Source organism: Thermodesulforhabdaceae bacterium (genome assembly GCA_037482015.1).
Classification (GTDB): Bacteria; Desulfobacterota; Syntrophobacteria; order Syntrophobacterales; family Thermodesulforhabdaceae; genus JAOACS01.
The window spans coordinates 1-57671 of sequence record JBBFKT010000002.1 but is presented as its reverse complement, the minus strand read 5'-3'; the positions used below and the strand labels follow the sequence as shown (position 1 = coordinate 57671).

General features: G+C 43.4%; 55 protein-coding genes (1 of these 55 running past the window's edge). 21 read left to right on the top strand and 34 right to left on the bottom strand.

What is annotated here, in order from left to right:
* The 4 genes in view from hemA to WHS38_04560 are tightly spaced (at most 29 nt apart) and all read right to left on the bottom strand, a layout consistent with a single transcriptional unit that may run on beyond the window.
* A protein-coding gene (gene hemA / locus WHS38_04575; GenBank protein MEJ5300246.1) for a glutamyl-tRNA reductase crosses the window boundary here: on the bottom strand, window positions 1–92 show its 5' portion. The gene continues 1276 nt to the left of window position 1, outside the view; 92 of the gene's 1368 nt are visible here — the first part of the coding sequence; its start codon is at window positions 90–92; its stop codon lies off the left edge, out of view.
* A 19-nt stretch (window positions 93–111) separates the two neighbouring features.
* Window positions 112–942, bottom strand: a complete 831-nt coding sequence (gene ccsA, locus WHS38_04570) for a cytochrome c biogenesis protein CcsA (GenBank protein ID MEJ5300245.1) — start codon at window positions 940–942, stop codon at window positions 112–114.
* Window positions 936–1616, bottom strand: coding sequence for a bifunctional precorrin-2 dehydrogenase/sirohydrochlorin ferrochelatase (locus tag WHS38_04565; GenBank protein MEJ5300244.1), 681 nt, complete (start codon window positions 1614–1616; stop codon window positions 936–938). The genes ccsA and WHS38_04565 overlap by 7 nt, the downstream gene beginning before the upstream one ends.
* 29 nt (window positions 1617–1645) lie before the next feature.
* Entirely contained in the window at window positions 1646–2671 is a 1026-nt protein-coding gene (locus WHS38_04560) for a polyprenyl synthetase family protein (GenBank protein ID MEJ5300243.1), read from the bottom strand.
* A gap of 409 nt (window positions 2672–3080) precedes the next feature.
* Between WHS38_04560 and WHS38_04555 the strand changes: the two genes are divergently transcribed.
* Window positions 3081–3698, top strand: a complete 618-nt coding sequence (locus WHS38_04555; GenBank protein MEJ5300242.1) for a putative metalloprotease CJM1_0395 family protein — start codon at window positions 3081–3083, stop codon at window positions 3696–3698.
* Here WHS38_04555 and WHS38_04550 read toward each other — a convergent pair.
* Genes WHS38_04550 through WHS38_04535 form a run of 4 tightly spaced genes read right to left on the bottom strand, consistent with a single transcriptional unit; the run spans window position 3688 to window position 8488 of the window.
* Window positions 3688–4674, bottom strand: coding sequence for a P1 family peptidase (locus tag WHS38_04550; GenBank protein ID MEJ5300241.1), 987 nt, complete (start codon window positions 4672–4674; stop codon window positions 3688–3690). The two genes, WHS38_04555 and WHS38_04550, sit on opposite strands and share 11 nt — an antisense overlap.
* Before the next feature lie 35 nt (window positions 4675–4709).
* Window positions 4710–5483, bottom strand: a complete 774-nt coding sequence (locus WHS38_04545; protein ID MEJ5300240.1) for an HD domain-containing protein — start codon at window positions 5481–5483, stop codon at window positions 4710–4712.
* The gene (locus WHS38_04540; protein ID MEJ5300239.1) at window positions 5467–5985 is read right to left on the bottom strand and encodes a Crp/Fnr family transcriptional regulator; all 519 of its coding nucleotides are present in this window, start codon (window positions 5983–5985) and stop codon (window positions 5467–5469) included. The genes WHS38_04545 and WHS38_04540 overlap by 17 nt, the downstream gene beginning before the upstream one ends.
* Window positions 5963–8488 (bottom strand): ABC transporter ATP-binding protein/permease, encoded by a 2526-nt coding sequence (locus WHS38_04535; GenBank protein ID MEJ5300238.1) that lies wholly within the window; start codon window positions 8486–8488, stop codon window positions 5963–5965. Before WHS38_04535 ends, WHS38_04540 begins: the two co-directional genes overlap by 23 nt.
* Before the next feature lie 87 nt (window positions 8489–8575).
* On the opposite strand from WHS38_04535, the gene WHS38_04530 reads away from it, so the two are divergent.
* The 6 genes from WHS38_04530 to cydB all read left to right on the top strand — a co-directional run bounded on the left by WHS38_04530 (window position 8576) and on the right by cydB (window position 13431).
* Window positions 8576–9034 carry a transcriptional repressor gene (locus tag WHS38_04530; GenBank protein MEJ5300237.1) on the top strand — a complete coding sequence of 153 codons (459 nt, stop codon included), beginning with the start codon at window positions 8576–8578 and terminating at the stop codon, window positions 9032–9034.
* Window positions 9000–9581 carry a rubrerythrin family protein gene (locus WHS38_04525; protein ID MEJ5300236.1) on the top strand — a complete coding sequence of 194 codons (582 nt, stop codon included), beginning with the start codon at window positions 9000–9002 and terminating at the stop codon, window positions 9579–9581. The genes WHS38_04530 and WHS38_04525 overlap by 35 nt, the downstream gene beginning before the upstream one ends.
* 69 nt (window positions 9582–9650) lie before the next feature.
* The gene (locus WHS38_04520) at window positions 9651–9842 is read left to right on the top strand and encodes a rubredoxin (GenBank protein MEJ5300235.1); all 192 of its coding nucleotides are present in this window, start codon (window positions 9651–9653) and stop codon (window positions 9840–9842) included.
* 12 nt (window positions 9843–9854) lie between these two features.
* Window positions 9855–11051: a flavodoxin domain-containing protein gene (locus WHS38_04515; GenBank protein ID MEJ5300234.1), complete on the top strand. Its 1197-nt coding sequence runs from the start codon at window positions 9855–9857 to the stop codon at window positions 11049–11051.
* A gap of 19 nt (window positions 11052–11070) precedes the next feature.
* The gene (locus WHS38_04510) at window positions 11071–12378 is read left to right on the top strand and encodes a cytochrome ubiquinol oxidase subunit I (GenBank protein MEJ5300233.1); all 1308 of its coding nucleotides are present in this window, start codon (window positions 11071–11073) and stop codon (window positions 12376–12378) included.
* Window positions 12379–12402: 24 nt separating this feature from the next.
* Complete coding sequence (gene cydB, locus WHS38_04505) at window positions 12403–13431, top strand: cytochrome d ubiquinol oxidase subunit II (protein ID MEJ5300232.1); 1029 nt, start codon at window positions 12403–12405, stop codon at window positions 13429–13431.
* Window positions 13432–13467: 36 nt separating this feature from the next.
* Here cydB and WHS38_04500 read toward each other — a convergent pair whose 3' ends face one another.
* The gene (locus WHS38_04500; protein MEJ5300231.1) at window positions 13468–14256 is read right to left on the bottom strand and encodes an alpha/beta fold hydrolase; all 789 of its coding nucleotides are present in this window, start codon (window positions 14254–14256) and stop codon (window positions 13468–13470) included.
* 4 nt (window positions 14257–14260) lie between these two features.
* Complete coding sequence (locus WHS38_04495; protein MEJ5300230.1) at window positions 14261–15022, bottom strand: methyltransferase; 762 nt, start codon at window positions 15020–15022, stop codon at window positions 14261–14263.
* A 157-nt stretch (window positions 15023–15179) separates the two neighbouring features.
* Here WHS38_04495 and WHS38_04490 point away from each other — a divergent pair, with 157 nt between their 5' ends.
* The 8 genes from WHS38_04490 (at window position 15180) to WHS38_04455 (ending at window position 25765) form a co-directional block, all read left to right on the top strand.
* Window positions 15180–15620, top strand: coding sequence for a hypothetical protein (locus WHS38_04490; GenBank protein ID MEJ5300229.1), 441 nt, complete (start codon window positions 15180–15182; stop codon window positions 15618–15620).
* 113 nt (window positions 15621–15733) lie between these two features.
* Window positions 15734–16495, top strand: coding sequence for a lysophospholipid acyltransferase family protein (locus WHS38_04485; GenBank protein MEJ5300228.1), 762 nt, complete (start codon window positions 15734–15736; stop codon window positions 16493–16495).
* A 20-nt stretch (window positions 16496–16515) separates the two neighbouring features.
* Complete coding sequence (locus tag WHS38_04480) at window positions 16516–18198, top strand: ribonuclease J (GenBank protein MEJ5300227.1); 1683 nt, start codon at window positions 16516–16518, stop codon at window positions 18196–18198.
* Between the two features lie 7 nt (window positions 18199–18205).
* The gene (locus tag WHS38_04475) at window positions 18206–20524 is read left to right on the top strand and encodes a DNA translocase FtsK 4TM domain-containing protein (GenBank protein ID MEJ5300226.1); all 2319 of its coding nucleotides are present in this window, start codon (window positions 18206–18208) and stop codon (window positions 20522–20524) included.
* A gap of 25 nt (window positions 20525–20549) precedes the next feature.
* Window positions 20550–21338 (top strand): outer membrane lipoprotein carrier protein LolA, encoded by a 789-nt coding sequence (locus WHS38_04470; protein ID MEJ5300225.1) that lies wholly within the window; start codon window positions 20550–20552, stop codon window positions 21336–21338.
* Window positions 21316–22233 carry a quinolinate synthase NadA gene (gene nadA / locus WHS38_04465; GenBank protein ID MEJ5300224.1) on the top strand — a complete coding sequence of 306 codons (918 nt, stop codon included), beginning with the start codon at window positions 21316–21318 and terminating at the stop codon, window positions 22231–22233. Before WHS38_04470 ends, nadA begins: the two co-directional genes overlap by 23 nt.
* A 90-nt stretch (window positions 22234–22323) precedes the next feature.
* A complete protein-coding gene (gene pdxA / locus WHS38_04460) occupies window positions 22324–23379 on the top strand; it encodes a 4-hydroxythreonine-4-phosphate dehydrogenase PdxA (GenBank protein MEJ5300223.1) in 1056 nt (351 codons plus the stop codon).
* Entirely contained in the window at window positions 23363–25765 is a 2403-nt protein-coding gene (locus WHS38_04455) for a hypothetical protein (protein MEJ5300222.1), read from the top strand. The genes pdxA and WHS38_04455 overlap by 17 nt, the downstream gene beginning before the upstream one ends.
* On the opposite strand, the gene WHS38_04450 is transcribed toward WHS38_04455, so the two are convergent.
* From WHS38_04450 to WHS38_04410, 9 genes are all read right to left on the bottom strand, one after another.
* Entirely contained in the window at window positions 25751–26383 is a 633-nt protein-coding gene (locus WHS38_04450; GenBank protein MEJ5300221.1) for a redox-sensing transcriptional repressor Rex, read from the bottom strand. The genes WHS38_04455 and WHS38_04450 overlap by 15 nt on opposite strands.
* A 105-nt stretch (window positions 26384–26488) precedes the next feature.
* Window positions 26489–26869, bottom strand: coding sequence for an ATP synthase F0 subunit C (atpE, locus tag WHS38_04445; protein ID MEJ5300220.1), 381 nt, complete (start codon window positions 26867–26869; stop codon window positions 26489–26491).
* A 79-nt stretch (window positions 26870–26948) separates the two neighbouring features.
* Entirely contained in the window at window positions 26949–27674 is a 726-nt protein-coding gene (atpB, locus tag WHS38_04440) for a F0F1 ATP synthase subunit A (protein ID MEJ5300219.1), read from the bottom strand.
* A gap of 4 nt (window positions 27675–27678) precedes the next feature.
* A complete protein-coding gene (locus WHS38_04435; GenBank protein ID MEJ5300218.1) occupies window positions 27679–28077 on the bottom strand; it encodes an ATP synthase subunit I in 399 nt (132 codons plus the stop codon).
* Entirely contained in the window at window positions 28064–28312 is a 249-nt protein-coding gene (locus tag WHS38_04430) for an AtpZ/AtpI family protein (GenBank protein MEJ5300217.1), read from the bottom strand. Before WHS38_04430 ends, WHS38_04435 begins: the two co-directional genes overlap by 14 nt.
* A 71-nt stretch (window positions 28313–28383) precedes the next feature.
* A complete protein-coding gene (hemL, locus tag WHS38_04425; GenBank protein ID MEJ5300216.1) occupies window positions 28384–29688 on the bottom strand; it encodes a glutamate-1-semialdehyde 2,1-aminomutase in 1305 nt (434 codons plus the stop codon).
* Entirely contained in the window at window positions 29688–31235 is a 1548-nt protein-coding gene (locus tag WHS38_04420; GenBank protein MEJ5300215.1) for an Rne/Rng family ribonuclease, read from the bottom strand. Before WHS38_04420 ends, hemL begins: the two co-directional genes overlap by 1 nt.
* A 44-nt stretch (window positions 31236–31279) precedes the next feature.
* Window positions 31280–33805, bottom strand: a complete 2526-nt coding sequence (locus WHS38_04415; protein ID MEJ5300214.1) for a TIGR03960 family B12-binding radical SAM protein — start codon at window positions 33803–33805, stop codon at window positions 31280–31282.
* A 21-nt stretch (window positions 33806–33826) separates the two neighbouring features.
* A complete protein-coding gene (locus WHS38_04410; protein ID MEJ5300213.1) occupies window positions 33827–34966 on the bottom strand; it encodes a cysteine desulfurase family protein in 1140 nt (379 codons plus the stop codon).
* Between the two features lie 367 nt (window positions 34967–35333).
* Here WHS38_04410 and ileS point away from each other — a divergent pair, with 367 nt between their 5' ends.
* Window positions 35334–38147, top strand: coding sequence for an isoleucine--tRNA ligase (gene ileS / locus WHS38_04405; GenBank protein ID MEJ5300212.1), 2814 nt, complete (start codon window positions 35334–35336; stop codon window positions 38145–38147).
* 107 nt (window positions 38148–38254) lie between these two features.
* Window positions 38255–38773 carry a signal peptidase II gene (lspA, locus tag WHS38_04400; GenBank protein ID MEJ5300211.1) on the top strand — a complete coding sequence of 173 codons (519 nt, stop codon included), beginning with the start codon at window positions 38255–38257 and terminating at the stop codon, window positions 38771–38773.
* A gap of 2 nt (window positions 38774–38775) precedes the next feature.
* On the opposite strand, the gene WHS38_04395 is transcribed toward lspA, so the two are convergent.
* From WHS38_04395 to glf, 9 genes are all read right to left on the bottom strand, one after another.
* Window positions 38776–39450 (bottom strand): pilus assembly protein PilP, encoded by a 675-nt coding sequence (locus tag WHS38_04395; GenBank protein MEJ5300210.1) that lies wholly within the window; start codon window positions 39448–39450, stop codon window positions 38776–38778.
* A gap of 68 nt (window positions 39451–39518) precedes the next feature.
* Window positions 39519–39692, bottom strand: coding sequence for a hypothetical protein (locus WHS38_04390; protein MEJ5300209.1), 174 nt, complete (start codon window positions 39690–39692; stop codon window positions 39519–39521).
* Window positions 39693–39699: 7 nt separating this feature from the next.
* Window positions 39700–40125: an SAM-dependent methyltransferase gene (locus WHS38_04385; protein ID MEJ5300208.1), complete on the bottom strand. Its 426-nt coding sequence runs from the start codon at window positions 40123–40125 to the stop codon at window positions 39700–39702.
* A gap of 33 nt (window positions 40126–40158) precedes the next feature.
* Window positions 40159–41256 carry a dTDP-glucose 4,6-dehydratase gene (rfbB, locus tag WHS38_04380; GenBank protein ID MEJ5300207.1) on the bottom strand — a complete coding sequence of 366 codons (1098 nt, stop codon included), beginning with the start codon at window positions 41254–41256 and terminating at the stop codon, window positions 40159–40161.
* Between the two features lie 3 nt (window positions 41257–41259).
* Window positions 41260–41811, bottom strand: a complete 552-nt coding sequence (locus tag WHS38_04375) for an NUDIX hydrolase (protein MEJ5300206.1) — start codon at window positions 41809–41811, stop codon at window positions 41260–41262.
* 19 nt (window positions 41812–41830) lie between these two features.
* A complete protein-coding gene (locus WHS38_04370) occupies window positions 41831–42913 on the bottom strand; it encodes a mannose-1-phosphate guanylyltransferase (protein ID MEJ5300205.1) in 1083 nt (360 codons plus the stop codon).
* An 11-nt stretch (window positions 42914–42924) separates the two neighbouring features.
* Window positions 42925–43506, bottom strand: coding sequence for a DnaJ domain-containing protein (locus WHS38_04365; protein ID MEJ5300204.1), 582 nt, complete (start codon window positions 43504–43506; stop codon window positions 42925–42927).
* Window positions 43507–43573: 67 nt separating this feature from the next.
* Window positions 43574–44527, bottom strand: a complete 954-nt coding sequence (locus WHS38_04360) for a 2-dehydropantoate 2-reductase (protein ID MEJ5300203.1) — start codon at window positions 44525–44527, stop codon at window positions 43574–43576.
* 407 nt (window positions 44528–44934) lie between these two features.
* Window positions 44935–46101 carry a UDP-galactopyranose mutase gene (gene glf / locus WHS38_04355; protein MEJ5300202.1) on the bottom strand — a complete coding sequence of 389 codons (1167 nt, stop codon included), beginning with the start codon at window positions 46099–46101 and terminating at the stop codon, window positions 44935–44937.
* Window positions 46102–46375: 274 nt separating this feature from the next.
* Here glf and WHS38_04350 point away from each other — a divergent pair, with 274 nt between their 5' ends.
* From WHS38_04350 to WHS38_04340, 3 genes are read left to right on the top strand one after another with little or no spacing between them, the layout of a single operon-like run.
* Window positions 46376–46600: a hypothetical protein gene (locus WHS38_04350; protein ID MEJ5300201.1), complete on the top strand. Its 225-nt coding sequence runs from the start codon at window positions 46376–46378 to the stop codon at window positions 46598–46600.
* A 30-nt stretch (window positions 46601–46630) separates the two neighbouring features.
* Window positions 46631–48361, top strand: a complete 1731-nt coding sequence (locus tag WHS38_04345; protein ID MEJ5300200.1) for an FAD-dependent oxidoreductase — start codon at window positions 46631–46633, stop codon at window positions 48359–48361.
* A 15-nt stretch (window positions 48362–48376) separates the two neighbouring features.
* Window positions 48377–49714 (top strand): BPL-N domain-containing protein, encoded by a 1338-nt coding sequence (locus WHS38_04340; GenBank protein MEJ5300199.1) that lies wholly within the window; start codon window positions 48377–48379, stop codon window positions 49712–49714.
* Here WHS38_04340 and WHS38_04335 read toward each other — a convergent pair.
* Complete coding sequence (locus tag WHS38_04335; protein ID MEJ5300198.1) at window positions 49654–50148, bottom strand: hypothetical protein; 495 nt, start codon at window positions 50146–50148, stop codon at window positions 49654–49656. The genes WHS38_04340 and WHS38_04335 overlap by 61 nt on opposite strands.
* 92 nt (window positions 50149–50240) lie before the next feature.
* Here WHS38_04335 and WHS38_04330 point away from each other — a divergent pair, with 92 nt between their 5' ends.
* Complete coding sequence (locus WHS38_04330; protein MEJ5300197.1) at window positions 50241–50945, top strand: hypothetical protein; 705 nt, start codon at window positions 50241–50243, stop codon at window positions 50943–50945.
* A 143-nt stretch (window positions 50946–51088) separates the two neighbouring features.
* Here the strand turns inward: WHS38_04330 and WHS38_04325 are convergent, their stop codons facing one another.
* From WHS38_04325 to bioA, 5 genes are all read right to left on the bottom strand, one after another.
* Window positions 51089–52411: a (Fe-S)-binding protein gene (locus WHS38_04325; protein ID MEJ5300196.1), complete on the bottom strand. Its 1323-nt coding sequence runs from the start codon at window positions 52409–52411 to the stop codon at window positions 51089–51091.
* Between the two features lie 138 nt (window positions 52412–52549).
* Window positions 52550–53908 (bottom strand): MATE family efflux transporter, encoded by a 1359-nt coding sequence (locus tag WHS38_04320; GenBank protein ID MEJ5300195.1) that lies wholly within the window; start codon window positions 53906–53908, stop codon window positions 52550–52552.
* A 116-nt stretch (window positions 53909–54024) separates the two neighbouring features.
* Window positions 54025–54651: a dethiobiotin synthase gene (gene bioD, locus WHS38_04315; GenBank protein ID MEJ5300194.1), complete on the bottom strand. Its 627-nt coding sequence runs from the start codon at window positions 54649–54651 to the stop codon at window positions 54025–54027.
* Window positions 54639–55871, bottom strand: a complete 1233-nt coding sequence (gene bioF, locus WHS38_04310; GenBank protein MEJ5300193.1) for an 8-amino-7-oxononanoate synthase — start codon at window positions 55869–55871, stop codon at window positions 54639–54641. The genes bioD and bioF overlap by 13 nt, the downstream gene beginning before the upstream one ends.
* Window positions 55826–57130, bottom strand: coding sequence for an adenosylmethionine--8-amino-7-oxononanoate transaminase (gene bioA, locus WHS38_04305; protein ID MEJ5300192.1), 1305 nt, complete (start codon window positions 57128–57130; stop codon window positions 55826–55828). The genes bioF and bioA overlap by 46 nt, the downstream gene beginning before the upstream one ends.
* Window positions 57131–57671 lie beyond the last annotated feature (541 nt).

Sequence of the window (57671 nt, the reverse complement as noted above, 5' to 3'; positions counted from 1 at the left end):
CCAATAAAGAACACTTTTGAAGCAGCCTTTTCTCTTACTTCGACTGGTGCTGTTTTATGATTTATTCCCAGGATCAGTATGCGTTCCTCCATCGTTTCATCCCTTTCAAGTTTAGCGGAGGAAAAATGTTATGTGATGAGTTTTCCCATAAAGGTTAACCCCAATAAAGGTGATCAACACGCTTACAAAACCACAAATAGCAACCCAGGACGCTTTTTTACCTCGCCATCCCAAAGCAAGCCTCTGGTGAAAAAGCACAGCATAAACACACCAGGTTATTATGGATAAGATTTCTTTAGGATCTCCTGTCCAGGAGGATTTCCAAAACAGCTGGGCTGCTCCAAAGCCTGCAATGAGTCCGGCTGTCATAAAAGGAAATCCAATGAGAATACACCTGTGATTAAGCCGATCAATGGTTTCCAGAGATGGAAAAGAAAATCCCGCTACCACCTTAAACTCCTTGCGCTTAATCTTTCTCTCCTGAAGAAGATAAATGAGGCTTAAGGAAAAAGAAAGGGCAAAGAAAGCATAGGCAACAAAGAGGGTTGCTATATGGAAAATAACAATGCCATTACGCAGAAATGGCTTGGCAAGGTTTTCCTCAAAGGGCAGAAGTGATGATCCAATTTGGGCGAGGACCACAACAGGCATAATAACCGCTCCCATAAACCCCACAGGGCGAAGTCGAGACACCACAAGGAACAGGACAACAATAAACAAGGCAACGGCCATAAGAGCCTCTCGATGAATGGACACGGTTCCAGCAACAGAGGAAAACAGGATGGAAGTAACAAGCCCGGTTAGATGAAAACCAGCTCCTAAAACAACGAGCCACCAGACAGCATTGGTAAGAGATGGTCGGTTGAAATAAATGCAAATAAAATATCCGATCATACCAGCAGAATAAAACATCAACGCAATAAAAGCTAAAAATCCTAGCATTGGTTCAACACCTGCTTTATCCCACCGATTTCCTCGCTGGAAAGATTCTTCGACAGGATATCCCTAATAAGGTTTTTGACTACATTTAAGTCAGCTTCATTTTTCAGCGCATGAAACACTGCCACGGCTATTTCTCGAAAGAGACTCTGATTTTCCCTGTCGTCATCCTGTTGCCTGAGTTCCTGAACAGTCTTTCTAAGCCTATCAAGGCATTCAAGCATCTCTTCCCAACCATTCTTGAATTGATCTGATATTTCATCACGAATAAGGCTTGCCAGAGCTGGGCTAGCTCCTCCTGTGCTTACCGAAATTACCAATTTCCCTTTCTGAAAAATTGCCGGAAGAGTCAGATTTCCCTCTTGCGGGTTGGTTGCACTATTACACCACAAGCCAAGATTTAAGGCGTCTCTAACAATAAGACTGTTCAATTCTTTATCGCTTGTAGCCGCAAAAACAATGGAAATGCCTTGTAAAAATCTCGGGTGGTATTCTCTGGCTATCCACTCAACATCTCCGGATTTTACCGCTTCTGAAAACCACTGTGAAATTTCACGAGAAATTAGACACACTTTAGCCTTCTCTTCAACAAGTCTTCTCGCTTTCCTCTCCCCTACTTGTCCACCTCCAATAACAAGGCATCTTATACCTTCCAGCCTTAAAACCACAGGATACATGAAAGATTCTCCAAAACGATTTTTTTACATCAAAAACGGCGAGAAAGTGTATATTCAGCAATATCTAGAAGGATGTTTTTCCAGTAACCCGGGGGAAAAGCTGAAAGAGCTTCGATAGCCTTAGTGACATGGCGACGGGCTGAAAGTTCGGTATATTCAAGCCCACCTCGCCTCTGAACCCATTCTCGAATTTTGTGAAAAATCTGCGGATCCTGGTCGTTCTTACTGAAAAGCTCTTTTATCCATGCTCGTTCATCTTCGCTAGATCCATTAAAAGCGTAAATAAGTGGCAAAGTGGCTTTGCGTTCGGCAAAGTCTTTTCCCACGGGCTTTCCCAGTTCTTTAAATGTCCCCGTATAGTCCAGAAGATCGTCAATGAGCTGAAAAGCAATGCCCAGGTGATATCCATAATCTGCCATTCTTTCGATTTCGTCTTCAGGAGACCCTCCAAGGATGGCTCCAACTCTACAGGCCGAACTCATCAACGCCGCCGTTTTTCTGCTTATGACTTCAAAATATTCCGATTCACTTATATCTACCCGCCCAAGATGAAGTAATTGAAGAATCTCCCCTTCTGACATTAGATTAGCGGCTTCAGCCAGGGATTTCATAATACGCATATCATCATATTCAATTGCTAGCATGAGAGCCTTCGAGTAAAGGAAATCTCCAACCAGCACCACAGCCTGATTGCCCCAGAGAGTGTTTGCTGCCGGGCGATTTCTTCTTACTTCGGCACCATCAATCACATCATCGTGAAGAAGGGTTGCCACATGGAGAAATTCGAAGGCTACAGAGAGTCGAACATCTCGGTCGCCCTTGTATCCACATAATCTGGCGCTCAAAATCATCAAAAGCGGTCTGAGACGCTTCCCGCCGCTATCAATAATGTAACGGCTAACGGTATTAACAAGGGGCACAGGACCGAAAGTTTGCTTCTTTAACTCCTGCTCTATGCGGAGCAGGTCAGGATAGACAGTTTCCAATATTCGCTTCTTGCGTTCTTCTTCTATTAAGGATACTTCTTTAGGCGCAATCAATTTATCGCTCTTCATGACAGCACTTTTTATCCTTGCGTTCTCAATGTAAGGATGGACTTCCTGACCGGCAGGAACTTTTCATATCCTACCTCCGGTAGTAATCTAAAAAAATTTCCATCCTTTTTGTGGCAATCTTCTCAAGCGGGATTATGCTATCAAAGATAATCTCAATCGTCAAACCGCAATGGAGGGTATTCTAAAACTTCCCTTATTATGGGACGACAAAGTGACATAAACCATAGAAACGCAGGGATTAAACTCAACCTGGAAGACCTCTCCAGACTTAAGCAACTAAAAAACGACTCAATATCCGATTTACCACAATTGGGTTCTGTGAATTAAAAGCCGTTTTGCGAAATAAATTCTTGAAAAATTATCCACGTTAAGAAAAAATTATACTGTTGGTAACTTTTTGAGGTCTCTTATGGGACTATTGCTTATCAATTCAATATCTTTTACGCCGGATAGGTGGCGTTCGCTTCAAATAAAGCCTTCCTATTACTCAGATAAGAAAGCTCAAAATGGGAAGGACGAGGAGAAAGTTCGTCCTTCTCAAGATACGATGTCACCAGGCAAAAGCCAGAATACCAGGGAAGGTTCGGGATCGGAAAGACTCACCGAGGAAGAACGGCGGCAGTTAGAAAAACTTAAAGAGAGGGAACGTGAAGTTGTAGCCCATGAACAGGCTCATATTTCGGCTGGAGGCCGCTATGTAAGAGGCGGACCCACATATCAGTATGAGCGAGGACCCGACGGTAACCTTTATATAGTCGGTGGAGAGGTTTCAATCGATTCCTCGCCTATACCCGATGATCCGTCTGCAACCATAGAAAAGATGTTAACCGTTATTAGAGCAGCCCTAGCACCGTCTCAACCATCAGGACAGGATTACCAGGTTGCTGCAAAGGCTCAGATGGAACTCTCCAAAGCTCAGATGGAACTTTTGAAAAGGCGAGGAAAAGAAGCCTATTCGGACACATTTGAATCAAAGGGAGGATATCATCAATCCTCTGAAGCAACTTCTATATCTCTCACCGTATAATGTCTTCAAATGACGGAAGTCCTGGTAGTTTCTTTGCCTTTTTAACAGCACGAACTACAGCATGAGCTACCGCTTCTGCGGCGAGAGCTCCAACAACTGAAGTTTCTACGTCTTCGAGGTTGCCACAGCTTATAGCAAAGATGGTATCACCGTCGTATTGAGTATGAGCTGGAATAATGGTTCTGGCGAGACCGTCGTGAGCCATTTGAGCTACCTTGGTAAGTTGAGTTTTATTAAGGCGTGCATTGGTTGCTACAAGACCAACCACTGTGTTCTGCCCCTGAGGAAATCCTCTAAGTCGAGGTGTCATGCGGATCACTCGATCTGCCTGGGCTAGTTCCAGGCTATCCTGCTTTTTTCTACAACCTGCAATAAAATGCCCACTCCAGGGATCCCAAATATCTCCAAAAGCGTTAACTACAACAAGCGCTCCAACTAAAAGCCCATAGTCTGTGCTTATGCAGAAGCTCCCAAGTCCGCCCTTCATGCCCTGAGCAACTCCGTAGAGTTTTCCCACTGTGGCTCCCAAACCTGCACCAACATTTCCTTCCTTACAGGGATCGTTTGTTGCTCTTATACAAGCTTCCCAGCCCAGTTTAGCATCGGGATAAATGCTCGATCTGTTAACGCCCAAATCGAAAATTATGGCTCCAGCCACGATGGGAACCTTAGCATAGCCAGTGTCAAAACCGACGTTTTGTTCGGCAAGAAATCGCCTTACGCCATCCCCTACGGCTAGACCAAAGGCACTTCCCCCGCTGAAAAAAATCCCGTGAACTCGTTCAACCAGGTTAATTGGGGCGAGCGAATCAGTTCCATAGGTTCCTGGAGCTCCCCCACGAATATCCACTCCCGCTGTAGCTCCTTCAGGGGGAACAAGAATTACCGTGCATCCCGAAGGAAAACCATCCTTAAGATGAGCATGCCCAACTCGAATGCCAGGAATAGCCGTAATGGTATCATTCAGGGAATTCATATAGTTAACCCCTTTTTTTGTTCGCCATGATTAGCCTAGGGTGGCGTTATCGTGGAACCGTAACGTTTTAATAGATATTGATAGATGTCCTTACCTATGGCTATGCCGTTTTCGATAATATCCGGGCCAAACTGTCGCCCTGTGGGAGTTCGAAATGTCTGGGCTATTTTTCTAATGCCATCAATACCCCAGGGAAACCGCTCAATCAAGGCCTGAGGAGAAAGGCTCTGGTGATCTATCATTCGCCATATTGTATGAGTAAAGTTATCAACGCCCCAACGAAATTTGTCAGCATCGTAGAGACAATCGCTCAGGAGTTGTCCAACCGGGTTTATAGACGGGACAGGACGGCTGAAAGCTTCATGATTCCGGATAGCCCGGCAAATTATGCTTATCTCTTCTTCAGTAAAGGGAAAATCTCTAAGGATTCTTGCAGCCTCCCGAGCACCTGCTTCAGCATGGTTTGGTTCACAACGAGCTATGTCGTGAAGAAGGCCTGCGACAATACCCAACAAAAGAATTCGCTCTCTATCAGCAACCATACTTCCGCTTTGCTTGAGTTCTATGTCGAGAAGAGCTGCACAGTCCCAGGCTACTCTACTGCTGTGGTAGAGCCCATGACCAAGACACTCACATTGTGAAAGTTTTTCAGCTATGGACTCTCTAACAAGAGTCGCAACAGGATTGGTAAAATAAAGATGTCTTGATCTGGCAACTTCGGCTTCAAATCTAATGTAAAAGTCAGGTTTCTGGTATCTGGAGGCAAACTCAAGAGCCTTCCGAGAAAGCTCATCAATAAAGCATTTCACCTTTTAACTCCTCTACATATAATTCCATAAACCGATCCTCCATAGAGGCTATACGTTTTACCATAATCTCGAGCATCCGCAAAGATACCTCTGGAAATTGAACGACAAATCTTTTGAACACATCCCTTGGGACTACAAGGCAGTTGGACAAATCGACAGCCTGAGCTGAAAATAGTCTCTTAATGTCGGCAAGGAGAGCAAGGCCACCAAAAAATTCGTCAAGTTCTAACTCTTTAACGATGAAAGAACGATCCTTATAATGGCGTATCATCCTAACTCGACCGCTCTTAAGAATATACCCGTTTGTATCGTAATTGCCCTGATAAAACACGAATTGACCAGGCTGATAGGTTCTGCACGGACAAAGAGAAGCTAAAATTTTCAACTGATCTATAGGAACTGACCCAAAGGCTGGCACTCTTCTCAGCAAACTGACCTTTTCATCCAGTCCACAAGAACAGGTGGTAATCAGAAGTTTTTCAAAATCCTCTGAGTAGATCATAAAAATGCCCTTTCTTTTCGAGAAGTTCTTCGTAAGTGCCAACTTCGACTATTTTCCCGGCTCTCATTACCACAATTCTGTCATAATCCTTTACCGTTTCCAAACGATGGACAACAGAAAAAATAGTGCACTTACCTGCCAGATGATGCTTAATAAGCTCTTGAACTTTTGCCTTAGACTTATTGTCAAGACCAGAGGTTATTTCATCCAGGATTAGAATTGATGGTTTTTTAAGAAGAGTTCTAGCAAGGCACAACTTTTGCTTTTGTCCACCAGAGAGGAAACTCCCTTGAGCCCCAACCTGGCAGTCGAGCCCTTTAAGAACAACCAGGTCTTTCATCCCTAGATCTTCTATGGTGCCAAGAACTGCCGTCCTGACGGTTTCTTCTGCGTGAGCAATTTCTGTTCGAATACTTCCAAAAATTATATTTTGGAATACTGAATGTTTCCAGCAGAACCTTGCAGGGTCTATGAAGCAAAAAAGCTGGCTGTAAGTTTCATCAAGGGATTTTCTTAGAGAATCTCGGCATCTCACGATATAGTCGGTAAAAGGACCAGGAAGAGTTATAATAGGATGTGCGGCAGGGACATATCTAAGTGCCAGTTCGATAAGTAATGAAAGATCTTTTCGATCAAGTTCTCTTATGCTCTGCCGGATTTCCGCAAGACGCCCCAACATAGGAAATTCTTCTGGAGAGATTGGGGTTATCTTGGTGAAAAACTCATCTCTTAAATCCTGATTGAATATTTCCATGGTGGCTCTGATCAGAGTTTGTCCAACCATTGCAAGGGGAATAAGAAGCCCCAGTCTATCCAGAATGTCCAATATTCCAGGGTGAGCCATCAGAAGCTTCTCTTCGGGATCGGTTGTCAGACTAAAACCAAAAACTAGATTAACTCCGAGAGACTGGTAGGACAGGAAATTTTTTTCATCAAAGGATTCAATGAGAGAGAAGACTTCAGGATCTGCTTTCTCAAGAAAGTGCCTACGCATAGCGAGCACAAGGTTAGCAAATTCCTCTTCGGTTGCTTGAAGTTTTGAGTTAAGACCTAACAAGAGGATATCCTCCTCAAGCCCTACTTTTTCAATAACTTCCATAAGAACTGAGTAGCCAGGATAGGGAACTTCACAGGCTGTCGCCTCCTTTTCGAAATCCACCTTTGACCTAATATCTTTCACGGCATTGCAGGCATATAGAAGGTTATCTAGGATGGTTCCACTGAAAATAAATGGCGACTGGGAAACATAACCTACATTCAAGCTAATGTCAGCTTTGGTAAGTTCTCTGAGATCCTTGCCATCAAGCAATATGCGGCCGTTGCTGTAGGGATAAAGCTGGGCAATGAGCATAATCAGAGTGCTTTTTCCACTTCCAGAAAATCCTACAATGGCAATCCTTTCGTTTTGGCTAACCTTAAGGGACACAGAATCCACTATCCGTATGGAATGATCTACGGTAAAACTAACGTCATTCATTTCTATGTTGCCGGAAAGAGCGTAAACAGATCTATCTGAAGGCATTGGTTTGAAATCATGAGAGTAAGAAAAGGTTTCCATAATCCTTTTGTAACGAACCTTAGCGTCCTGATAACTTTGATAGTATTCTATCAACTCTTTCCATGGATCAGAAAGCTTTTCATAGGTGGACAGAAACGCAACAAGAGCACCTAAATCAAGTCTTCCTTTGATGCTAAGGTAACCACCGAACAAGAAAAGAATAAAAGGACCCAGATTTTGAAAGAAATTATTAGCCCATTTAATTAAAAACTTGATTTTTGCCATACGATAACGAAGTTCAAAAAGCGATTTAGAAAAACTTCTAAATTTTTCGCTTTCTATGTTGTAAGATGCATTACAATGAACTTCGTGTATCCCGGATATAATTTCGCCGACAAAATTACTGGCGCCCTTGGTGATATTCATGCGCTCCTGGTTTAATCTGTTGAATTTGTTTTGAAGTAAAGGAATAACAATGACCTGAAAAGGATATATGGCCAAGCTCACAACAGCTAGAAGGGGGTTAAGATAAAGCATGTATCCGGCAAAAGCCGCCAGACTGAGAATATTTACAAGGGGAGTTGCAATTGCTTCACCGAGAAATTCACCTATATTGCCAAGTTCTCCAATAAGGAATGATATGACCGTTCCAGGTGGATTTTTTCTGAAAAAGGTCAAAGGGAGGCTAAGGACATGGTTGAACAAGGCTGTGCGTATTTCGTAAAGTATTCTCTGGCCAATGAAATTTGTGATGACATTCACTGCATATTTAAGAAGACCTGCAGCTATAACGGATGTAATATAGAAAGTGCAATAAAGAAGTAGATCGGAAAGGGACTTAAGCCCAATGGCGATGTTTACGATTTTCTTCTGCATTTCTAAGGGGAGGACTCGCAAAAATATGGTTATTAAGATTAACCCAATTGCAAGCAACTGTAGCCATCGGCATCGTGTAAGAACCCAGAAGAGAAGGGGAAAATCGGTTATATTTCGCTTGTGCGACATAAAAACACCTTTAATTAAAAAGCTAACTTGACATTTTGATAATGATTATTAAATTCTTGTTTGGCTACCAAAGGAGAAGATAAAAAAATGAGGATGACAATACAACGAAAAATTATTCTTGACACTATAAGGCATTTGAAGACTCACCCAACGGCGGATGAACTTTACACCATGATTAAACCACGTTTGCCTCGTATAAGTCTTGCCACAGTTTACCGTAACCTTGAAATGTTAGCTTCCGAAGGGTTCATACAAAAGCTTACACTTCACGGTAGCACTCAAAAGCGCTTTGATGGTAATCCTCATTTCCATGCCCATGCCCAGTGCATCCGTTGTGGCAAGATAGAAGATATTATGATGGATCCCCGTCTAGATCCCAAAGCTTATGTGAAAGAAGCCTGGGGATTCGATATCCAGGAATGGACTATTGAATTTCGGGGGCTTTGCTCGGAGTGTAAAGCATCCCAGGAAGAAAGGCAGGAACGACCAAGTCAAAAGGAGGATGGTAAACATGGCAGGGAAAAGTCTAAAAGGAACACGAACTGAAAAGAATCTTCTGGCGGCTTTTGCTGGCGAATCTCAAGCCAGAAATCGCTACACTTATTTTGCATCTAAGGCTAGAGAGGAAGGCTATGAACAAATAGCCGCGATATTTGAAGAAACAGCAAACCAAGAAAAAGAACATGCGAAAAGACTGTTCAATTTCCTGGAAGGCGGCGAAGTAACAATCGAAGCCTCGTTTCCGGCCGGGGTTGTAGGTTCTACGAAGGAAAATCTTCTTGCTGCAGCAGCAGGTGAACTTTACGAGCATTCCCAGATGTATCCTGAATTCGCAAGGATAGCCGACGAAGAAGGATTTCCTGAAATCGCTACGGTTTTCAGAAATATCGCCGTGGCGGAAAAATATCACGAAAAGAGATATCGTGATTTCGTGGCAAACATAGAAGCTGGGAGAGTATTCGAGAGAGAATCTACGGTTACTTGGCGATGCAGAAACTGTGGATATATTCATGAAGGATCAACTGCTCCCGATAAATGCCCGGCTTGCGCCCATCCAAAAGCCTATTTCGAACTTCTCGGGGAAAACTGGTAAGTTTTAACCAACAACAAAACCTGGGCTTAAAAACATGCCCAGGTTTTATCTTTTACAGGAGGTGCCAAATTGAATCCTAAGCTATGGCAGTGTCAGACAACAAACTGTGGATATATATACGATCCAGACCGAGGCGATCGAAAAGGGAAGATTCCCAAGGGCACCCCTTTTGAAGATCTTCCCGATGATTGGAAATGCCCTGTATGTGGAGCATCTAAAAAAATGTTTCGACCCGTAGAAACTCCATCAACCGCTAAATAATAAGGGGGTCACATGAAAGTGGTAGAAATAAAGCCCGATGTTTTTTGGGTAGGTGCTATAGACTGGAATATTCGAGACTTCCACGGCTATTCAACCTACAAAGGCACAACATATAATGCTTTTCTCATAAAGGACGATAAAATTACGCTCGTTGACACGGTAAAAGGACCTTTTTTCAATGAGTTGCTTCATCACATAAGTCAGATCGTTGAGCCCAATAAGATCGATTATCTGGTTATAAACCATGTCGAAATGGACCATTCGGGATCATTCCTTCAGACAGTGGATGCTATCAAGCCCGAAAAGATTATATGTTCTGAAATGGGCGAAAAAGCTCTGGTTCAGCACTTCAAGCGAACTGACCTTCCCTATCAAGTCGTAAAAACCGGAGACTCCATACGGACAGGCAAAAAAACAATTCATTTTATCGAAACTCGCATGCTTCACTGGCCAGACAGTATGTTCACATACATTCCCGAAGACAAACTTCTCATATCGAGTGATGCCTTTGGTCAACACTGGGCAACGAGCGCTCGCTTTGATGATGAAGTTCCATTTGACGAATTGATGAATCATGCTGCCAAATACTACGCCAACATCTTGCTTTTATACTCTCCTCTCGTACAGAAGCTTCTTGCAAAAGTTAAAGAACTGAATCTTGATATCGACATGATCGCTCCAGATCACGGCCTTATCTGGAGAAAAAATCCCCTTGCTATCATTGAAGCCTATGACCGATGGAGTCGCCAGGAAGCTAAGAGAAAAGCCATTGTTGTCTATGACACCATGTGGCACAGCACAGAAAAAATGGCAAGATCTATAACTGATGGGCTGATTGACGAAGGAATAGAAACTATTCCCATGTCGCTTAAAGTTTATCATAGAAGTGACATCATGACGGAACTTCTAGATTCTAAAGGACTTGTGGTTGGATCTCCCACTATAAATAACGGCATTTTTCCAACTATTGCCGATATCCTGACATACATGAAGGGGCTTAAACCTGTAGGAAAGATTGGTTTTGCCTTCGGATCCTACGGCTGGAGCGGCGAAGCGGCTAAAATCATATCTCAATATCTTTCCGAAATGAAAGTAGAACAAATCATAGAGGAACCTCTACGAATCCAGTATGTCCCCGATCACGAAGCCCTTAAAAAATGTTACGAACTAGGGCGTAAGCTTGGAGAACGCATCAAAGAAACTGTCTAACCAGGGGAGGGATTGAAAAATGGACGTAGTATTTCTATCGCGGCTCCAGTTTGCCGCAGCAACTTACTTTCATTTTTTGTTTGTCCCTCTTACTCTCGGACTTTCCATCCTTATCGCGCTCATGGAAACCAAATATGTAAAGACAGGGGACGAAACCTACCGTAACATGGCTAAATTCTGGGGAAAGATTTTTCTGGTAAACTTTGCTGTGGGGGTAGTTACAGGTATTACCCTTGAGTTTCAATTTGGCACCAACTGGGCTAAGTATTCCAAATATGTTGGGGATGTTTTTGGATCTCTTCTTGCCATCGAAGCTTCGGTGGCTTTCTTTCTTGAATCCACTTTTATTGCTGTATGGGCGCTGGGATGGAAACGACTTTCTCCAAAGGCTCACGCTGTGAGCATATGGCTGGTGGCTCTGGCATCCAATATCTCCGCCTTCTGGATCCTTACAGCAAACGCTTGGATGCAACACCCGGTTGGATACGTTATTCGCGGGGATCGCGCAGAACTCGATAGCTTCTGGGCTCTTATAACCCAGAGCTTTGCCTTACACGAAATCTTTCATACTCTCGCCGGTTCTTACATTCTTACCGGTTTCTTCGTAATGGCAATAAGCGCCTATCATTTGCTAAAGAAGCAACACATAGACTTTTTCAAGCGATCCTTCGCATTAGGGGTTAGTATGGCTCTTATTTTCTCCGTTCTGGAGGTAATCCAGGGACATATGAACGGGGCTGAAGTGGCTAAATATCAACCTGCAAAGCTTGCAGCTATGGAATCCTTCTGGGAAACGAGAGATTATGCTCCTCAGTATTTATTTATAATTCCAGATGAAAAAAACGAGCGAAATCTCGTTGAAATCGGCAAAATACCAGGTTTGCTGAGCATGTTAGCTTACCATTCTCCAAAGGCAACCGTTAAAGGTTTGAAGGATTTTCCTAAAGACGAGCGTCCCCCTGTGGCTATCACCTTCTGGTCTTTTCGCATAATGGTAGGTCTTGGATTCCTTTTCCCGATTCTGGCTTTCATTGGATGGATAAAGAGGAAAAACATAGAAAACCATCCTCGTCTACTAAAGCTATTTTTATTTGCTCTCCCGCTCCCCTACATAGCTCTCCAAGCCGGCTGGACATTAACCGAAGTCGGAAGGCAACCCTGGGTTGTCTATGGAATCCTTAAGACAAACGAAGCCGCTTCTGTGCTTGAAAAAAGTCAGGTGCTTTTTTCATTATTTGGGCTTGTGGTTCTTTACACAGTTATCGGAATTATTGCCGCATATCTAATAGTAAAATTTGTCAAAGAAGGTCCCGAGGCGGCAAATTAATAAAAATACAAGGGAGGGGAAGCAATGCTTCTTTCAATATGGTTTTTTCTATGGGGACTTTTATGGGCAGTATATTTCATGCTTGACGGGTTTGATCTGGGACTTGGCGCCCTAAGCCCTTTTATTGCTAAAAACCCGAAAGAACGCGCCACAATCTATCATGCAATAGGTCCCTTCTGGAATGGAAACGAAGTCTGGCTTATTGCCGCTGGAGGAGTCACCTTTGCTGCCTTTCCAACAGCTTACGCAGTTTTATTCAGTAGCTTTTATTCACCGCTCATGATCATCCTTTTTGCTCTTATCATAAGAGGTGTAAGCATAGAATTTCGTGATAAATCAACCAGTCCAGGATGGCAGAAGCTATGGGATACGGGGGTATTTCTGGGAAGTATAATCCCGGCTATACTCTTTGGAGTAGCTTTTGCTAACATATTCAAAGGTGTGCCTATTGATGGCGAGGGAATATTCCGAGGTAGCCTTGTAGATCTTCTCAATCCATACGGCATATTAGGTGGACTCCTGTTTCTCTGCCTGTTTTTGCTTCATGGAGCCATCTGGCTTGCTGTAAAAACCGAAGGAGAACTAAGACAGAGAGGTTTTCAATATGCTAAAAACCTGTGGTTTCCCACTGTCCTTGTAGCCGCAGGCTTTCTGGTTGCCACATGGTTTAACACTTCTCTTTATGTAAACTATTTCGAAAAACCCCTTCTTTACGCCGTTCCGTCAGTTCTTATTCCTCTTGCCGTTCTTGGTGGAATTGCTGGTGTTTTTTATTTCATTAAAAAAGAACACCCATGGTATGCCTGGGCGTCATCAGCCATAATTATTGTTGGAGTGACCTTCTTTGGAATTGTGGGGCTTTACCCCAATCTCCTTCCTTCAAGCCTCGATGCGGCTTACAGCCTTACTATCTACAACGCTGCTTCGAGTCCTCTCACACTTAAGATTATGCTCACAGTAGTTGTAATCTTCGTTCCTGTGGTTATAGCTTACCAGTTATGGGTTTATAAGCTGTTTAGCCACCCTGTAACCGAAGAAGAAAGCGGCTATTAATGCCGACTATAGTTTGGGCTGGGATCGAAGATTCATCTAAAATCTGCTCGATCCCAGCCTCCTCAAAAGCCAGCTAAGGCTTGCCCTTATAGCAAGGCTTCTGTCTTCGGAATTCAGAAACCGATGATCGGCCTCATCAAATAAAATCATGTCTCCACCCGTTACGTCCCTTATACGAACAGCGTCATTCCAGGGGACAATTTCGTCTTTTATACCATGAACTATCAGACACGGGCGATAAATCTCAGGTTGGGCTTTCAATACAACACCGATTTTTTCAAGATTCTTTGGATGTCCTAAAGGATCTGCCGGATCAAGAAAATCACAAAAAGGTTTGGATCGTCTTAAGAAACCTTCCAGAGCAGAAACGTCAAAGGGGGTGGCCCAGGAGATCAAAGCATCGGCTTTTAAGGGATGATCATCGGGTAGAATCTTTTCCGGCATGACCATTACAACATCTTGATACAAGAAACCGTAAAGATAAGCTAGATAGCCACCAAAACTGGACCCCCATAAAAATAACTTTTCTCCTGATTTAAACACATCGCACTTTATCCATTCAATCACGGTCACTAAGTCCCTAAATCGAGAAAATATAAGGGAATGTTTTAACGGGGATTTGCTCTCACCTGATCCAGCCTGATCGAACATCACAGCTCTTAAGCCATTCTCGGATAAGGATTCCGCCATTGCCACAAACTTTTCCGAATCTTTGTAGCCCATAAGCCCGTGGAGGAGAACAACAGTGCCAATTGTCATTCCCTCTGGTTCGTGAACAACAACGGGAATTTCACCGTTTACGAAATGGCGTAAGACTGCTCTCATATTTTTATTCCTCTTTTCGTCTAACGGCGTAGAGTTCGACTTCCATCGGAGCGTCACCACCTTTGAGTTTCACGATCATTTGTTTAAACTTAAAGTGGGTTACCAACTTTTCAAAAAACAGAGGAGTCTTCAGATCTTTGTTCTTAGCAAGAAATATAGTGCCTCCTGGGGCCAATGCCTGGCTCAGGAAGGAAATCAGGATGTCGTATGTGCGGCGATCATAGACCACTTCAGAACCAATGATCATCTCAAAGGGGCGTCCTGTGTAAGGGAGTCTCCAATCCAGAGCTACTACTGGCACATGAGGACAATCGTTCATCAATGCATTAGCTCGTGCAAAGAGCAAAGCATCTTCGCTTATGTCGCTTATAGTTACATCATGTCCACAGAGAGCCGCATAAACGCCCACAATGCCCATCCCAGCACCGATTTCAAGCACTTTTTGTCCGGGAACTGGCGGGGTTTTCTCCATAAAGAGTGCCAGAACAAAGCTCGGTTCCCATATTTTGGTCCACCACTGCATTTCCATAAGATGCAATAAAAGTTCATCGCTAAGTTGTTCGGGGCGTGCGGGAGAAACGCTACCCGGAGTCTGATTTAAGGTTTCTTCTAACTTTTTTAATATCTGATCTTCCATATCTTTTATCTGGAGCAACTTCAACGTCTTGCTCCCGATCTTAACGGATTCAACTTCCACATTATAGCGCGATCGTATAATATCCATGAGTTCATCAAGCGAAAGGGTCATAATGGATGAAATGTTCATGCTGTTTGTCCTTTCTTTTTGGCAAAGTTATGATACTGAACTGGTGCGAAATCTTTCTCCACAGAGCATGAATTTATGTGGAGTAGCGATTGTTTAATCGCAACAAATCGACCATACAACAATTTTTATTAAAGATCAAAATGCAAGGAGAGATGAAATGGCAGAAGAACGGATGTTGAAAGATTGCCGCAAGTTTGAAGAAATGTTCGTAAGGGAAGGAACCTATATAATAGAAGAAGCCTTCGTGATTACCACAAATGAGCCACGCCGCGGGATTGCTTTACGGGATGCCTTTCTGGAAGTGGAAAAGGATGGAAATCATAAAATAGTGCATGGCAGAGCTACAGTTCACAATCTCTCACTTGTAGAACTTTTTGAGGACAACGAACTGCTCGATATGATCATAAATATGGGGGAAGGCTTCAAATTTTATCTTAAAAACCCCGCAATACAGGCTGGAAAAGTCTTCTCCCCTACAGTCTCATCCACAATGCGATTTATTCCCAGAGAATCCTTTGATCATATTTCTGATACCGAATACGCAAAGATTGTTGATTCCATCGTTCTTATTGACCCCAGGTTTAGACAGGCTGGCTGATGAAAAAGCTATTTTCTAGCTGATTGCTAAAAAGTCGGCAAAGGAGTAAATTTTGTAATGTGATCCAGTAAGACCTAGATTAACTAAAAGAACCAAAAAAAGGGGTAGAAGCCGTGCTTAGAACTTACTTAAAAACTGCCGTTTTTTTCTTGGTTTTGGTGGTTTCCACCATAATTTTTGGGATAGGTGCCCTGGTTACTCTTTTAATTACCAAAAATCCCGATCTAGGGCATTATTATTGGGCTCGCATTTGGGGACTAATTCAACTAAAAGCCACAGGCACAAAAGTCATTGTAAGAAATAAGCAATTTGTAAATCCCAAGGAGACTTATGTTTATATGGGGAACCATCAGAGTTGGTTTGACATCTTTGTGTTGCTTGCTTATGTGCCGGGTCAATTCCGATGGTTGGCTAAAGAAGAACTTTACAAAATCCCAATAGTGGGACAGGCAATGAGATTAATTGGCTATATCCCGATAGATCGAAGTAACAGAGCTAAGGCTTTTGAAAGTATAGACAAGGCTGCAGAAAAGATACAAGAAGGTGCATCAGTAATGATTTTTCCTGAGGGCACCAGAAGTCGTGACGGAGTGTTACAGCCTTTTAAAAAAGGCGGTTTTATTCTGGCGATTAAAAGCAAAAAACCGATTCTACCCATCAGTATAAGCGGTTCTTACCGAATCATGCGCAAGGGATCATGGATTGTTAATCCCGGCGTGATTACTCTTACTTTTCATCCTCCCATTCCAACGGAAAATTACAGCATTGACGACAGAGATCATCTTATATCGCTCGTGGAAAAAGCAATACGTCAGGGGCTTACTCCCGAAGAAGGTGGCATATGCGATCAGCCTTCAGCATCACAATCTGAATAGTTAAGAGAGGTTACACCATAATGAATAACAGTCAGTCCATTTCCTCTTACCCTGTGAAGATTATTCCTCTAGGCGGGCTCGGAGAAATAGGCCTCAACATGATGGTAGTGGAATATGAAGACTCGATCCTTATCATAGATGCTGGCCTAATGTTTCCAGAAGAGGAAATGTTCGGGATCGATATTGTAATTCCGGATTTTGACTACTTACGAGATAACGCTCAAAAAGTTAAGGCACTGATTGTCACACACGGACACGAAGATCATATTGGAGCAATTCCTTTCCTGCTTCAGGAATTCCCCGTCCCTATCTACGCAACATCCTTTACTCTGGCTCTTATCAAGGAAAAACTGGCTGAACATAACCTGCTCGGCAGAACATCTTTTCATACTATCGTTCCCAAAGAACCTTTTTCGATAGGTCCATTTATAATAGAACCTTTTAGAGTATGTCACAGCATTCCTGATGGGGTTGGTTTTATTATTTCTACTCCCTGTGGAGTTATTGTCCATTCAGGCGACTTCAAGATTGATCATACTCCCATTGATGGCAGGGTCTTTGATATCGGAAGGTTGAGCCTATACTCCGAACAGGGAGTGCTTCTTCTTCTCTCAGATTCTACAAACGTAGAAAGAGAAGGCTATGCAATTTCAGAAAAAGAGGTTGGCAAGACTTTTCAGGACATATTCCAAGTGGCCAAAGGGCGCATCATTATAGCCGTTTTCGCCAGCAATATTCACCGCATCCAGCAAATCATATACACAGCTAGACAATTTGGAAGAAAGATCCTTTTTCACGGCAAATCCATTCAAACCAATGTGCGGCTTGCTGAAGAACTGGGCTATCTTAACATTTCTCCCGAAGACAAGATAGCTCTCAAAGACCTTCCCTTTATGCCAGATCACAGGGTTGTGATGATAACAACAGGAACTCAGGGCGAACCGATGAGCGCCTTAACGAGAATTGCTTTTGATGACCATAAGTGGATCAAACTGAAACCGGGGGATACGGTTGTATTTTCGTCCAAATTTATTCCAGGCAATGAGCGGACAATTCATAATGTGATCAACAATCTTTATCGTCGAGGAACGAATGTTATTTACGAAAGCGTGGAAGCTATTCATGCCTCTGGCCATGCCCATCAGGAAGAACTTAAATGGTTGATCGGGTTGGTTAAGCCCAAGTTTTTTGTGCCCATTCATGGCGAATATCGCCATCTTGCTAAACACTGTGCTCTAGCCAGAGAAATCGGCATACCCCCCGAAAACTGCTTTCTTCTTGAAAACGGTGACGTATTAAATTTGTGGCAGGAGCGTGCAGTTCTGAGCCCTAAAATATCTTCTGGAAGAGTATTTGTTGACGGTAAGGGCATTGGTGATATTGATAAACCCGTGCTAAGAGACAGAAAACACCTGGCAGAAGACGGGCTTGTCATAGTTTCCCTTGTAATTGATCAGGAATATCGAAGTATTCTCAGTGGTCCAGATGTTTTTAGTAAAGGGTTTATATCAGAAGAGATAAACTCTGACATAATCCACTGTGCACAGTGCCTTATCCTTGAAATCTTTGACCGTTATATCGAAGGGGGCGCTATACCTGATGCTGGAGAAATTCAACGTGAAATTCGCAAAGAATTGAAAAAATTCTTTGTAAAAATCTTAGGAAGGCGACCTGTCATCTATCCTATTGTAATGGAGGTATAGCAAAAAGGTGATTGACAGGCGAAAGAAACATGAACTTTTGGGAATTTCTATAGCCTTTGGAAGCACCGTTATCCTCCTCAGCCTTTTATCCTATAGTCCTTCCGATCCTACTTTGTTTGGTTTTTCGCCATCGAGGCTTGAAACAAAAAACTGGATGGGGCTTTTTGGGTCTCATCTTGCAAGACTTATTTATACCCCTTTCGGATTAGCGTCTCTGATACTCCCCATCACTCTTTTCAGGCTTGCATGGGACATCTTTTGGGAACGTAAATTAAAATTAGTTTTTTATGTTTTTGTGCCTATCCTTGGACTTGTCAGCAGTTCCATTCTGCTAAGCCTTTTTGCTAAGGAGATCCATCTTCGAGGAGAAAAGATTTCTGGTGGGGGCATTGTGGGAGAATGGATCACAAGGCACATGATTGAAATCTTTTCATATACAGGAACTATAATCATAGTGCTGGGAGTTGGTTTATGCGTAACGGTTGCTTTTCTTCCCTGGAGTCTTTTGGAAATATTTGCAAATCTTAAATATCTCGCACATTTTATTGGCGGGCATCTCTCTAGATTTTTCAGTTACTTAGGCAAAGTTGTAACGAACACCATTTCTGCAATAAGAGCTAAAAACTTCCGTAAGACCTCATCCAAAAACAATAAAAATTCTAACACGGTTAGGGGAAAACTTACCCCCGTAGCAGTCATAACATCATCTAATAACTTCTCTACATCCGCCGAACCTAATAATAATGACCCCGTTCTAGACAACCTCTTCGCCAGTAGCCTTGTGGAATCTGCACCATCCATCCCCAGTAATCGTCCGTCTGTAGAATCTAACACTAAAAAATTAGAATCTTCGCATCGTCCATCGTCATCCCCACCGTCCACATCATTCTATTCTTTTGGTTTTCCCAGTATCGATCTTCTGGACAAGTATGAAACTCGTCAGGACTATGAAGACTCCAAGATTCTTCAGAAAAAGGCGGAAGTGCTGACTCAGAAGCTAGCTGATTTCGGTGTTCATGGTGAAGTTGTCAACATTCTTCCAGGTCCTGTGATCACCATGTTCGAATATGTGCCAGCACCTGGTATTAAAATAAGCCGGATCGTGAACCTCCAAAATGATCTCACCATGGCGCTAAAGGCCATGAGCATTCGTATTGTTGCGCCAATTCCTGGTAAGGCAGCAGTTGGAATTGAAATTCCAAATGCCAAGAGACAGTTAGTTAGCATACGTTCAGTAATTGAATCATCGGAGTTTCAGGAAGCCACCGCCCCTTTAACCATAGCTCTAGGAAAAGATACCACCGGTAGTCCTGTGGCAACCAATCTGGCAAAAATGCCCCATCTTCTTATTGCAGGGGCTACGGGAACAGGTAAAAGTGTATGTCTTAACTCAATTCTTACAAGCCTTCTTTTTAGAAATACTCCCTTTACTTTAAGACTTCTTCTTATCGACCCCAAACGGATTGAGTTGAGTTTCTATGAAGGTATTCCACACCTAATTCACCCGGTCGTAACCGATGTCAAAAAAGCTACCAAGGCTTTACAGTGGGCAGTGGAAGAAATGGAACAAAGATATGAGCTTATGGCTCAATTCAACGCCAGAAACATTGAAGGTTACAATAAGAAAGTGGCGGAAGAGAAAAAACAGACATCGGAAGGAAACGATTTCAAACCTTTACCCTACCTGGTTGTGATTATAGATGAACTGGCGGACTTAATGATGGTAGCTTCTCGAGAAGTGGAAGAATACATTACGAGGCTTGCTCAAATGGCCAGAGCAGCAGGAATCCATCTTGTTCTTGCTACTCAGAGGCCATCCGTGGATGTAATTACCGGTCTCATTAAGGCGAACATTCCATCGCGCATCTCCTTTCAGGTTTCTTCAAAAATAGATTCCCGTACTATCCTGGATGCTCCCGGAGCAGAAACTCTTCTCGGTTCGGGAGACATGTTGTTCCTCCCTCCGGGAACAGCAAAACTTCAGCGCATTCATGGTGCTTTTATATCGGATCGGGAAGTGCAACGCATTACGGACTTCTGGCGAGAACAGGCAAAGACTGCTGGATGGGAACCAGAACATATAGATCTTACTGAGGATGCGACTTCAGGTGAAATAAGCGACGAAGATATTGACGAAAAATACGAAGAAGCGGTAAAGCTCGTGCTCGAAACTCGGCAAGCATCTATTTCGATGCTTCAGAGGCGACTACGGGTGGGTTACAATAGAGCTGCTAGAATGATAGAACTTATGGAAAAACAGGGCATTGTGGGACCTTCGGACGGTATCAAGCCAAGAGAGGTGCTTGGGCCTCCAAGAAATTCCTGAAAAGCTCTAGAAAGGATTTGCTTAAATGAACAGGAAAAGGCTTTGTAAATCTACTACAAGTTGGTTATTCACCATATTGGTTGCGATTGGAATTTTAATAACAGGCTCAGGAAAAATTCTATCTGCTGAGAATGCTAACCTTAAGGAAGCAATCAGTCTCGTCAAAGCTATCGAGCAAAAGTATCATTCGGCAAATTTTTTTTATGCTGATTTTATTCAACAAATATACCCCCCTAATGTTACTGCTCCATCGGCTGAAGCTACAGGTCGTTTCAGTTTTGCAAAGCCCTGTCTTATGCGGTGGGAGTATCATTCTCCGGAGGAACAGGTTGTCGTCACCTACCCTGCTATAGGATGGCTCTACGCAGTGAAGGACAGGGAAGTTCAGGTCTTTGACACAGGTTCTCTCTATAAATCCGTTGTGGCAAAAGCATTCCTTAAAAGCATTCTAGAATCATTTGAAGTAGTTGACTGGTCCCGATCAGAAAGTGACCCTGAAAGTTTTATTGTTGTTTTAAAACCCAAAGTAAACGATGCTCAAATTGCCAAAGTAGAACTAGTCATACATAAGCCCGATGCAACTTTGACTAGAATCATTGGAGAGGATCAGGCAGGAACCAGAAATATGCTTATATTTACGAACCAGAAATGGGAAGGATCATTTTCTCAGAAAGAATTTATGCCCAATTTTCCCCAAGATGTATCAATTTCTAACGAGCAAGGAGAAACCATTTCTTACGACAAATTCATGAAACTATTTGAAGAAAAGAAAGGAGTCTTGGACTGCAGCCATGAATCAGTTATCAAAAAGTGATGTTGTTCAAAAAATTGAAAAACTCAGAAAAGACCGCAACGCTGTAATTTTGGCTCACAATTACCAGCCCCCTGAAATTCAAGACATTGCTGACTTTACCGGGGACTCTTTAGAACTCAGTCGAAAAGCGGCAGAAACAAAAGCTTCGGTCATTGTTTTCTGCGGTGTGGCTTTTATGGCAGAAACAGCAGCGGTATTAAACCCTGATAAGATCGTAATACTTCCCAGACAGGACGCTGGCTGTCCGATGGCTGACATGATCACTCCCAAAGATATGGAAGAAATCCAGCGAGAACATCCCGGAGTTCCCATTGTGACCTATGTAAACACCACAGCGGCTGTAAAGGCTAAAAGCACGATATGTTGCACCTCGGCAAACGCTATTAAGGTAGTTACTTCACTAGATTCGGATACCGTTTATATGGCGCCAGACAAAAACCTTGCTCTTTATACAGCTCGCCATGTTAAAAAACGTATCCTTTTCTGGAATGGCTACTGCCCTATACATCACAATCTATCCGCAGAAGATGTAATGAAAGCCAAGGAAGAACATCCTAAAGCTCTTTTCATAGCTCACCCGGAATGTCCCCCCGACGTAATCGACCTGGCCGATGGGGTTTTCAGTACTTCCGGTATGCTTCGTTTCGTGGCTGAATCACCGTCGAATGAATTTATTATCGGGACCGAAATGGGCATTCTATACACAATGCAAAAACAAAATCCGTCCAAACGATTTTATCCTGCATCTTCTAAACTTCTATGTCCTGACATGAAAAAAATATCTCTGGAAGATGTGTTGGTATCGCTAGAAACTCTTGAGCCAAGAACTGTTGTCCCGGAAAATGTGCGAATTGATGCTCTCAAAGCTATAGAGAAGATGCTCGCTATTACTTAAGGAGATTTTCCTGCTGAGACAAATTATTCACATCAGCAGGACGGCAAGCTAAATTTAAGTATTTAGCACAAAGAAAAAGGAGTTTCATTCGTGCCCAACGAAGCAAAGCCATCCAATCACAGGCGACCAATCATTGCGGTGACAATGGGGGATCCCTGCGGAATCGGTCCGGAAATAATCTGCAAGGCTTTATCGGATCTTTCCGTCAGAGAACAAGCAAAAATCGTTGTTATTGGGGACGAGAAAGCTCTTAAAGTGATTGCAAAAAAACTTAACATGCTCTTTAGATTTGAAATCTTCTCCAATGTAGAAAAGGCGATTTCCAATGCTAGTGGTGATTTAATTCCAGTTATCAACCCTTTTCCACTTTCTTCTGAAGACATAATCCCAGCTCAACCAACCATAAATACAGCTCACGCCGTTGTAAAATACATAGAAGAAGCAGTAAAAATGGCTATGGAAGGAACCGTTGATGCCATTTGCACTGCTCCTATAAACAAAGCCAGTTTGAAAACCTGCGGATTTTCCTTCCCTGGACATACAGAATTCATCAAACACCTGACAGGATCAGACAAGGCAGTTATGATGCTTGCGGGAACGCAACTTAGAGTATCTCTCGTAACCATTCACGAGCCTTTAAAAAGTGTAAGCGAACTTCTAACAGTGGATAAGATATGTGAAACTATCAGAGTAACTGCCTGGTCTCTGGAAAATTATTTTGGTTTGAAACCTCCCCGCATAGCCGTTTGTGGTCTAAATCCTCACGCAGGTGAATCAGGGATTTTCGGGGATGAAGAACAAAAAGTTATCGTCCCGGCGGTCGAATCTTTTCGGTCAAACAAAGAATGGGAAATATCCGGTCCATACCCTCCTGACACGGTTTTCTACAAGGCAGTTCAGGGGCATTTTGACGCCGTGGTAGCCATGTATCACGATCAAGGCTTGATTCCTTTGAAGTTACTTCATTTTGATGATGCCGTAAATATTACTCTCGGTTTACCCATAATCCGCACATCGGTTGATCATGGAACGGCTTACGACATAGCCGGCAAAGGCATAGCAAGCCCCAACAGCCTTAAAGCCGCCATTTGTCTGGCTTCATATATGGCAACATCGAAAAAGAAACTCTATGAAGCTTTCCCGTAAGACAATTATCATTCATAACGCCAGAACGAATAATCTAAAAATTGATCATCTCGAAATTCCTATTAATGCAGTAACCCTTTTAACAGGGGTTAGCGGATCAGGTAAATCGTCCCTCGTCTTTGAAACTATATTTGCTAGATCTTTTCTGACATATTCCCAGTTATTAAGCAAAGTCACAGGATCGGATATTGCACCAATCAGGATCCCCCAGGTAGAAATCGTGAGCAACCTACCAGTGACAGTGGCCTTAAAACAAAAGATACCGTCAAATATTCTTAAAACATCTATCGGAGAATTCACAGGGATTAACGACGTATTGGCAAATCTATTCGTCACTATGGGAACGATCTACTGTCCGAAATGCAAAGAACCTGTTGCAGCCTGGGATCCAGTTACTATAGCAAATGAAATAATTCATCGTTATGCTCAAGGAACCAGATTTTACATTACCGCCCCCATGCGTCCAATATCTCACTCCAAAATTCCATCGACGATTAAACAACTTCTTCGAGAAGGTTTTGTAAGGTTCATCCTGGATGGTAAAGTCATCACTGCCGACTCTCTAGAAGAAATCGGATGGAGAAAAGAACACGAATTTTCCGTGGTTGTTGATAGGTTTATTGTGGATGAGGAAGCTCGCAGTCGGCTTGTGGATTCTTGCGCCACAGCTCTTAGGTTGAGTGAGTGCGACAGAGTTGTTTTCGTCTCGCCCGACGGAGAACAAATTTCTTTTTCCAGCAAGCCAATCTGTTCCTGTTGTGGTCAACTCTTCCCTTCTCTTTCAACCCATATTTTTAATATCGGTCATCCCTTCGGTCAGTGCAGTAACTGTGGAGCCACAGGTTGTGAAGTTTGCCACGGCACAAAGCGAAATCCTCTTGTGTTCCAAGTGTTGCTTCACGATCACTCATTTCCGGAATTGCTTTCTCTTCCTATATCCGCAGTAAAAGACTGGATGGAAAAATTCGATCTCAGCCTAAAAGATGGACTATTAAATCCTTATCTTGAGTGGTTAAAGTCTGCTCATGAGTTCCACCTCGACTACCTTTCGCTTGAAAGACATCTTTTTACTCTATCCGCCGGAGAACTCCAGAAGCTTCGTCTCATCGAATTTTGGAAGAACCCACCCGTAGGGGTTCTGACCATCTTCGATGAACCTTTGAAATTTCTTGATACCAGCGAGCGAGTTCAATTCAAGCAAAAGATCGAAACGTTAATAGAAATGGGGCAAACTGTAATAATCGTCGATCATCACCCGGAAGCTCTTGAAATGGCAAATTTTGTTGTGGAACTTGGTCCTGGAGCGGGAACAGAAGGCGGGCAAGTAATCTGGAGCGGATCAGTGAAAGATTACCCCAAGGGACGCATAAGTTTATCGGACACCCACCAAACGATTCACATGTCAAAACGGTCTGCTCTTAAAAGATCTAAAAAAATAACGCTGGTCGGTGTTACGGTTCACAATCTAAATAATGTCTCAGCATCTTTTCCTATAGGGCTTTTAACTTACGTTACTGGACCTGTGGGGTCTGGCAAAACTTCCCTTGTCTTTGACGGTCTTGTGCCGGCTATCAGATCTGAGTTTTTGAAAAAACCCATCAAGGTCAAAACCTATAAAGAACTTCGTTCACCTCAATTTATTGATTCTGTGATACCTGTAAAAGAAAAAATGGCTATAGTGATGCCGACTGAACGATCTACTGTGGCAACCTTTCTTAATATTTTTACTCCGATTCGCCAATTCTTTGCCCAACTGAAGGAAGCCAAACAGAAGGGTTTAAAGCCTTCCCACTTTTCTTGGAACACCCCCGATGGAGCTTGTTTTCGCTGTGGTGGCAAAGGATTTGTTTCTAATAGCAGTTCCAATTATTTGAGGCTTTCCGTGCCCTGCCCTTCCTGCAACGGCAGAAGATACCGGGATGAAGTATTGCTTGTAAAATACAAAGGATATTCTATTGCCGATGTGCTGGATATGAATCTTGGAAACGTTTCAAGACTTTTCCACTTTATCCCTGGAATCCAGGCTGTTCTGGAGATGGCAATATCAACAAGGCTTTCTCATATAACCATGGGACAGCCTCTAATTAGTTTATCTGGCGGGGAACTCTATAAAATATGGATGATAAGACAGGTTGTTTTTTCTCAATCACCCGGCAAACACCAGGTTATTTGCTTCGATCAACCCACAGCAGGTTTGCATCTGATAGACATAGGAAATCTTATAGATTTCTGGAAACGCCTCTTATCGTCTGGAAACACCATTATTGTTTGTGACTCTCACGATTCAGTTAAAAACGTTAGTGACTGGACTATAGTTATGGGACCCGGCAATGGCCCCCATGGAGGTAATATAATTTACGAAGGTCCTTCATCAGAAATTAGCTGACAGATGATATGCAATCGCATCTAACTTTATAGTGAAATCTATATTCTCGACATAACAACAATCCGGGACTTGAATCTGAACAGGGGCGAAATTAAGGATCCCATTGACCCCCGCAAGAACAAGCTGATTTGCTACACTTTGAGCGGCACTTGCGGGAGTTGCAATAATACCTACAGAAACGTTCCTTTCTTTTACAATCTCTTCGAGTTCGTCTATGTGGTTTACAATAAGCCCGTTAGGTAAACGCTTTCCAACCTTATTAGGATCAACGTCGAAAGCTGCGACAAAAATATAACCATGTTTTACGAAATTTGCGTATCTTATAAGGGCGGAACCAAGATTTCCGATCCCCACCATGGCAAGGTTCCAGGTGCGGTTTAGACCTAAGATTTCCCTAATTTGGTGAACGAGGTCCACCACTCGGTATCCGACCCCGCGAACGCCGAATTCACCGAAGTAAGCAAGATCTTTTCTTATCTGGGCAGGGTTCACACCGCAGTATTTAGCAAGTTTTTCGGATGGGATAACTTCCACATCCTCACCCACAAGTTCCTGAAGAACCCTGAGATAAACCGAAAGTCTGTTAATAGTTGCAAGGGGTATTTTTGTGAACTTCATGGCGCCCTTTTATTTACAGATTGAAGAAATGAAGGGAGAACCCAAACCTCCCTTCATTTCGATGTCTAACTAATATGAAAATAAACTTTTCAACGGGAAACTCTACTACTTAGCCAATCCTATAAATCCCTGGATTAGCTTGCTTACAGGGTTTGCGTAAATAAGAATGAGAGCGATAACGAGAGCGTAGATCGTCAAAGATTCGATCATCGCCAGACCGATGAGCATGGTCACGGTGATCTTACCAGACGTTTCAGGGTTTCTAGCGATGCCTTCTACTGAACCTCTAACAGCAATACCCTGACCTATTCCGCACCCGAGGGCTGCGAAGGTAATAGCAAGCCCTGCAGCGATGGCTGAGTATGAGAAGAAACCAAGTCCTGCTGCAACTGTGCTTGCATCCCCAGCTTTTCCCGGTTCAGCGGCAAAAGCGAGAGCGGTCAAACCAAGGGAGAACAACAAAGTCATCAAACCAGTTCTACGCATAGCAACTCCTCCTCCGAACGTAAATTTTTTTATTGTTAAACCATCAAAACACACCGGCCTTCCTCTCAAGTCTCAAAGCTTAATGATGGGCTTCTTCCATAGCTCCAGCAAAATACATCATAGAAAGAACACAGAATATAAATGCCTGAATAAATCCTGTAAAGAGTCCCAATACCATCATTGGAAGCGGAGCAAGATAAAGTCCTGCAAGAAGGAAGAGAATACCAAGCACCAGTTCTTCACCAAAGATATTTCCGAAAAGACGGATGGAAAGGCTGAGAATTCTTGACAGATGGCTTATAATTTCGATCGGAAAAATAAGTGGTATCAACCACGGAACCGGACCAAGAAAGTGTTTAATATATTTTATGCCATGATATTTAACGCCTAAAACGTGAGTAAAAACAACAACTATAAGAGCGCAGGCAAGAGTTGTGTTCAAATTAGCCGTAGGAGCGTAAAATCCAGGGATCATGCCCATATAATTGCTACAAAGGATGAAAATCCCCAGCGAAGCAATAAGAGGAAAGAGAAATCGACCTTCTTCGCCAACAATACCAATCATAAAGTCCTCGATACCAACCAGCACCGTTTCGAAGAAGTTTTGACCTTTCTCAGGCACTACTTCTAGCTTTTTAGAAACCATCCAGGCTATAGCGATCAGAATCCCCATTATGAGCCACCCGTAAATAACATGGGGAAGAAGAAGCTTCTGAAGAAGCGTATGCGCTTCATCAGCGCTTAAGACTACTGGTATACCTAACTTCTGAAGCAAAAGCGGCAAAAAAAGAACCGGATGTTCCATCGTTCTATCCCTCTCTTTTTAAGACCATTTTGATAAATATTTCACCCGCAACCACAATAAAACTAAGTCCAAAAACCAAAAGCCCAGCCGAAAGAGCTAAAGGCTGAACTAGTCCTAAATCTATTATCAACCATATAATAGCAACAAGCACAAGAAACCTAACATAATACTTCAAAAACACTGCAAATTTATTCCTCGGTGGAACAGCTCCGCCAAAAATCCTCTTTAGTTGCCATTCCAAGACTTCGAGATTAAGAGCCATCAAAAGCCATCCAACAAAAACACCAATTCCTGTTTTCCACGAAACTGCACACCCAATCAGTATAGCTATTGCCCCTAGCAGACCGTTAACGATCTTTATCTTTTCAACAATTAGATTTAGCTCTCTATCAACTACTACCAAGATCTCGCTTCTCCTCTTCCTCTTTTTGCTGACGCTTAGCGAATCTATAATAATTCCTGTAGCCAGCTACTATCCCAAAAACCATAAAGATCATCGTAAGCCAGGGCCAGGTTCCTAATTTACCGTCAAGCCAAAAACCGATGCCCAGCCCAATGAATATCGCAAAAGCTATAGAAAGCCCAACTGTTGATGCATTTGCAACTTGCTTGATGTATTGTCTAGTTTTTTTTTTCATGATTCCTATCTCGTGTAAACCTTCACAACGCCATCTAACACATAGTAACTCATTTAGTCAATCTTTTTTTGTTACCGCTTCCTCATGTTCTGAACACTTACAAGAGCTTCTCCTGCCGCTTTAATTGTTAAATCAAGGTCTTCTACCGTGTGAGCATTGCTCACAAAAAATGCTTCAAATTGAGACGGAGCAAGATAAATGCCTCGATTCAGCATCTCCCTAAAAAAAACCCCATAAGCTTCCGTATCGCACTCCTTAGCGTCATCGAAGTTTTTCACAGGCTTATCTATGAAAAAACCACAACCCATGGAAGCAACTCTCTGAATGGTTACCGCAACACCTAGCTTATCTGACACTTCTCTTAACCCACGCTCGAGATATTCGGACTTCTTTTCTAAGTCGTCGTAAATGCTATTCTGTTCTAAAATTCTCAAAGTAGCCAGCCCTGCAGCCATAGCGAGAGGATTTCCGGAAAGAGTCCCAGCCTGATAGACTGGACCATCAGGGGCTACATATCTCATAATATCAGACGATGCTCCGTAAGCTCCAACGGGAAGCCCTCCTCCAATGATCTTACCAAGGCAGGTAATATCAGGTTTTATCCCGTAGTATTCCTGAGCTCCTCCAGGGGCGAGCCTAAACCCTGTAATAACCTCATCAAAAATCAGAAGAGATCCATGTCTTTCGCAAAGATTTTTAAGACCAGCAAGGAACCCTTCTTCTGGCGGAACAACTCCCATGTTTCCCGCCACTGGTTCAACAATAACTGCGGCTATGTTCTTCCCGTCACTGTCCATTACCATTTCGACGGCTTTCAAATCGTTGTATGGAAGAATAATCGTCTGAGAAACTACTTCTTCCGGAACTCCCGCACTACCAGGCACTCCAAAGGTTGCAACCCCGGACCCAGATTTCGCTAATAAGGCATCGCTATGACCATGATAACATCCGTCGAACTTTATAATCTTTTTCCGACCAGTGACTCCTCTAGCAAGCCTTATAGCGCTCATAACAGCTTCTGTCCCAGAATTTACGAACCTAACCACTTCAATGGATGGAACCATTTTCACCACTTGTTCTGCCATTTCCACTTCAAGACGGCAGGGAATCCCGTAAGAAGTGCCCTTTTCAGCCGCTTCCTGAATAGCCTTAACCACTTCTGGATGGCTGTGTCCAAGGATTAGGGGTCCCCAGGAACATACGTAATCTATATATCTATTGCCGTCTTCATCCCAAATAAATGATCCATGAGCTTTTTTAATGAAGATTGGATGAGTTCCCACAGCTCGAGCTGACCTCACGGGACTATTAACTCCCCCAGGAAGCACCTTCTTTGCCCTTTCATACAAACTACTAGACAACTCCCTAGACGCCATCACTCGCTCCTCCTCTCTTCTCCAAGAACCGCAATGTCAAATTCCTCATGATGCAAGGAAGCATCAGGTTGAAGGTATATCCTTGCATGCAAACTCTCTTCCACATATTCAAAGGATGATCTCTCATCGTCATAGAAAAGCCCCACCACATCCGGATGAGCCCTTACAACCACGGATTTTCCAAAAAGCTCGTTCCTGTCCCTTTCTATCGCCCGCAGAATTTCGTAACAAATCGATTGCTTCGACCTGATTAACCCTGTGCCTTCACAATAAGGACAAGCTTCATGTAGAAGTCGTCCAATGCTTTCTCGCGTTCTCTTTCGAGTCATCTGCACAAGTCCAAATTCCGACATGGGCAGGACTTTGGTTTTGCTTCGGTCTCGCTTCAGAGCATCCAGCAGAGCCTGAAAAACTCTCTCCCGATCTGAAGGCTTTTCCATGTCAATAAAATCGATAATTATAATGCCACCAATGTTTCTAAGTCTAAGCTGACAGGCAATTTCTTGAACCGCCTCCAGGTTTGTTTTGAGAATCGTCTCATCCAGATTCCTCTTACCCACATACCTTCCTGTATTAACATCTATGGTGGTAAGAGCCTCTGTGGATTCTATTACAATATACCCTCCGGATTTGAGCCAGACCTTTTTTTCAAGAGCTCTTTGAATTTCCATTTCAATACCGTAAAAGTCGAAAATAGGCTGGCTACCACGATAAAGCTCCACCTGAGTTGTGAGGCCGGGAGCAAAGGTTTCCAGAAAGTTAACAATTTTCTCATATTCCTTCTCGGAATCCACAATGAGCCTTTCCACCTCTTTAGCGAAGAGGTCTCTAGCTGCCCTAAGAGTAATGTCCAGTTCTCTATAAATAAGCGAAGGAACAGGTGCTTTCGATGCCTTTTCTTTAATATTTTCCCAAACCTTCAGGAGAAAATCCATCTCGGCAACAAGCTTTCGCTCATCCGTTCCATCAGCGGCTGTCCTTACAATAAAGCCTATATTGGATGGCTTGATGGAATTCATGAGTTCTCTCAGTCGTTCCCGTTCAACTTCGTCCTCAATCCGCCTCGATACGCCCACATGGCGAGCAAGCGGCATAAGGACCAGCTTCCTTCCTGGTATCGTAATATTAGTAGTAACCCGGGCTCCTTTTGTGCCGAGTGGTTCCTTGGCTATTTGAACCAGAATTTCCTGTCCTTCTCGAAGCAAATCTTCTATAGGTGATGACTCCAGAAAGGAAGTTTGTAAATCGTTGGGCTGTTTATCGTTATCGCCCGTTCCGTTTTCACACTGCAGAAATTCTTCAAGAGCTATGTCTTCGTGATTAAAAATCACGTCCCCTACATGAAGGAATGCCGCCCTCTCCAAACCAATATCAACGAAGGCCGACTGCATACCTGGAAGCACTCTTACAACTCTTCCTTTATATATATTACCGGTAATACCTTTATCAGATGGCCTCTCAAAATAAAACTCAACCACATGCCCGTTCTCCAATAGAGCAACTCGAGTTTCATAAGGAGCTGCATTTATTACAAGTTCTCCAGACACCTTATATCATCCCCCTAAATGTTGATCCTCTCTTTTGATCAAAATTAAGCTCTCTGAACAGAAAGCTTCACGATCCTTAAAGTCTTGATTTTTTCATCCGTTATTCCCGCTGCGCCACATAAGTCCTTTGGTCTTATCAAAAAGCGATTATTTTCTATGATTCCTAAAATAATGCTATTAGCATCAAGATATTCGAAATTTTTCCAGTGTAAGCCCAGATCGATTTGAAGCGTTTTGCCTTTTCTCTCAACAGGCACTATACACCCTTCCCTTTTTTCCCACAACTGTCTTAGTTGCTGACAATCAGAACTTTCCAGTCCTTCTATGCGATAGATTACTGTGCGCCTATCATTCTTATCACCGTGCCCCTTTCCTGTTGAAACATCGATTGCTCTGATATTCACACCTTCCGGTAATTCCTTATTCCAGCGCTCTTTAATATCCTCAGGCGGAAGATTTTCAACAAGTCCTATCCATCCCTCTTCACATATGCTTTCCATGCCTACGGGTAGTGCCTGTTCAAAAGAAAGGCGAGGGTGAGGATGAAAACCCTTTGAGAAAGCAACAGGAAGACCGGCTCTCCGAATACTTCTCGCCATAAGTCTCTGAAAGTCGGTCTGTCCTATATAACGAGCAGGTCCCGTCTTTTCATAAACAAAATGATACCAAAAAATAGTTTCCTGCGATGTTTGTTTAGAGGGGTTTTCTGTCTGCCGTGCTTGATCAAAAAGATTGGTTCCTTGGGATTTTGCAAGATAAGGAGCGACCTCCCCTTCGCAAACTCCACATAAACTGCATTGCCCAGATCTGCAGTCCGGCGTATATTTCAGAGAAAAAGCCCTTTCTCTTTCTCTAAGTAGAAAATCTTTAGAAACTCTACAGGAAAGATGATCCCAAGGAAGGATTTCTTCCGGCAAAATCTCTCTGTGAGCAAAAAAATCAGGATCGATGCCTTCTTCTTGAGCCGCTTTATGCCATAGATCGTTTCTAAAAAGCTCTGTCCAGCCATCCATGCGAGCACCAGTTGCCCACGCTCTCCATATAACTTTACCAAGGCGTCTATCACCTCGAGCCAGCACAGCTTCCCAGAAGCTTTGTCGCGGATCGTGCCATTTGAGCTCTACTCCCTTCAAACGACGCAGTTTCTCCTTCAGAAAAGCCAGCTTCTTTTCAACTTCCTCCTGCGGTATCTGCCCGTTCCACTGAAATGGCGTATGAGGTTTTGGCACAAAAGTAGAAACTCCCACATGGAGTCCTGCCCGGAAGGGCTTAGCTTTATCCCACAAAGCTTTAACAAGATCCACTATACCGATTAAGTCCTGATCGGTTTCTCCGGGAAGACCTATCATGAAATACAGCTTTAAGAGTCGCCAACCGAGAGAAAAGGCTTGTTGAGCCGTTTCCAGAAGGATTTCCGTATCAATGGCTTTATTGATGGCTTTTCTAAGACTTTCAGTGCCAGCTTCGGGAGCCAGAGTAAAGCCGGTTCTTCGAACGCTTTTGATCGCTTCCATCATTTCGGGAGTTAAAGTGCCAACCCGAAGCGACGGCAAAGATACAGCAACACGGTTGGGATGAAGTTTTGAAATAAGGGTTCGTATAAGATCTTCAATGCAGGAATGATCGCCAGCGCTGAGAGATAAGAGCGAAACTTCCTCATAACCAGTGCGTTTTAAGGTTTCTTCCACATGGGTAATAATGGTTTCTGGGTTCCGCTCTCTTACCGGTCTGTAGATAAAACCAGCCTGACAGAACCGACATCCTCGACTACACCCTCTAGCAATTTCTACATTCAGCCTGTCATGGATTATCTCCACGGCAGGAACAAGATCACAGACAGGAAAAGGCGAAGACTTATCAAGTAAAGCGAGAACTCTTTTTCGAACGCAGGAGTAATCGTCAAAAACTTTTCTCACATTTCCTATGAGACCATCATTACGGAATTCGAAAGAAAAGAAAGACGGCACATAAACACCGGGCACATGACGGATCTCTTCCAGGAATTCGCGCCTTTTCTTGCGGGTTTTCTTCCATGAGCGAACCATATCGGTAATTTCCAGCACTACTTCTTCGCCTTCTCCAAGCACTACGAAATCGAAGAAGTCAGCCATTGGCTCCACATTGAAAACGCAGGGACCACCGGCTACTACCCAGGGATGTTCTTCTGTTCTATCTCGAGCCCAAAGAGGGATGCCTCCAAGATCAAGAAGCGTCAAAACGTTGGAATAACCCAGTTCGTATTGAAGACTTATTCCTACAATATCAAAGGCGTGAAGGGGTTTTCCAGTCTCGACTCCCGTCAGTGGAATTCCAGCACTACGGAGCTTTTCCTCCATATCAGGCCACGGGGCATAAACTCTATCAGCCAGAACCCCATCGGCTTTATTAAGAATCTGATATAAAAGCCTCAGCCCTACATGACTCAATCCCACATCATAAACATCCGGAAAAGCCAAAACCCATCTTACATCCGCGCTGTGCCACGGTTTTCTAAAAGCGTTCCATTCAAAACCCAGATAACGCCCTGGTTTAGTCACTTCCAAAAGATTAACGGAAATGTTTTTCTCCACTATTGTGATGCCTCCAAATTTCTATTCTTCCGGTGTATTGAAAACAGCTTCTACGACTGCCTCCGAAGCGATTTTTATCTCTTGCTCTGTAGTAAATCTTCCAAGCGAGAGGCGTATTGTTCCCATGGCAATTCTGGCGGGAACACCCATAGCTTCAAGAACGTGAGAAATCTTAACATCGTGAGAATGACAGGCAGCACCTGCTGAAGCAGCTACTTTATTAAGGTTTTTCAAAATTCCATCAGCTTTTCTCCCGGGAAAGGCAATACTCAGAGTATTGGGGAGACGGAAAGCCCCATCTCCGTTAACAACAGCGTCGGGAACTTTCTCAATGATTCTCTGAGCAAGTTCATCTCTGAGCCGTTCAAGTCTTGCCATTTCATCATGGAGTTCTTCCTCTGCGATAGCAGAAGCTTTTCCAAGTCCCACAATGAAGGGCACATTTTCTGTGCCGGGTCGCACTCCTCGCTCCTGTCCTGCTCCAAAGATAAACTTTCCTAAAGGCGTTCCAAGACGTCGGTATAGTGCTCCAATCCCTTTTGGAGCATAGAGCTTGTGTCCTGCAATGCTTAAAAAATCAACTCCCAGTTCATCCACAAGAGTCGGGATCTTACCAAGGCTTTGAGCAGCATCAGTGTGAAAGAGTATTCCTCTTTCTCTAGCAATCTGGCTAATCTCGGCAATAGGCTGGATGGTGCCAACTTCATTGTTGGCGTGCATAACAGAGATAAGGATTGTATCTTTACGGACTGCCTTGCGAATATCGTCTGGGTCAACCACTCCACGTTTATCTACAGGAACAAAGGAAACATCAAAGCCACGCCCCATAATTTCAAGACACGGTTCGATTATAGCAGGATGTTCTATACGTGTTGTTACAATGTGACGTCCTTTATCGCCAAGAGCCTGAACCACACCAAAAAGGACCATATTATTAGATTCTGTGCCACCACTTGTAAAAAAGACCTCTTCAGGATGACATCCCAGAAGACTTGCTAGCTGGGCTCTAGCTTCTTCCAAAGCGGTTTTAGTTTCCTGCCCGTAGTAGTGAGCGCTGGAAGGATTGCCGAACTTATCTCTTAAGTATGGAAGCATCGCTTCCAGCACTCGCTCATCTACTGGGGTTGTGGCATTATAATCTAGATAAATAGGTTTTTCCATCACGGTTGTCCTCCAACATTCATAACCTATCAATTCAATAGTATTTCGAAGCTCAAGTAGATCACATAACTACTTTTACTTCAACCGGTTAAAAGCCCTTTTTGAATTAATAAGGGTAATCATATAGGATTATCCCTATAATCCTTTTCCGAATATTCTCACTATTACCTGAAAAAATATTCTAGAAAGAAACAGAGCAACTTGACTTAACCCCCGCCTGTGTTATCTACTTAGGCGCATTTTTAGACTTGGCATTTAGCTAAAGAAGGATAAAAAAGAATTCCTCGGCTATAGGGATTTAAAAATTCAAAATGCCAAGGAATTTTATCACACTTAGGCAAACTACAAAGTGAAGGATGAGGAGAAAATGGACTATAAGGAGACATTGAATCTTCCTAAGACCGACTTCCCCATGAAGGCAAATCTTCCCAAAAAGGAGCCTGAAATTCTTAAAAAGTGGGAAGATGGAAAGCTTTATGAGAGGCTACGTCAAATCTCCAAAGGACGTCCTCGATACATTTTGCATGATGGTCCTCCTTACGCTAATGGCCACATACATCTCGGCACAGCGCTAAACAAGATTCTTAAAGACATGATCGTAAAGACCAAGCAGATGAGCGGTTACGATGCCGTGTATGTGCCGGGATGGGATTGCCACGGGCTTCCCATAGAACACCAGGCAGATAAAGAACTCGGTGAAAAGAAAAAAACCATGTCCCATGGAGACATAAGACGTTACTGTAGAAGCTACGCCGAGCGGTTCATAGATATACAGCGAAATGAATTTAAGCGCCTTGGTGTTCTTGGTGATTGGGATAATCCTTATCTAACCATGTCTTATGAATACGAAGCTATTATTGCCCGGGAATTAGGAAGATTCTTTGAAAATGGAAGTGTAATCCGATCAAAGAAGCCAATTTACTGGTGTCCTCATTGCCAAACGGCACTGGCTGAAGCGGAAGTTGAATACGAAGATCATGAATCGCCATCAATTTACGTTAAGTTCCCTCTGAAACCTGAGTTTGCCAGAGAAATAACCGCAGGAGAAGATGGTCCTGTAAGTTTAATAATCTGGACCACAACACCCTGGACCATTCCAGCAAACCTTGCCATCGCCCTTCACCCTGATTTTGCCTATGTGGCGGTCAAACCTGAAGATAGAACTGAGGTGTGGATTATCGCTGAAGGCCTTCTCGAGCGGTGTATGGAAGAATTCGGTATTAAGAACTATAGCATCGCAAAAAAATTATCGGCTATGGATCTAGAAGGTAAAGTTTGCTTGCATCCTTTCATTAATAGAGAGTCCAGGATTGTTCTAGGCTCTCACGTAACTCTCGACGCAGGAACAGGGTGTGTGCATACAGCTCCCGGTCACGGTCGTGAAGACTATGATATGGGAATCAAATACGGGCTAGAAATTTACTCTCCTGTAGATGATAAGGGATGTTTTACCAGTGATGTGCCATTTTTCGCAGGACAATTTGTATTTAACGCCAATCCCAACGTAGTTGCAAAATTGCGAGAAGTTCAAGCGCTCATTAAAGACGGCAAAATAACCCACAGTTACCCTCACTGCTGGCGATGTAAGCAACCGGTCATTTTCCGATCCACTCCCCAGTGGTTCATTTCCATGGAAAAGACCGGGCTCCGCAAAAAATCTCTAGAATGGATCAACAAAGTCCAATGGATTCCGTCCTGGGGTAAAGATCGCATTTATAACATGATACAAAATCGGCCTGATTGGTGTATTTCCCGCCAGCGCGCATGGGGAGTACCAATAACTGTGCTGACCTGTGCAGACTGCGGTGAACTAATTGCAAGTAAAGAGATCTTTGATCGAGTGGTTGAGATCTTCGAAAAAGAAGGCGCTGACAGTTGGTTTGACAGACCGGTAGAAGATTTCCTACCCGAAGGATTTAGCTGCCCCGCTTGTAAGGGGAGACGATTTCTGAAAGAAACAGACATCCTGGATGTATGGTTCGATTCAGGCTCATCATTTGCGGCGGTCCTTGAGCAGCGCAGTGATTTAGAATTTCCGGCAGACCTCTATCTCGAAGGAAGTGATCAGCATCGAGGTTGGTTTCATTCAAGTCTTCTTGTTGCCGTAGGAACCAGGAATCAGGCACCATACAAAGCAGTTCTCACGCACGGATTCGTTGTTGACGGTAGCGGATACAAGATGTCAAAATCCCTGGGAAATGTAATCTATCCTCAGGAGGTGATCGACAAATACGGAGCGGAAATTCTCAGACTCTGGGTTGCTGCAGAAGATTATCGCGATGATATTAGAATCTCCCCCAACATTCTGGAAAGACTAAGTGAGGCTTATCGAAAAATCCGTAACACCTGCCGCTATCTCCTGGGCAATCTGTATGATTTTGATCCAGATCGAGATCGCATCCCTTATGAACAAATGGAAGAAATTGATCGTTTTGCTCTTCATCAACTCCAGAAAGTCATCAAGCGGAGTCGGGATGCTTTTGAACGTTTTGAATTTTTCAAGGTATATCATTTGCTCTTTAACTATTGCACTGTTGACCTGAGTGCTCTCTACCTGGACATCCTTAAAGACAGACTCTATACATCACATCCTACAAGTCGAGAAAGACGTTCTGCTCAGACAGTCATCCACAAAATTCTTACGTCGCTGCTCAAACTAATGTCCCCTATTCTTTCATTCACAGCCGAAGAAGCCTGGAGCTATGTGCCCGGTAGAAAAGAGAGAGATAGGTCTATCTTTGAAGAATCTTTGCCGGAAGTGAACAAGGATTTCATTGACGAAGATCTGGCTACTAGATGGGAGCGCATCCTTGCAATAAGGAGCAATGTTTCTGTAGCGCTTGAGCGAGCACGAAAGGAAAAACATATTGGGCATTCCCTGGAAGCAAAAGTTATTCTTCAGCTTCCTGAAGACATCGAAAAAGCTTTTGAAAAAGACGCGGAACTTTTCAAAACCGTTTTTATTGTTTCCCAGGTAAAATACGGAAATCCAGCTAGCGAGGGAATCATTGTATTAGAAAGTGATGAAATACAAGGACTTGTGGTAGGTGTTGCTAGAGCCGATGGAGCAAAGTGCGAACGTTGCTGGATCTGGGATAAAAGCGTTGGAACTTACAGCGACCATCCCGCTTTATGCACTCGATGTCGTAATGTGATCATTCAGATGTCGGATGTATCATAACGATATTGAGTCGGGGCGAAAGGAATTTTTCGCCCCACCGGAATTTAGTATCCGCAGATAAAGAGCAGAACTGCAATAAATGACTCGTTGGAAGGTAATAAGTAATTATGGTAAATCTAGAAAAATGGAAGCGGTTTTTACCTTTTTGGATTACGGGAATGCTGATCTTTTTAATCGATCAGTTAACAAAACACCTTATTGTTGCAGTTCTACCTTTACACGATAAGCTTGAAATACTGCCCGGCTTTTTAAATTTGGTCCATGTAAGAAACACGGGAGTTGCTTTTAGCCTTTTTGCCCAGCTTCGAGAATCAAGTCTGATATTTGGTGTAATTGCTTTATGCGCTGTTGTGATTCTTCACATTATCGTTGTCCGTATGGAACAAGCATCGCTGGGGGAGATTATTCCGCTTGGATTAATTCTCGGTGGAGCAATAGGAAACCTTTTTGACCGCATACGCACAGGTGCTGTCATTGACTTTATAGACCTTTATATTGGAAACTACCACTGGCCAGCCTTTAACGTGGCCGATTCCGCCATCACCATCGGAGCCATCCTGCTTGGCATGAGAATCCTCTGTTCTAATTCCACCAGCAGTAAGTCAAAAACATCCATAAATCAGTAAAATTATTCCTTCTCACCAGGTTCAGTGGCTTTTCTCAACTTAACAACTACATCTTCATCCTTGAATGCTCGAGCGGTTTTGTCCCACACTTTCTGCCGTATGATTATACGATCCTGAAAAATAGCGGTAATTACTCCGTCTTGATTTCCTATTGGAGTTCCAACGCTCACTATATAGCCTTTACCTGTGGGATCCTCAATAACCGCTTTACGTTCGTTGGCTGTCCATAACACGCCTTTGAAGCCGCGTTCGATTTCCCCAAACTCCATTTTTTGTAAAGGAGTAAGAAGAACAGGTGGGGGAGGCGCTCCCTCTGCGACTTCGGTCGGGGAAGCTTTTTGTTGTGGAGGCTGAACAAAGGGAACAAAAGGGTTTCCTATGCCTGCAGTGAGACTATAGCGAAATTCCTGATTCATAAGCATATTAAGAGCTTGAAGTCGCATTTTGTGTTTTTCTTTCAATTCTTTTTCACCAGGAGCATCTTGCGGTGTAGATAGCTGTGATGAGTTAGACTGAGTCTCCATCTGCTGTGTAGTACCTTCTTTAGATTCTGTTGCTTGCTGAGTCTGAGGAGCAGCTGTATTGGTTTCCTTGGTTTGGGGGTCTTCGGCTAAAGCCGATCCAACCCAAATGAATACCCCGGCTATTAAACATACCATTAATTTGCATCTGACCATTACTTCACTCCTCGTTCTTTCAAAAATTCCCTTGTTTTTTCCACCAGCCGATGGACATCCCCGAGACATCAACGCTTTTGAGGATGAATATCATGACACTTACATCCTCCTGCTTTTTTAGATGCCATAATCTGTTCCAAGATTTTAGACTGCCCCTGATTAATCAACACATCATTTATTATGTCTTTAACCTTATGATTAAAGCAAAAACAAATCGTTTTTTCTTGATCATCGACGTTCATCCCGCTCTCACCCTCCGTGAGATCTTTTTTCCTCAGGCTCAATTTCATAAGCGATGTATGGCTTGATATCGAGAATTGGTGTTCCATCTAGCATATCAAAGCGCTTTGCTCTAATAACATTGCCATTAACGCTTATAACATCCAAAACAGAGAGTCCAATGGGATTTGGCCGTATGGGCGAACATATGCTGAACACCCCCAGCCATTCGCCTCTATGAGGAGGTTTCTGTTTGAGGTGTTGAGCGGGATCAAAGGGGGACGATTTATGAAAGTGAAACAAAACAACTATACGATCCCCTGGTTTGATGTCTTCAAGTCCCTTTGTGTAGATAGGATCTATAACTAACTCCCCTTCCACTTCAGAAACCGTCCAGTGTCTTGGCACTTTATCCACAGCAACTTTTGCATAACCTATGGGTTTCAAACTGATCACTTTGCTCATCCTTTTTTAAATATTCTTATTTTATTATACCGAGATCAAGCCCAACCTACGCCTATCATACTTTCCCTTTGTGACCTTTTCGCACCATTCGAGATTATCCAGATACCACATAACGGTCTTCCTGATCCCGGATTCAAAAGATTCTTCAGGACGCCAGCCAAGAACCCTTTCAATTTTCGATGTATCAAGCCCATATCGCCGGTCGTGTCCAGGACGGTCTGGCACAAAAGTTATAAGATCACGATATGATTTCAGTGAAGGGGATTTTTTCCTGATAAAAGCGTATTTCTCCATAGACAAAACATCTTCTAGGAGATCGCATATCATGGTAACCACTTCAATATTGGTTTTTTCAGTTTGTCCTCCGATGTTATAGGTTTCCCCGACCACTCCCCTTTCTAGCACTAGACACAGTGCCTTGCAGTGATCTTCAACATAAAGCCAGTCGCGGACATGAAGTCCATCTCCGTAAACGGGAAGAGGTTTTCCCTCGATAGCATTCAGAATCATAAGCGGAATAAGTTTTTCTGGATATTGGTAAGGGCCGTAGTTGTTGGAACAATTGGTAGTCAAAGTCGGTAAGCCGTAAGTTTTGTGGTATGCTCTAACAAAATGGTCTGAAGCTGCTTTTGATGCAGCGTAGGGACTGTTAGGCTCGTAAGGACTGTCTTCCGTAAAAAGCCCGGTTGGGCCTAGAGAACCGTAAACCTCATCTGTAGAAACATGAAGAAACCGAAATTTCTTTTTGCGATCATCGTCAAGCTTCATCCAGTAAAACCGCACTGTGTCAATCAATCTGAAAGTTCCAACCACGTTGGTTTGAACAAAATCCTCGGGACCTTCAATAGAACGATCCACATGGGATTCCGCCGCAAAGTTAACAACTTTGGTTATATTGTAAGTGTCAAGAAGATACCTTACGAGTTCTCTATTACCTATATCGCCTTCCACAAATACGTGCATAGGATCGTCTTTTAGATCTTCGAGAGATTCTAAGTGGCCTGCATAGGTTAACCTGTCTAGGTTGACAACCGTTACATCGGGATAATGCTTTCTCACAAAATGAACAAAATTCGAACCTATAAATCCAGCACCACCGGTAACGAGCCAGGATTCTTTCATATTCTACAACTCCTCATAATTAAGCATTTTAATATTTTCGCTGAATAGACGTTTCCTGAGCTTTTCGCAGATAAGTCTATCGGTCGGAAAAGCCATAGGTTCGGGGAGATTTTCGAGCGAGAAAAAACCTGCAGCTTGAGCGTCCGAACCAGCTTTCAATACACCTCCTTCTACCTGTCCCCAGAACCATATTCCTACTGTAAGATGGTCTGGATCATGGAAATTCGAATGGACATCAAAGACGGGCCCCAGCCTAACGTGGAGACCTGTTTCTTCCAAAAATTCACGTTTAGCTGCATCTCGCAAATCTTCACCCCATTCCACATGACCACAGGGTATGCACCACATTCCTTCATAGGAGCCGCGACGTTTAACAAGAAGAATTTTATTTTCTTTGATCACAATGACGGCCACTCCTACAGTTGGATTTCTGTAAAACACCTCTCCACAGGAAACACAAACAAACCTGCTCCCGGCATTTATATTACGCTCGCCATCCCCTCCATCAATATTTGCTCCACATTTAGGACAGTAACGCCACTTCGTCCAATTCATTTTTGAGTTGCCCTTATCGTTACACCAGTTGTTTTTTACCAATTTTAGCAAAATACTCTGGTATTGCACGAATATCCTGATGGCGATCTATACTAGCCACAAGTATAGCTTCTTCCGTATCCACAACCAGGGTTCGAGACAAGCCAAGGACAACAATAGAGCGAGAAGTAGTGGAATAGACAAAATTTTCTGTAGCATCGAAGAAGAAAGCTTCTCCATCGGAAATGTTTCCATCTTTTGGGGTCCTTTTGGAACTTTTGAGTTCGTAAAGGCTAAACCATGATCCTACATCGCTCCACCCACAGGAAGAAGGCACAACAAAGACTGGAACTTTGGCTTTTTCCATGACTGCGTAATCGAATGATATATTTGGAGCAGATTGATATAGCGAAACGAGAGAGGAATCAAAATCGGCTGTTCCTATAGTGGTTTTGAACCTTTCAAGGCTTTGGTAGAACTCAGGCAAAGCATGGGAAAGTTCCCCCAGAAAAACCGATGGTTTTGCTATGAAAATTCCCGCATTCCATAGATACCGTCCTGAAGCAAGGTATCGTTCAGCCGTGGCAATATCCGGTTTTTCCTTAAAAGATCTGACCGGAAGAGGTTTTCCTGTTTCTAAAGAATCTTCAGTAGCAACTTCTATGTAACCATAGCCGGTTTCTGGTCTCGTAGGAATAATTCCGAGAGTCACAATGCAGTCGGTTTTATCAGCAAAATTTATAGCAGCATTAAGGTCATTACGAAAGACATCGGGTAAAGCTACGTAATGATCGGAAGGAAGAACCGCCATAGCACCATTAAAGCCCTTAGCTTGAACCAACACCGCAGAAAGCCCGATGCAAGGGGCTGTGTTTTTTCCCATTGGTTCAACAACCACATTTACGTCCGTGCCAGAAAAAAGTTTTCTGGTTATATCAGCGTGCTGAGCACCCACTACAACGAAGATTTCCAGATCGCTTTGAGTTAAGGGCTTTATTCGAGAATAGGTTTGAACCACCATAGGATCTCTGCCGGTGATGGAAAGAAACTGTTTTGGATAGCTTTTACGACTTACAGGCCAGAATCTAGTTCCAGAACCTCCTGCCATAATAACAAAGCTCATGAGCACATCTCCTAAAAATATCTCTGCACTCTGCAATAAAACTCAACTTGAACAGATCTTCCCCATGGATCAGTGCATTCCTGAATGATGACGGTGCCAGGAATAGTCCTCGGAGGCACCTTTACAGTAATTGGGACAAACCGGTTTATGGTGCCATTTCCCTGACACTCACGACAATACCAAGAAAGCCACCACAAACCATTGCAGGAATAACAGAGCACATTGAATGGGACAGATATAGTAAACATTCCACCGTAATAGGCTTCAGCATTGGAAAGGATCAACTCTGCTCGCACTACTCGATCACTATATCCTCTAAATACTCGCGAATACCCCTTGCCATTTAGCCATAACGGTTTATCTCCCGTCCATCCGGCATTGATCTCCCTACCGCGCCTTTTTTTATCATAACACCTTCTTAGTTTGGGATTACTCAAAACCTCATAGGCTTCTCTGACTTCAAGGAAACGCTCATGGCTACCTGGTCCAGCCACATCGGGGTGATATTTCTTAACCGCTTTTCTATAGGCTTCATGAATAGCTTCCGGGGATGCATCGCAGGGCACATCAAGAATCTTGTAATAGTCCTTCATTCTTACACGCCCCTATAAAAACGCCGCATTTTAAAGGCGACTTGATCCATGGCCCTTTTTTGCTGGTTTAGCCTCTTTCCACAACGGAAGCCCAGTAAGGATTTTGAATCTTCAAATCTTCGAGTTTCAAGACTGCGTAAACAGAAAAGTTTAATGGAGTGTTCACTCCCGCTTCACGTCCCATTTTAACTACTAAACCGTTTAGTGCGTCAATTTCAAGTGGCTGTTTCCACTCAAGGTCTCTAAGCATAGAAGGTTTAAAAGCTCTGTCGTAAGATTCGGCAATAATCATGGATCGATCAACTATATCTTCTGGCAACTTCAAGTTCCTTCTATCAGCAACTTGCTTTACTTCTTCCATGATGCCCTTAAGTAAATCCCGACTTTCTTCACAGGCTAACACCTGTCCTATGGAAGATCGAGACAATGTGCAAACACCGTGGATAGCGCACATCAGGAGAAATTTTTCCCAAAGAACCTGCTCAATATGACCGGTTAAAGTTGCATCTATCTTGGCACTAAGAAACAGATCTAGAATTCGTCTAGCTCTATCAGTAATTTCACCGCTTAATTCGCCAAAAACAATACGCCCTGGATTGCCTCTATGAACGATCACACCTGGAGAAGCTACCCTTGATTCAATATATGTTGTGCCGGCCATAATTTGGTTTGAGTCATAGAATTTGGCGATTTTCTCCACATTATCAAGGCCATTTTGTAGAGTAAGAATTATCGTATCAGAGCTAACCATAGGTTCCATGAACCTGGCTGCATACTCTGTATCGTAGGACTTAACACAGAAAAGAATGAGATCAACATATCCTATATCCTGTGGTTCGGAAGTAGCATGGACAAAGACCGTTGTGCTTTTTTCATTGGAAACAAGAGTAAGCCCTTCTTCTTCGATCACTTGTAAGTGTTTTCCTCGAGCTAAAAAGTGGATATCCACGTTTCCCGATATAGCAAGAAGTCCTCCAAAATATCCACCCACACCACCAGTGCCAACTACTCCAACCTTCATGGTTTTACTCCCTTTTGAAGATATGACCTCCTCTTTTTCTACCCCCTTACCAGTTAAACTTTTCACCATCGTAAGGCATAATAAAAAAGTATTGTTCATTTGAAAACACAAAACTTGCTAAATCGCTCTAGCCGGTTGCGCTGTTAACATCTCTATACTAACGGGCGAAATCCACTAATCCGCTACAGGCCTTCGTGGTATCAGTAAAATAACTTGGTGAAAGGCCCATAGCACTCTTTTAAGAGTTTCTGAAACATATGAAAAAATAATAAATATAAGCACCCGTTGCCGTCAGCGAAGCATAAAACTTTTGAACAACGATCTTAATCACGAGAGAATTCCCAAAAGCCTTTTTTAGAGTTAACGTTCTAATGGCTTTATAAAAGGTCCCATTTTGCTTGGCATTTTTAAGAGGTTAATTTGCTCCTTATTTCATCAAAAACGGTTAGAGCCCTGTAAACAGCATCGTCCATGTCGTAATATCGGTATTCTGCTAGCCGCCCCACCGGGATAATGTTGGGCAACCGGTCAATGTATTCCTTATATGACAGATACGCTTTACGAGCTTCTTGAGTAAAAAGCGGGTAGTAAGGAATATCCTTTCCCGGCACGTAAGCCTTCGGATATTCTTTCAAAATCGTTGTTGTTTCAGAATTTGCAAAGTGAATATGCTTAAATTCCGTGATCCTGGTAAAGTCGTAATTATTTGGATAATTCACACTTGCTGCTTCCTGAAACCATGGCACCTTTTTACTTTCAAACTCAAGATCAAGAGAACGATACTCAAGCTTTCCAAACCGATATTCTAACAGTTCGTCTATCGATCCAGTATAAACAAAAATTCCGTCAAACTCCCTCCCGAAAAGGTAAACTTTATCGTCTCTTATAAAGCCAATTTCCTTAAAATCGGTGTTAGTCATTAGTTTGATGTTTTGATGCCCCAAAAGAGCTCTGAAAATTTCAGTGTATCCCTGCTTAGGCACTGCCTGATATCGATCCTGAAAATAACGATCATCTCGTCCAACCATGACCGGAACTCTAGCCGTAACCTCAGGATCGATCTCTTCTGGCTTTTTGCCCCACTGCTTTGACGTATAACCCAGAAAGATTTTTTCATAAACATAGCGAGCAAGCCACTTAACATCTGGATCATCGTTTTGCATCAATTCAAGGATTGGCACTTTCGAACCCAACCCGTAGCAATCCATAAGCTTATGCTGAATTTTGCGGCAGAATTCCGGGGGAAAAAGCCGATCCATAGAATTAAAATTAAAAGGAACAGGAACCTTCATTCCATCTACAAAAGCAAGAACTCGATGATGGTAAATTTCCCATTCGGTAAATTGCGACAGATAGGAAAATACTTCTTCAATGTCTGTGTGAAAAAGATGGGGACCATACCTGTGAACTAGAATACCATTAGAATCAACCTCATCGTAACAGTTTCCGCCTATATGCCGTCTTTTTTCTATAACAAGAACCTTTTCACCAAGAACTCTTGCTATGCGTTCAGCAATAATACTGCCACATAATCCGGCTCCAACAACAATGTATTTAAAAAGATAGTTTTCCACTGTTTTCCTCCTCAGCTTAACGAATTATAACATCAATGATGTAATAAAAGTGGAGATGTTAAAAACAACACACATTGACACTCCACCTTTCAATGATGATGTTACTTTCGAAAAATAGCTCGACAACATTTCCTATAAACTTCTTATGAATTTGCTCAGCACTAACACGTAGGGAAAACAGGATAAAATAAGAAAAAGCTTTCTTCAACCTAATCCTTGAAAAAGTTACTACTAATTAGGTAAGTTATGATTGGCAAAGGAGGAGACGATCCCAATGAGTAATATCAGTGTCGCCAGAGAAAAAACTGCCAGATTGAGAAAACCCAAAGAATTCGTCTGCCATGCCTGCGGGAGGAAGTTGCCTTTTTGCTGGTGGTGTTCATGCGGTTTTATGATTTGTTGGGATTGTATGGAAGAAAATCTTTGGGGTATGACGTGTAACGGCATCAACTGGACCTGCCCTGATTGCGGAGCTATACACGGGTTTGGAAATGATTAAAATTGTGTTAACACAAGGAGTCTTTAAGACATGAAAAAAAGAGTGGTTATTATTGGAGCTGTTGCCTTAGGTCCTAAGGTTGCTTGCAGACTCAGGCGTCTGGATCCGGAAGCCGAGGTTCTTCTCATAGACCAGGATGAATACATTTCTTATGGGGGCTGTGGAATCCCCTACTTCGTGTCCGGCGAAGTAAGTGATGTTAAGGAACTCATGAGCACCAGCTTTCACATGGTTAGATCGCCTCAATTCTTCCGCGACGTTAAAGAAGTGGAAGTTCGAACTCAAACTAGAGCTATAGACATTGACAGACGCAAGAAGGAAATCCTGGTAGAGGATTTATCAAAAGGTTCCCAAGAAACCATTCCCTATGATTTCCTTGTTATCGCAACAGGTAGTAAACCGAGAAAACCCACCATTCCTGGATCTGACCTTCCAGGTGTAATGACGGTATCTAATCTTCATGACGCAATAGCTATCAGGGATCGAATTGCAAAAGGGGAAGTAGGAACTGCGATAATCATAGGAGGGGGAGCTATAGGCTGTGAAATGGCAGAAGCTCTTACTGATCTGTGGGGTGTAGAGACGACCGTAATTGAGATCATGCCACAGCTACTTCCCGGCATTGTTGAGCCAACCATGGCTAGCATTATCAAAAAACATATGGAAGAACATGGTGTATCCGTTCATCTCGATGAAAGCGTAACAAAGATAGAAAAAGATAACGAAACATATCATGTTATAACGAACAAAAATTCTTTTTCCGCCGATCTTGTTATTACGGCAGTAGGAGTAGAACCGAACGGAGAACTGGCTCGAAAAGCGGGCCTTTTGGTAACTCCCCGGGGAGGTATTGTTGTAAACAGAAGACTTCAAACATCTGACCCATTCATATATGCTGGTGGTGACTGCATAGAAATTCCTCATTTGGTGACAGGCAAGCTGGTTCATTTTCCTCAGGGCTCCCTCGCCAATCGACAGGGGCGCGTCATTGGAACCAATATAGCGGGAGGATACGCCACCTTTGACGGAACGGTTGGGAGCTTTGTCGTAAAAATTTTCGATATAGCTGTTGCTTCAGCCGGTATAAGCTATGAGAGAGCTAAAGCCGAAGGTTTCGATCCAGTGTGCGCTTATGTTGTTCAATCGGATCGAGCTCATTTTTATCCTACTCAAGAACTCATGTATATGGCGCTTGTAGCGGATAGGAAAAGCCGCCGCATTCTGGGGGTTCAGGGTATAGGCAAAAACGGGGATGCCGTTGTTGGGAGAATCAATGTAGTGGCTTCGCTGATTGCCCATAAAGCAACCCTTGAGGCTCTCTCCAACATGGAAGTTGCTTACAGTCCACCTTTTGCTTCGGCTATGGACATTGTAAACGCTATAGCAAATGTGGCAGAAAACATAATAGAAGGACTTAACGTTACGATAGATCCGGAAGAATTCTGTTCGGTTTTTTTTGGATCGGAGGAAGCTTCCCCAAGTGATGTGTGTGTTCTGGACGTTAGATCTCCCGCTAATGCTAATCCTTACGTCGAAAGGTTTGGCTCCCGATGGGTAAACATACCCCAAGAAGAACTAAAATATCGACTCAACGAACTACCAGATTCTAAAGAACTCATACTGGTTTGTAATTCAGGTGCAAGATCCTACGAGGTTCTCAGGCAAATTCAGTCAAAAGTCGGGAAAGAAGCGCGAAATCTTCAGGGTGGAGTAGCTATTCTCAAAATGGGGGGCATGCTTGATCTTGGAGAAGAAGAGTAAAAGAAAGGCAAGGCGGTGAAAAATTTTGCGGTTTTCTGGGATCAGTCTTTCCTGTGGGGACTTTTCCTTTACGATACACTATTAGAACTTCAACTCCCCTTTGACGTTTTGAACGCCCAAGCAATCCGCCAGGGCGCTCTTAAGCATTATTCGGTGCTTATCGTCCCTGGTGGATGGGCTATTCATAAGAAGGCTTCTCTCGGAACCGAAGGAGAAAAAGCCATTCGCAAGTTTGTGCATTCTGGCGGATGTTACTTAGGTCTTTGTGGAGGTGCCGGACTTGGTCTTTCAGGAAAAAATACCCTTGATATGGTGCCCACTTGCCGACTTTCGTTCAAAGATCGATTACCCAGTGCAAGTGGCACAGTTTACATAAAAATAGAAAAATCCAACTTAGACTGGGGTAGAAATCTACCGGACGTTGTAAAAACTTCTGTTTGGTGGCCATCACAATTCGCTTTTGAGCAAAAGGACTGCGTAACCCCAGTTGCTTTTTACAGGGATCTCGGAAAAGACTTCTGGGTTTCGGACATACCCATAGAAGGTATAGAAATAGAGGAAATCAAAAAACTAGAAGACATTTATGGTATAAATCTGGATCCATGGCGATGCTTTCTGAACAGCCCTGCAATCATCGAAAGTTGCTATGGATCGGGGAGACTGATTCTGTCCTACCCTCATCTTGAAACACCCAAGGATGAAGAAGGAAATGAGTTTTTCAGGCAATGTTTGCTATACCTTGAAGAACAAGCAAAAAAATTCTCTATAGAAAAAGAAGGGCTAAGAACATCCATTCCTCATCCGCCATCCAAAAACCACTGCCATGTCGTAAAAAGAATGCTTGTTAAAGTGTCAGAATTTATTCGTTTGGGGGAATGTCACCTGATGTGGTTCTGGAGAAAACCCTGGTTACTTGGGTGGAAAAGAGGCGTGAGAGGGTTAGAATATTCCATGCTGGCAACCTGCCTTGCGTTTCTTTATGCATCCGTAGAAGCTCTTACAGACATGTCTGAATCAAGAAAAGGAAATTCCGCCAATCTATGGGAAGAAAAGCTTAATAGCCTGGAAAATCTTATAGATGAGTTTATAACCCTAGCCAGAAAGCTCCTTGTTATGGAAAGATTGGCATCTTTTGCCGCCCCCCTATCCAAAACAAGTCAGGTAGGTAATGCTCAGGTTGACGGACTCAGAGAGTATCTTTTCGGACACAGTATGAACCACGGAGGACTTTGTCGCCGGATATTTGATATAATCGATTCTCTGCTTTTTGATGCGTTGCTATTACTCAAAAATTATGGGAATTCAATACGTCTCCAGAGTGCCGTAACAATGTGGGAAAATCTCTCAGCGTGAGCTACCACTCCTACGAACAGGAAACTCCATGAAAGAAGATACTCCTTCCACATACCATGGTTAAGAATGGGAAAGGACAACCTAACTCCCAGGAAAGGAACACCCTTAGGGGTCAACATGTCGAAAAAACAATGTAATAAACCTGGAAGGAAAAGCACCCAGGTTCTAAAGGAGAAAATTCCTTTAAGGTAACCGGAAGGAATTGTTATCAATCCCGGAGGCGAAAAGGGGCAAAATAGAACAAAGAGAATTAAGCCGATCCACAATCCAAGATCGTGGGAAAAACTGCGGTGCGCCATTAGACGTTTGGATCCTATGCGTTCAATCTGGTCGGGGATGCTCCCAAGTAAAAAAGCATACAACGCTTCCAGCCAGGATCCGCCCGTTATAAGTATAAAAGAAGCTGAGGTAATTCTATGATTTATGGCTTTCACTTTACATTTTTTTAGTATAGACAAAATCTAATTTCACTGACAAAATATCATACAACAAAAGCCTTTTCAAAGTATAACAAGGAGGGAAAAAGATGCAAAAAAAGATAGTTGCTACTTTGGGGGTTGTATTTTGGGCTTTTATGGCGAGTATTGCGCACGGTGGTGATATTATGGCAACACTTCACAACGGTAATACTCTCACTTTTCCATACTGCTGGAAAAAGGGAAACGAGATAAAGTTCGATGCCCCAGGCGGCACTGTAGGACTAAGCATGGCGGATATTCAAACTATCGAGGAAAGAATAATGCACGCCGATATTGATTCACAATATCTTCTATCGAAGGCTATAGAAGGACCAACGGGTGATAATCTGGTTATTCTTATGGATTTTTTGAAAAAAAGGAGGAATATTACAATAGCTGAAGGTAAACCAACAAAACAGGGCCCTTCTCCATCTAAACATTCACCTCCAGGAGATACTCAGCTTATTGCCCCTGTAACTAAGCTTTTTGATTCCTATGCCCAGGCTTTTAAAACTTCCAAAGGGGGAACTATTCTAATTGGCGCATTCGTAAATTCGCGAGAGGAATTAGAAGGAAGAAAGTGTTATGTAAAGCTCTTGGACATGGAAAAAAAGACAATCCATCGTCAACCTCTTTCTATAAAAAGACTCAATGTGCCGGAAGAACAGCAAGTTAAACACAAATTATCACCCCTATTTTATCTTATTTATGGCAGTTTCCCTGCGGGATCTGAATTCTGGGCTTACGACGTCGTTTGTGAACTAATGATATAGTTGAAACCCCAGCCTTGCCATCAAGGTGCATTTACACATTTTCCAAAAAGAACCTATAAGCCTTAAAAAAAGACGATGAAAATTTACTCTCGAAGAGCATGGGCAATGGGGAGGAACCCAGCTCTTCGAGGTATTATGGGATGTTACTCTTCCTCAGGAGAGAAGCCGAGCCGTTCCCATTGTGCGGCGGCTTCCTTCTGAGCCGCTTCAATCTCTTCATCACTCCATGGTTCAATAACAAGAGATTCCGCTACCAACTGCCAGATATATTTAACTTCATAGGGGTAATCTGTGAAATACTTCGGGATTCGCCTCATAAGCTGGTCACGGCAGTTGGAGCAGCCCACCACGACAACATTAGCACCACTGTTCTTGATCGATTCGTATTTCCTTCTGCCATGCCATGCAGCATCGTCTTCGTATGGAGTAGGCCAGTTACCACTACCGGCTCCACAGCAAAAAGAAAGGGAACGATTGGGTTCCATATCCACAAAATCGTCAACACATTGCTGAATTATCCAGCGAGGTTCATCATAAAAGCCCTTCCCAAAATGTCGTTCCAGTTCGCGCCCATGCTTACATGAATCGTGCCAGGTGAAAACCTTTCCGGCATGGACACTTTTATCGAGCTTAATTCGACCTGATTTGATCAGTTCAACAAGATACTCATAAAGATAAATGAAGTGCACCCTGTTGGATGGATCCATTTCACAAAGATGTTTCATACCAACTCGGCACCCGTAAGAGCCTCCTCCACAGTCGGGCATTATCATACGCTTTATACCAAGTCTTTTCATATGCTCAATCTTGCGACGGGCAAGTTCCATGTTCGCTTCGTAATTACCGGTAAAGATTCCCCAGTCAACAGCCTCCCAGTTGGTGAGCGGAATAGTCCAGTTTTCCTTAGCGGCGTAGAAGATTTTCCACCACCATTTCATATCTTCATTGTCAGAAAAGACTTCTTTGGAGTTTGGGAAAAAGAGAATATCGGCACCTTCTTTATCTATAGGCACATAAAATCCCGGGCAACACTCATCGGCAAGTTCGTTACCCATGTCATGCATAAGGAACAGATAATCTTCTTCTGGTATAGCAAGGTTGTTACCTGTGGCTAGACACTTTTCAACCCCTTTATGCAAAATACCCGGAACTTGATCCCTCGGGCGAAGATGCTTCATGTGGAGCATAATATACGGAATGTCAATATTCATAGGACAGGACTGAGCACACCGTCCACACCCCGTGCATAACCACGGGAATTTAGAATTCACCAATTCGTCTATAAGTCCCAGAGCGATCATCCTGAGAGCTTTCCTTATATCAAGTCCCTCTGCTCCAGGATTTCCCGTAATGGGGCATCCGTTAGAACAGGTGCCGCAGGTAAGGCAGTAAGAAAGATTAAGCTTATTGAGATAATTCTTGATATCCTCCGAAATTTTCCTCGGCTGCAAGGCTGTCACTTCCATGATTTGCTTCCTCCTCTAAGGGGTTGACAACACTAATTTGACAAGAAACCGTTAGATTGAAACAATAGGACAATCAAATAGGAAATTTACATCCTTAAGGAGCTAAATAATTTGCGAACTCTATTGCTAAAAGAACTTTCACTTAAATGGATGATACCAGGCGGAGGTGCGAAATCTTAAAAACATCGAAATTCCTTGAAAAGTCATAGAAAATCCCATAGCCCACCATACTCCGACAGCACCCCAGGAGAGAGCGAGAGCAAGTATACCGGCAAGAGGCACTCTTATAATCCACACTGCCGCTATAATAATCCACATGGCTCCTCGAGTATCCCCTGCTCCCTGCATAGCACCCCCGAAAATTATGCTCATGACAAGTAGAGGATAAAAAGCCGTATTGATACGAATATACTGAGCGGTTTCTTCACACACACTTGGATTATTGGAAAGCCAGGTGGCAACAAAAGGAGCTTTGAAAAATAAAAATAAAGCTACAGGAGAGAGAATAACTATGGTTCCCACAGCAGCGGTATAAGCAATGCGCCTAGCCTGGTCTATAGATTTTCTGCCAAGCGACTGTCCAACAAGAACTGCAACCGCCATATTTACAGCAAAAGCTGGCAGGAAAATGATTGATTCAATGCGAATTCCATTGGTGTATGCAGCCATTGCAATGGTTCCATAAGATCCTAGAGCCGCAAGATAGCGATAAAGCACAAGGGTGCCTCCCTGGAAGGCTAGCTGAAGCACAGCGGATGGCCAGCTTATCTGAATTATTTTCCAGAGCCAATACTTAGAAAAGGAGCGAAGATGAGATTCTATTTTAAGTCCATAGGGTTTTAGGACAAACCATATAGTAATAAAGGCTCCCACTGTGAGAGCTATAACGGTGGAGCAAGCAATACCGAGAGACCCTAAGCCGTGAAAATTGCCAATGCCGAAGGTCAACAAAAAATCCCCGGGAATGTTAATAAGAGTAGAACAGCCTATCACAGCAAAGGCTTTATGAGGCTTATTCGTAGATCGCAAGATAGCGCTACCTACGATGATGATATAATTTGGAAATATAGCGATAGCAAAAACTCTAAGAAACGATACTGCTTCTAATGTTAGTTCTTCAGGAATGCGAAAATTAGATACAAGCTCCGACGCAAAAACGCATATCCCGCATGAAATAAGCCCTCCCAAAACGAAGGCAATAACCATGCTTTGCGAAATCAACTTGTGAACCAGATCTTCATCCCCCTTACCAAATGCTCTGGAAACCAATGCAACAGTCCCAACAGCCATTGCGTTTCCCACAATGATAGAAAGAAAGAATATCTGATTAACAAGTCCTACTACCGCTTGAGTCCGATGACCGATAAGTCCGGCCACGTAAACGTCCGTGTATCCCACAATGAAGTTGGAAATCATCACGCCAAGAACTGGCCAACTGTTCTTAAAAATGTCCCGAACATCCGAATAAACTGAGGGGGGCAAAATCTTAAGAATCATAGTAAAATCGCAGGCTCAAGCCCTTCTACAGATCTAGTCAAGATAAGCAATTTACGTCTCCCAACCCTTAACATCACTTCCATATAACACAAGGGCTCTGGACGATAAAATAAAACCTATTTCATAATGGCTTTTCGGAGGGTATCTAATTTGATGGTATCCAGAGGCTCCACCTGGGCTACTACCGATACTTTGCCAAAATGTTCAATTGCTTTTTTGTTAGATTCGTTAAGAGGACCATTTAAAACCACTCCCGCCACATCTAATCCAGCGTTTCTCAGAGCCATAAGGGTAAGCAAAGTGTGATTGATGGTTCCCAGAGTGCTCCTGGATACAACCAAAACGGGAAAGCCAAAGAACTTCATGAGATCCAGCATAAAATAATGGCTATTGAGCGGCACCATAACTCCCCCGGCTCCTTCAACAATCAGTCTTCCATTTACAACCGGAGGAACTATAGCAAAAGGGTCCAGGGTTATTCCTTCTAGCTCCGCAGCGGCGTGAGGCGACAAAGGCTTCTTCAAACAGTAAGCTTCAGGTATGAAGCGTTCCGACGGAAGTCCTGTGACGTTTCTAATCCATTCAGTATCAGTGCCTTCCTCACTTCCGGTCTGAACAGGCTTCCAATAATAGACATTATCAAAACTAACCATGAGAGCCGCACAGATAAGAGTTTTCCCAACCCCTGTGTCGGTTCCTGTCACGAAAAGTCGTTCTGGCAAATCTTTAACTATTTCACCCATGAAGAAAAAGCCTCCACAAGTTTTTCAATCTCTTCCCAGGAATGAGCAGCACTGAGGGATACTCTTATTCTACTTGTTCCAGGAGCTACCGTAGGGGGGCGAAAAGCAAGAGCAAAAACGCCGCAACTACGAAGATGATTTGAAAGATCAAGAGCCGAACGCTCGTCCCCAACAATAACCGGAATAATGTGAGTAGTTGATCGTCCTGTATTAAAACCAAGCCCATTAAGAGACTTACGCACAAAAATAGCTTTCTGCTGAAGTTCTTCTCTCGTTTTATCCATGGTCGGTAACATATCCAGTGCGGCGTCAATGGCGCCTATAACCGCTGGAGGCAAAGCTGTTGAATAAATAAAGCCGGAACAGCAATTTATAAGATAATCTGCCATTTTTCTGGAGCACGCTAGATAAGCTCCACTTGCCCCCAAAGCCTTGCTAAAGGTGCCCATGATAATGTCCACACCTTGTTCTACCGAAAGCCCCATACCGTTAGGACCCATAACGCCAACAGCATGAGCTTCATCAATGACCAAAATGGCTGAGAATTTACGGGCTATATCTACGAGTCTCGGGATGTCAGCACAGTCGCCATCCATTGAAAAAACACTTTCTGTGACAACAATTGTTCGATCAAACTGATTTCGGCGATTAGCAAGTATTCTCTCAAGGGCTTCATAGTTATTATGAGGAAAAATTTCAACGGCGCATCGAGCAAGCCGGCACCCAATTACAATACTTGCATGATTCAACTCATCGGAAACTATTAAAGAATTTCTGCTGGCAAGTGCTGGAAGAAGACTCACATTGGTCTGAAAGCCAGATGGCAATACAAGAGCTCTTTCAGTGTCGCTCATGATGGCTAGCTTCGTTTCCAGCGCCTCCATGCAGTCGTAGGTTCCACAAACAAGTCTAGATGCCGTGGAGCCAGTGCCGTAACGCATAATATATTCGATAGCGCGCTCTTTAAGAAAGGGGTGTTTGGACAAACCAAGGTAGTCGTTTGAAGCAAAGGAGATCATTCGCTTTCCGGAAATTTCTACTTCTGTTGCTGAAATTGGAATCACTGGAGTTAGAGTTCTTAGACGGTGAGATGCCTTTCTAGTTTTTAATTCTTCATCGACGAAGCTGAATTTATCCTGATCCTGACAGGCAAAATTTTCTAAGACTAAGCTTTCTATTTGTTGTTCCATATCGCCATAACCTCGCAAATGGCAAGACATAGTTTCTTTAATTCCTCTTCTTCAATCACGTAAGGTGGCATAACATAGACAAGCTTCCAGAATGGGCGGACCCAAACACCTCTCTCTACAAAGAGCCTCTGTAAGTAAGCGACATCAACCGGATCTCTAGTTTCCACAACACCAATCGCCCCGAGCACTCTTACATCTTCCACGCAGGGCAAATCTTTGCAAGGTTGAAGCCCTTCTTTAAGTAGTGATTCAATCCTGGCCACCCGTTCTTTCCATGGAGACGAAAGAAGTAACTTAACGCTGGCTTTAGCCACCGCACATGCCAGTGGATTCGCCATAAAGGTGGGACCATGAGCGAAAATCCCAGGATCCCCATTGCCGATAACATTTGCCACAGAGTCAGTTGTAAGAGTGGCAGCGAGAGTCATCATGCCACCTGTAAGTGCCTTGCCAAGGCACATAACATCAGGGGTTATACCAGCCCATTCGCAAGCAAACATCCGCCCCGTCCGTCCAAAACCTGTTGCTATTTCATCGGCTATGAAAAGAACATCCCATTTTCTTGAAAGCTCGTAGGCTCGACGCACATACATCGGATTGTAAAATCTCATGCCCCCTGCACCCTGCACAACTGGTTCGAGGATAATGGCAGCGGTTTCATGAGCATGTTGATCTAGCAGGTTTTCCAGACTTCTTATGTCATTTTCATCCCAGGGATCGTGAAATCTACACTGGGGCGCATCGGCGAAAAAGTTCTGCGGCAAAAATCCTCTGAAAAGCCTATGCATCCCCGTTATTGGATCGCATACGCTCATGGCTCCAAAAGTGTCCCCGTGATATCCGGAGCGGATCGTGACGAAGTGCTTTTTTTCCGGCTTTCCCAGTGCATGCCAATATTGAATGGCAATCTTCATCGCCACTTCGACCGAAACAGAACCGGAATCACAGAAGAAGATCTTAGTAAGCCCCTCGGGGACAATACTGAGAAGGAGTTCACCCAGTTCAACGGCCGGCGGATGAGTAATGCCACCAAACATTACGTGAGACATTCGTTGAACTTGATCCACGGCAGCTTTTACCAGTTCAGGATGACCATAGCCATGAATTACACACCACCAGGAACTCATACCGTCAATGAGTTCTCTCCCATCTGCAAGGATCAGTCTGGTGCCCCTGGTTGCAACTATGGGATATACGGGGAGAGGATTTGTTGGGGAAGTGTAAGGATGCCAGAGATGTTTTCTATCAAAGTCCAACATGCGGCGGATGTCATTATCAGAACAGGACATAATCCCTCCGATATTTTATTCTTTGTTGTTAACCTGGCAAGATATGTTGGTTAACATTAAAGGCTTCCTGTGTCAACCAACACTGGGAGGGTGTTCTAAAAACTCCGTAATAGATTGGGATAGGGGCGGTCAGTTTGACCGATCCCCTCCCACACCACCCGGCATGCGGGTCCGCCAACGGGCGGTTCGAGAAGTTGAGGTGCCAGAACCGCTTGCAGCAGCCCTGGCCCTGTGCCTTCGGTGTCCTGTCGCGGGTTGTCCGCTTCGTCGCTGGCAAGTTCACACCCGGCTTCACCGTGTGTTGCCCCCACCCACTCTGCTTGCGCAGACATCCGACGCCTTGCGTCCAACATCGACATGGCCTCGAGCACTCCTTCTCGTTCGGCCCTTCGCCACCATAAGGTAGCTACTACGGCCTCTGCTGACTTCTCGCTCCGGTTCATCACCGTCACCCTTTCAGGTGCATGTAGGGGCGCACGGCCGTGCGCCCCTACTGCACAACCGCCGAATTTACGCCACTTCGCCTTGATCACGAGAGCTT

Excerpts from the sequence above, each read along its gene's own strand:
- cydB (MEJ5300232.1), top strand. The coding sequence starts at position 12,403 with ATGCTTCTTTCAATATGGTTTTTTCTATGGGGACTTTTATGGGCAGTA.
- WHS38_04450 (MEJ5300221.1), bottom strand. The coding sequence starts at position 26,383 with ATGAAGTTCACAAAAATACCCCTTGCAACTATTAACAGACTTTCGGTT.
- WHS38_04535 (MEJ5300238.1), bottom strand. The coding sequence starts at position 8,488 with ATGTCGCACAAGCGAAATATAACCGATTTTCCCCTTCTCTTCTGGGTT.
- WHS38_04350 (MEJ5300201.1), top strand. The coding sequence starts at position 46,376 with ATGAGTAATATCAGTGTCGCCAGAGAAAAAACTGCCAGATTGAGAAAA.
- WHS38_04500 (MEJ5300231.1), bottom strand. The coding sequence starts at position 14,256 with ATGAGAGCAGTCTTACGCCATTTCGTAAACGGTGAAATTCCCGTTGTT.
- WHS38_04325 (MEJ5300196.1), bottom strand. The coding sequence starts at position 52,411 with ATGGAAGTGACAGCCTTGCAGCCGAGGAAAATTTCGGAGGATATCAAG.
- WHS38_04490 (MEJ5300229.1), top strand. The coding sequence starts at position 15,180 with ATGGCAGAAGAACGGATGTTGAAAGATTGCCGCAAGTTTGAAGAAATG.
- atpB (MEJ5300219.1), bottom strand. The coding sequence starts at position 27,674 with ATGGAACATCCGGTTCTTTTTTTGCCGCTTTTGCTTCAGAAGTTAGGT.
- WHS38_04320 (MEJ5300195.1), bottom strand. The coding sequence starts at position 53,908 with ATGATTCTTAAGATTTTGCCCCCCTCAGTTTATTCGGATGTTCGGGAC.
- lspA (MEJ5300211.1), top strand. The coding sequence starts at position 38,255 with ATGGTAAATCTAGAAAAATGGAAGCGGTTTTTACCTTTTTGGATTACG.
- WHS38_04540 (MEJ5300239.1), bottom strand. The coding sequence starts at position 5,985 with ATGATCTACTCAGAGGATTTTGAAAAACTTCTGATTACCACCTGTTCT.
- WHS38_04365 (MEJ5300204.1), bottom strand. The coding sequence starts at position 43,506 with ATGAAGGACTATTACAAGATTCTTGATGTGCCCTGCGATGCATCCCCG.
- ileS (MEJ5300212.1), top strand. The coding sequence starts at position 35,334 with ATGGACTATAAGGAGACATTGAATCTTCCTAAGACCGACTTCCCCATG.
- WHS38_04395 (MEJ5300210.1), bottom strand. The coding sequence starts at position 39,450 with ATGGTCAGATGCAAATTAATGGTATGTTTAATAGCCGGGGTATTCATT.
- WHS38_04515 (MEJ5300234.1), top strand. The coding sequence starts at position 9,855 with ATGAAAGTGGTAGAAATAAAGCCCGATGTTTTTTGGGTAGGTGCTATA.
- WHS38_04480 (MEJ5300227.1), top strand. The coding sequence starts at position 16,516 with ATGAATAACAGTCAGTCCATTTCCTCTTACCCTGTGAAGATTATTCCT.
- bioD (MEJ5300194.1), bottom strand. The coding sequence starts at position 54,651 with ATGGGTGAAATAGTTAAAGATTTGCCAGAACGACTTTTCGTGACAGGA.
- WHS38_04555 (MEJ5300242.1), top strand. The coding sequence starts at position 3,081 with ATGGGACTATTGCTTATCAATTCAATATCTTTTACGCCGGATAGGTGG.
- WHS38_04430 (MEJ5300217.1), bottom strand. The coding sequence starts at position 28,312 with ATGAAAAAAAAAACTAGACAATACATCAAGCAAGTTGCAAATGCATCA.
- WHS38_04550 (MEJ5300241.1), bottom strand. The coding sequence starts at position 4,674 with ATGAATTCCCTGAATGATACCATTACGGCTATTCCTGGCATTCGAGTT.
- WHS38_04455 (MEJ5300222.1), top strand. The coding sequence starts at position 23,363 with ATGAAGCTTTCCCGTAAGACAATTATCATTCATAACGCCAGAACGAAT.
- WHS38_04560 (MEJ5300243.1), bottom strand. The coding sequence starts at position 2,671 with ATGAAGAGCGATAAATTGATTGCGCCTAAAGAAGTATCCTTAATAGAA.
- WHS38_04345 (MEJ5300200.1), top strand. The coding sequence starts at position 46,631 with ATGAAAAAAAGAGTGGTTATTATTGGAGCTGTTGCCTTAGGTCCTAAG.
- WHS38_04375 (MEJ5300206.1), bottom strand. The coding sequence starts at position 41,811 with ATGAATTGGACGAAGTGGCGTTACTGTCCTAAATGTGGAGCAAATATT.
- WHS38_04360 (MEJ5300203.1), bottom strand. The coding sequence starts at position 44,527 with ATGAAGGTTGGAGTAGTTGGCACTGGTGGTGTGGGTGGATATTTTGGA.
- hemL (MEJ5300216.1), bottom strand. The coding sequence starts at position 29,688 with ATGGCGTCTAGGGAGTTGTCTAGTAGTTTGTATGAAAGGGCAAAGAAG.
- atpE (MEJ5300220.1), bottom strand. The coding sequence starts at position 26,869 with ATGCGTAGAACTGGTTTGATGACTTTGTTGTTCTCCCTTGGTTTGACC.
- WHS38_04510 (MEJ5300233.1), top strand. The coding sequence starts at position 11,071 with ATGGACGTAGTATTTCTATCGCGGCTCCAGTTTGCCGCAGCAACTTAC.
- bioF (MEJ5300193.1), bottom strand. The coding sequence starts at position 55,871 with ATGTCTTGCCATTTGCGAGGTTATGGCGATATGGAACAACAAATAGAA.
- rfbB (MEJ5300207.1), bottom strand. The coding sequence starts at position 41,256 with ATGAAAGAATCCTGGCTCGTTACCGGTGGTGCTGGATTTATAGGTTCG.
- WHS38_04390 (MEJ5300209.1), bottom strand. The coding sequence starts at position 39,692 with ATGAACGTCGATGATCAAGAAAAAACGATTTGTTTTTGCTTTAATCAT.
- bioA (MEJ5300192.1), bottom strand. The coding sequence starts at position 57,130 with ATGTCCTGTTCTGATAATGACATCCGCCGCATGTTGGACTTTGATAGA.
- WHS38_04565 (MEJ5300244.1), bottom strand. The coding sequence starts at position 1,616 with ATGTATCCTGTGGTTTTAAGGCTGGAAGGTATAAGATGCCTTGTTATT.
- WHS38_04470 (MEJ5300225.1), top strand. The coding sequence starts at position 20,550 with ATGAACAGGAAAAGGCTTTGTAAATCTACTACAAGTTGGTTATTCACC.
- ccsA (MEJ5300245.1), bottom strand. The coding sequence starts at position 942 with ATGCTAGGATTTTTAGCTTTTATTGCGTTGATGTTTTATTCTGCTGGT.
- WHS38_04330 (MEJ5300197.1), top strand. The coding sequence starts at position 50,241 with ATGCAAAAAAAGATAGTTGCTACTTTGGGGGTTGTATTTTGGGCTTTT.
- WHS38_04495 (MEJ5300230.1), bottom strand. The coding sequence starts at position 15,022 with ATGAACATTTCATCCATTATGACCCTTTCGCTTGATGAACTCATGGAT.
- WHS38_04530 (MEJ5300237.1), top strand. The coding sequence starts at position 8,576 with ATGAGGATGACAATACAACGAAAAATTATTCTTGACACTATAAGGCAT.
- WHS38_04370 (MEJ5300205.1), bottom strand. The coding sequence starts at position 42,913 with ATGAGCTTTGTTATTATGGCAGGAGGTTCTGGAACTAGATTCTGGCCT.
- WHS38_04525 (MEJ5300236.1), top strand. The coding sequence starts at position 9,000 with ATGGCAGGGAAAAGTCTAAAAGGAACACGAACTGAAAAGAATCTTCTG.
- WHS38_04410 (MEJ5300213.1), bottom strand. The coding sequence starts at position 34,966 with ATGGAAAAACCTATTTATCTAGATTATAATGCCACAACCCCAGTAGAT.
- nadA (MEJ5300224.1), top strand. The coding sequence starts at position 21,316 with ATGAATCAGTTATCAAAAAGTGATGTTGTTCAAAAAATTGAAAAACTC.